Annotated in this window: 55 protein-coding genes and 2 tRNA genes (1 of these 57 running past the window's edge); 14 read left to right on the forward strand and 43 right to left on the reverse strand. The window is 46.1% G+C overall.

Features of this window, described 5'->3' with window-relative positions; all coding sequences use genetic code 11:
- A partial coding sequence (locus tag BK127_RS00005; protein WP_076228309.1) for an ABC transporter ATP-binding protein occupies window positions 1–886 on the reverse strand: 886 nt, incomplete at its 3' end.
- Window positions 887–1,055: 169 nt separating this feature from the next.
- Between BK127_RS00005 and BK127_RS00010 the strand changes: the two genes are divergently transcribed.
- The 4 genes from BK127_RS00010 to BK127_RS00020 all read left to right on the forward strand — a co-directional run bounded on the left by BK127_RS00010 (window position 1,056) and on the right by BK127_RS00020 (window position 5,017).
- Entirely contained in the window at window positions 1,056–1,769 is a 714-nt protein-coding gene (locus BK127_RS00010; protein WP_076227217.1) for a response regulator transcription factor, read from the forward strand.
- Window positions 1,770–3,167 carry a sensor histidine kinase gene (locus tag BK127_RS00015; protein WP_076227220.1) on the forward strand — a complete coding sequence of 466 codons (1,398 nt, stop codon included), beginning with the start codon at window positions 1,770–1,772 and terminating at the stop codon, window positions 3,165–3,167. It abuts the gene before it with no gap.
- Between the two features lie 601 nt (window positions 3,168–3,768).
- Window positions 3,769–3,924: a hypothetical protein gene (locus BK127_RS43510; RefSeq protein ID WP_179097335.1), complete on the forward strand. Its 156-nt coding sequence runs from the start codon at window positions 3,769–3,771 to the stop codon at window positions 3,922–3,924.
- 169 nt (window positions 3,925–4,093) lie between these two features.
- Window positions 4,094–5,017, forward strand: a complete 924-nt coding sequence (locus tag BK127_RS00020) for a hypothetical protein (protein WP_076227223.1) — start codon at window positions 4,094–4,096, stop codon at window positions 5,015–5,017.
- A 47-nt stretch (window positions 5,018–5,064) separates the two neighbouring features.
- On the opposite strand, the gene BK127_RS00025 is transcribed toward BK127_RS00020, so the two are convergent.
- Complete coding sequence (locus BK127_RS00025; RefSeq protein ID WP_076227225.1) at window positions 5,065–5,322, reverse strand: hypothetical protein; 258 nt, start codon at window positions 5,320–5,322, stop codon at window positions 5,065–5,067.
- Window positions 5,323–5,569: 247 nt separating this feature from the next.
- Here BK127_RS00025 and BK127_RS00030 point away from each other — a divergent pair, with 247 nt between their 5' ends.
- Window positions 5,570–6,013: an OsmC family protein gene (locus tag BK127_RS00030; RefSeq protein WP_076227228.1), complete on the forward strand. Its 444-nt coding sequence runs from the start codon at window positions 5,570–5,572 to the stop codon at window positions 6,011–6,013.
- 179 nt (window positions 6,014–6,192) lie between these two features.
- Here BK127_RS00030 and BK127_RS00035 read toward each other — a convergent pair whose 3' ends face one another.
- From BK127_RS00035 to BK127_RS00050, 4 genes are all read right to left on the reverse strand, one after another.
- Window positions 6,193–6,675: a YhjD family protein gene (locus BK127_RS00035; protein ID WP_076227231.1), complete on the reverse strand. Its 483-nt coding sequence runs from the start codon at window positions 6,673–6,675 to the stop codon at window positions 6,193–6,195.
- On the reverse strand, window positions 6,672–7,940 hold the full coding sequence (locus BK127_RS00040) for a DNA polymerase IV (RefSeq protein ID WP_144026327.1): 1,269 nt from the start codon (window positions 7,938–7,940) through the stop codon (window positions 6,672–6,674). Before BK127_RS00040 ends, BK127_RS00035 begins: the two co-directional genes overlap by 4 nt.
- The gene (locus BK127_RS00045; RefSeq protein WP_256711122.1) at window positions 7,928–8,173 is read right to left on the reverse strand and encodes a hypothetical protein; all 246 of its coding nucleotides are present in this window, start codon (window positions 8,171–8,173) and stop codon (window positions 7,928–7,930) included. Before BK127_RS00045 ends, BK127_RS00040 begins: the two co-directional genes overlap by 13 nt.
- 172 nt (window positions 8,174–8,345) lie before the next feature.
- Window positions 8,346–8,573 (reverse strand): spore germination protein, encoded by a 228-nt coding sequence (locus BK127_RS00050; RefSeq protein ID WP_076227238.1) that lies wholly within the window; start codon window positions 8,571–8,573, stop codon window positions 8,346–8,348.
- A 216-nt stretch (window positions 8,574–8,789) separates the two neighbouring features.
- Here BK127_RS00050 and BK127_RS43515 point away from each other — a divergent pair, with 216 nt between their 5' ends.
- Both BK127_RS43515 and BK127_RS44655 read left to right on the forward strand, forming a co-directional pair.
- Window positions 8,790–8,951: a hypothetical protein gene (locus tag BK127_RS43515; protein WP_179097336.1), complete on the forward strand. Its 162-nt coding sequence runs from the start codon at window positions 8,790–8,792 to the stop codon at window positions 8,949–8,951.
- Between the two features lie 58 nt (window positions 8,952–9,009).
- Window positions 9,010–9,135, forward strand: coding sequence for a hypothetical protein (locus BK127_RS44655; protein WP_256711123.1), 126 nt, complete (start codon window positions 9,010–9,012; stop codon window positions 9,133–9,135).
- 83 nt (window positions 9,136–9,218) lie between these two features.
- Here BK127_RS44655 and BK127_RS00055 read toward each other — a convergent pair whose 3' ends face one another.
- From BK127_RS00055 to BK127_RS00080, 6 genes are all read right to left on the reverse strand, one after another.
- Window positions 9,219–9,500, reverse strand: a complete 282-nt coding sequence (locus BK127_RS00055; protein ID WP_076227241.1) for a hypothetical protein — start codon at window positions 9,498–9,500, stop codon at window positions 9,219–9,221.
- Between the two features lie 136 nt (window positions 9,501–9,636).
- The gene (locus BK127_RS00060) at window positions 9,637–10,782 is read right to left on the reverse strand and encodes an acyltransferase (RefSeq protein ID WP_076227243.1); all 1,146 of its coding nucleotides are present in this window, start codon (window positions 10,780–10,782) and stop codon (window positions 9,637–9,639) included.
- 24 nt (window positions 10,783–10,806) lie between these two features.
- Window positions 10,807–11,199, reverse strand: coding sequence for a VOC family protein (locus tag BK127_RS00065; protein ID WP_076227246.1), 393 nt, complete (start codon window positions 11,197–11,199; stop codon window positions 10,807–10,809).
- A gap of 26 nt (window positions 11,200–11,225) precedes the next feature.
- Window positions 11,226–12,047 (reverse strand): anti-sigma factor, encoded by an 822-nt coding sequence (locus BK127_RS00070; RefSeq protein ID WP_076227249.1) that lies wholly within the window; start codon window positions 12,045–12,047, stop codon window positions 11,226–11,228.
- A gap of 6 nt (window positions 12,048–12,053) precedes the next feature.
- Window positions 12,054–12,632 (reverse strand): RNA polymerase sigma factor, encoded by a 579-nt coding sequence (locus BK127_RS00075; RefSeq protein WP_076227252.1) that lies wholly within the window; start codon window positions 12,630–12,632, stop codon window positions 12,054–12,056.
- A 189-nt stretch (window positions 12,633–12,821) separates the two neighbouring features.
- A complete protein-coding gene (locus BK127_RS00080) occupies window positions 12,822–14,516 on the reverse strand; it encodes a plastocyanin/azurin family copper-binding protein (RefSeq protein ID WP_076227255.1) in 1,695 nt (564 codons plus the stop codon).
- Window positions 14,517–14,799: 283 nt separating this feature from the next.
- On the opposite strand from BK127_RS00080, the gene BK127_RS00085 reads away from it, so the two are divergent.
- Complete coding sequence (locus BK127_RS00085; protein ID WP_083689005.1) at window positions 14,800–15,300, forward strand: NUDIX hydrolase; 501 nt, start codon at window positions 14,800–14,802, stop codon at window positions 15,298–15,300.
- A 133-nt stretch (window positions 15,301–15,433) separates the two neighbouring features.
- Here BK127_RS00085 and BK127_RS00090 read toward each other — a convergent pair.
- The 13 genes from BK127_RS00090 to BK127_RS00150 all read right to left on the reverse strand — a co-directional run bounded on the left by BK127_RS00090 (window position 15,434) and on the right by BK127_RS00150 (window position 32,941).
- A tRNA-Ile gene (locus tag BK127_RS00090) sits at window positions 15,434–15,507 on the reverse strand.
- A 14-nt stretch (window positions 15,508–15,521) separates the two neighbouring features.
- Window positions 15,522–15,595 (reverse strand) — tRNA-Met (locus BK127_RS00095).
- Window positions 15,596–15,682: 87 nt separating this feature from the next.
- Entirely contained in the window at window positions 15,683–15,880 is a 198-nt protein-coding gene (locus BK127_RS43520; protein WP_076227261.1) for a hypothetical protein, read from the reverse strand.
- 157 nt (window positions 15,881–16,037) lie between these two features.
- Window positions 16,038–18,002, reverse strand: a complete 1,965-nt coding sequence (locus tag BK127_RS00105) for a hypothetical protein (protein WP_256711143.1) — start codon at window positions 18,000–18,002, stop codon at window positions 16,038–16,040.
- 30 nt (window positions 18,003–18,032) lie between these two features.
- Window positions 18,033–19,286, reverse strand: coding sequence for an efflux RND transporter periplasmic adaptor subunit (locus tag BK127_RS00110; RefSeq protein ID WP_076227266.1), 1,254 nt, complete (start codon window positions 19,284–19,286; stop codon window positions 18,033–18,035).
- Between the two features lie 33 nt (window positions 19,287–19,319).
- Complete coding sequence (locus BK127_RS00115; protein WP_076227268.1) at window positions 19,320–22,436, reverse strand: efflux RND transporter permease subunit; 3,117 nt, start codon at window positions 22,434–22,436, stop codon at window positions 19,320–19,322.
- Between the two features lie 159 nt (window positions 22,437–22,595).
- Window positions 22,596–23,117 carry a GbsR/MarR family transcriptional regulator gene (locus BK127_RS00120; RefSeq protein ID WP_076227271.1) on the reverse strand — a complete coding sequence of 174 codons (522 nt, stop codon included), beginning with the start codon at window positions 23,115–23,117 and terminating at the stop codon, window positions 22,596–22,598.
- 195 nt (window positions 23,118–23,312) lie between these two features.
- Window positions 23,313–25,490 (reverse strand): hypothetical protein, encoded by a 2,178-nt coding sequence (locus BK127_RS00125; RefSeq protein WP_076227274.1) that lies wholly within the window; start codon window positions 25,488–25,490, stop codon window positions 23,313–23,315.
- Window positions 25,491–25,606: 116 nt separating this feature from the next.
- Window positions 25,607–27,085, reverse strand: coding sequence for an ABC transporter substrate-binding protein (locus tag BK127_RS00130; protein ID WP_076227277.1), 1,479 nt, complete (start codon window positions 27,083–27,085; stop codon window positions 25,607–25,609).
- 141 nt (window positions 27,086–27,226) lie between these two features.
- Window positions 27,227–28,108 (reverse strand): ABC transporter ATP-binding protein, encoded by an 882-nt coding sequence (locus BK127_RS00135; RefSeq protein WP_076227280.1) that lies wholly within the window; start codon window positions 28,106–28,108, stop codon window positions 27,227–27,229.
- A 3-nt stretch (window positions 28,109–28,111) separates the two neighbouring features.
- Window positions 28,112–31,051 (reverse strand): ABC transporter permease, encoded by a 2,940-nt coding sequence (locus tag BK127_RS00140; RefSeq protein WP_179097337.1) that lies wholly within the window; start codon window positions 31,049–31,051, stop codon window positions 28,112–28,114.
- Entirely contained in the window at window positions 31,051–32,136 is a 1,086-nt protein-coding gene (locus tag BK127_RS00145) for an efflux RND transporter periplasmic adaptor subunit (protein WP_256711124.1), read from the reverse strand. Before BK127_RS00145 ends, BK127_RS00140 begins: the two co-directional genes overlap by 1 nt.
- Complete coding sequence (locus BK127_RS00150) at window positions 32,114–32,941, reverse strand: ABC transporter ATP-binding protein (RefSeq protein WP_076227285.1); 828 nt, start codon at window positions 32,939–32,941, stop codon at window positions 32,114–32,116. The genes BK127_RS00145 and BK127_RS00150 overlap by 23 nt, the downstream gene beginning before the upstream one ends.
- 413 nt (window positions 32,942–33,354) lie before the next feature.
- Here BK127_RS00150 and BK127_RS00155 point away from each other — a divergent pair, with 413 nt between their 5' ends.
- Window positions 33,355–34,023: an ankyrin repeat domain-containing protein gene (locus tag BK127_RS00155; RefSeq protein WP_076227288.1), complete on the forward strand. Its 669-nt coding sequence runs from the start codon at window positions 33,355–33,357 to the stop codon at window positions 34,021–34,023.
- A 113-nt stretch (window positions 34,024–34,136) separates the two neighbouring features.
- Here BK127_RS00155 and BK127_RS00160 read toward each other — a convergent pair whose 3' ends face one another.
- The 8 genes from BK127_RS00160 to BK127_RS00195 all read right to left on the reverse strand — a co-directional run bounded on the left by BK127_RS00160 (window position 34,137) and on the right by BK127_RS00195 (window position 43,148).
- Window positions 34,137–35,234, reverse strand: coding sequence for an ATP-binding protein (locus tag BK127_RS00160; RefSeq protein WP_076227290.1), 1,098 nt, complete (start codon window positions 35,232–35,234; stop codon window positions 34,137–34,139).
- Between the two features lie 228 nt (window positions 35,235–35,462).
- Entirely contained in the window at window positions 35,463–36,758 is a 1,296-nt protein-coding gene (locus BK127_RS00165) for an aspartate aminotransferase type Ic (protein WP_076227293.1), read from the reverse strand.
- A gap of 104 nt (window positions 36,759–36,862) precedes the next feature.
- The gene (locus BK127_RS00170; RefSeq protein WP_076227295.1) at window positions 36,863–37,540 is read right to left on the reverse strand and encodes a DnaD domain-containing protein; all 678 of its coding nucleotides are present in this window, start codon (window positions 37,538–37,540) and stop codon (window positions 36,863–36,865) included.
- 25 nt (window positions 37,541–37,565) lie between these two features.
- Window positions 37,566–38,864 carry an asparagine--tRNA ligase gene (asnS, locus tag BK127_RS00175; RefSeq protein WP_076227298.1) on the reverse strand — a complete coding sequence of 433 codons (1,299 nt, stop codon included), beginning with the start codon at window positions 38,862–38,864 and terminating at the stop codon, window positions 37,566–37,568.
- A 165-nt stretch (window positions 38,865–39,029) separates the two neighbouring features.
- Window positions 39,030–40,241, reverse strand: a complete 1,212-nt coding sequence (locus BK127_RS00180; protein ID WP_076227301.1) for an acetate/propionate family kinase — start codon at window positions 40,239–40,241, stop codon at window positions 39,030–39,032.
- Entirely contained in the window at window positions 40,238–41,110 is an 873-nt protein-coding gene (locus tag BK127_RS00185) for a 3-hydroxyacyl-CoA dehydrogenase family protein (RefSeq protein WP_076227303.1), read from the reverse strand. The genes BK127_RS00180 and BK127_RS00185 overlap by 4 nt, the downstream gene beginning before the upstream one ends.
- Window positions 41,111–41,282: 172 nt before the next feature.
- Window positions 41,283–42,311 carry a Gfo/Idh/MocA family protein gene (locus BK127_RS00190; RefSeq protein ID WP_076227306.1) on the reverse strand — a complete coding sequence of 343 codons (1,029 nt, stop codon included), beginning with the start codon at window positions 42,309–42,311 and terminating at the stop codon, window positions 41,283–41,285.
- A gap of 57 nt (window positions 42,312–42,368) precedes the next feature.
- Complete coding sequence (locus BK127_RS00195) at window positions 42,369–43,148, reverse strand: sugar phosphate isomerase/epimerase family protein (protein WP_076227309.1); 780 nt, start codon at window positions 43,146–43,148, stop codon at window positions 42,369–42,371.
- A gap of 127 nt (window positions 43,149–43,275) precedes the next feature.
- Between BK127_RS00195 and BK127_RS00200 the strand changes: the two genes are divergently transcribed.
- From BK127_RS00200 to BK127_RS00215, 4 genes are all read left to right on the forward strand, one after another.
- Window positions 43,276–44,115, forward strand: a complete 840-nt coding sequence (locus tag BK127_RS00200; RefSeq protein ID WP_076227312.1) for an AraC family transcriptional regulator — start codon at window positions 43,276–43,278, stop codon at window positions 44,113–44,115.
- A 195-nt stretch (window positions 44,116–44,310) separates the two neighbouring features.
- On the forward strand, window positions 44,311–44,727 hold the full coding sequence (locus BK127_RS00205; protein ID WP_076227315.1) for a YjdF family protein: 417 nt from the start codon (window positions 44,311–44,313) through the stop codon (window positions 44,725–44,727).
- A 151-nt stretch (window positions 44,728–44,878) separates the two neighbouring features.
- Window positions 44,879–45,793 carry an NAD(P)/FAD-dependent oxidoreductase gene (locus BK127_RS00210; RefSeq protein WP_076227318.1) on the forward strand — a complete coding sequence of 305 codons (915 nt, stop codon included), beginning with the start codon at window positions 44,879–44,881 and terminating at the stop codon, window positions 45,791–45,793.
- A 199-nt stretch (window positions 45,794–45,992) separates the two neighbouring features.
- Window positions 45,993–46,850 (forward strand): DUF72 domain-containing protein, encoded by an 858-nt coding sequence (locus tag BK127_RS00215; protein WP_076227321.1) that lies wholly within the window; start codon window positions 45,993–45,995, stop codon window positions 46,848–46,850.
- 96 nt (window positions 46,851–46,946) lie between these two features.
- Here BK127_RS00215 and BK127_RS00220 read toward each other — a convergent pair whose 3' ends face one another.
- From BK127_RS00220 to BK127_RS00255, 8 genes are all read right to left on the reverse strand, one after another.
- Window positions 46,947–47,480, reverse strand: coding sequence for a nucleoside 2-deoxyribosyltransferase (locus tag BK127_RS00220; RefSeq protein ID WP_076227324.1), 534 nt, complete (start codon window positions 47,478–47,480; stop codon window positions 46,947–46,949).
- Window positions 47,481–47,513: 33 nt separating this feature from the next.
- The gene (locus tag BK127_RS00225; RefSeq protein WP_076227326.1) at window positions 47,514–49,226 is read right to left on the reverse strand and encodes an adenine deaminase; all 1,713 of its coding nucleotides are present in this window, start codon (window positions 49,224–49,226) and stop codon (window positions 47,514–47,516) included.
- Window positions 49,227–49,245: 19 nt separating this feature from the next.
- The gene (locus tag BK127_RS00230; protein ID WP_076227328.1) at window positions 49,246–50,331 is read right to left on the reverse strand and encodes an ABC transporter ATP-binding protein; all 1,086 of its coding nucleotides are present in this window, start codon (window positions 50,329–50,331) and stop codon (window positions 49,246–49,248) included.
- Between the two features lie 16 nt (window positions 50,332–50,347).
- Window positions 50,348–51,136, reverse strand: a complete 789-nt coding sequence (locus BK127_RS00235) for an ABC transporter permease (RefSeq protein ID WP_076227331.1) — start codon at window positions 51,134–51,136, stop codon at window positions 50,348–50,350.
- A 4-nt stretch (window positions 51,137–51,140) separates the two neighbouring features.
- Window positions 51,141–51,962 carry an ABC transporter permease gene (locus BK127_RS00240; RefSeq protein ID WP_076227334.1) on the reverse strand — a complete coding sequence of 274 codons (822 nt, stop codon included), beginning with the start codon at window positions 51,960–51,962 and terminating at the stop codon, window positions 51,141–51,143.
- A gap of 26 nt (window positions 51,963–51,988) precedes the next feature.
- Entirely contained in the window at window positions 51,989–52,921 is a 933-nt protein-coding gene (locus tag BK127_RS00245) for a nucleoside hydrolase (RefSeq protein ID WP_076227336.1), read from the reverse strand.
- A 28-nt stretch (window positions 52,922–52,949) separates the two neighbouring features.
- The gene (locus BK127_RS00250) at window positions 52,950–54,044 is read right to left on the reverse strand and encodes an ABC transporter substrate-binding protein (protein WP_076227339.1); all 1,095 of its coding nucleotides are present in this window, start codon (window positions 54,042–54,044) and stop codon (window positions 52,950–52,952) included.
- 191 nt (window positions 54,045–54,235) lie between these two features.
- On the reverse strand, window positions 54,236–54,616 hold the full coding sequence (locus tag BK127_RS00255) for a DUF2294 domain-containing protein (RefSeq protein WP_076227342.1): 381 nt from the start codon (window positions 54,614–54,616) through the stop codon (window positions 54,236–54,238).
- A gap of 454 nt (window positions 54,617–55,070) precedes the next feature.
- On the opposite strand from BK127_RS00255, the gene serS reads away from it, so the two are divergent.
- Complete coding sequence (gene serS / locus BK127_RS00260; RefSeq protein ID WP_076227345.1) at window positions 55,071–56,381, forward strand: serine--tRNA ligase; 1,311 nt, start codon at window positions 55,071–55,073, stop codon at window positions 56,379–56,381.
- Window positions 56,382–56,518: 137 nt separating this feature from the next.
- On the opposite strand, the gene leuD is transcribed toward serS, so the two are convergent.
- Window positions 56,519–57,145, reverse strand: a complete 627-nt coding sequence (gene leuD, locus BK127_RS00265) for a 3-isopropylmalate dehydratase small subunit (protein WP_076227348.1) — start codon at window positions 57,143–57,145, stop codon at window positions 56,519–56,521.
- 31 nt (window positions 57,146–57,176) lie between these two features.
- Window positions 57,177–57,671 carry the 3' portion of a 3-isopropylmalate dehydratase large subunit gene (leuC, locus tag BK127_RS00270; protein WP_076228313.1) on the reverse strand. 924 nt of this gene lie beyond the right edge of the window, so 495 of the gene's 1,419 nt are visible here — the last part of the coding sequence; its start codon lies off the right edge, out of view — the gene reads right to left on this strand; the stop codon is at window positions 57,177–57,179.

Genomic DNA, 57,671 nt, shown 5'->3' on the forward strand with positions numbered 1-57,671 from the left:
GGAAAATATCCTCCAAGCTTTTCTTCCGCTCCTCGATCCGAGTGACAGGAATGTTATGTGAAACAAGTAGTCTGTTTAGCTCCGCCACCTCTATGTCCTCAAGCTTGTCGAACTCAAGCCGACTGCCACTTTGGGTCGAACCGTAGCCTTGAGTGAGAAGCAGCCGCTCTGCTTTGACATTGTCTCCGGTTTTTAGCAAGATGGTGGTTTTGCTTTTTTTCCGCAGGCCTGCCATACTGCCCTGGTACAGCAGATTCCCTTCGCTGATAATGCCTACTGAGGTAGCGATCTGTTCGATCTCCGAGAGCAGGTGGCTGGAGAGCAATATCGTTATTCCATAGCGTGTGGGTAATGACTTGATAAGCTCCCGGATTTCACCGATGCCTGCGGGATCAAGGCCGTTCGTTGGCTCATCGAGGATCAGCAGCCTGGGGAAGGCGAGCAAGGCCATGGCGATTCCCAGCCGCTGCTTCATTCCGAGCGAATATTGTTCAGCTTTTTTGTTTTGTTGATTTTCCAGCCGGACGATCCGAATCGCCTCATCCACATTTTTATCCGGCACGTTCCGCAGGCGCTGCATGACCTTCATATTCTCAAGACCTGTCAGATGCCCATAGAAGGAAGGAGATTCAATCAGCGATCCGGTATGTTGCAATATGGATGAGCGATGTCTGCTTAGGCTTTGCCCGAAAATCGTGATCATCCCCTCAGAAGGCTTAATGAGTCCGAGCAGCATTTTTAGCGTTGTCGTTTTCCCCGCTCCGTTAGGTCCCAGAAACCCGTAGATTTCTCCCTCCTGAACCTGAAGATCAACCTTATTTACACGGTTAATTGCCCCATACGTTTTGGACAGATTATGCGTTTGCACAATAGCCGTAGCATTCATATGAAAAGTCAGCTCCAATCAAATCTATTTGAGATCGTTCTCCTCTACTTCAACTGTAATGAGTGCGCCTTTCTCCAGCCTAAAGAGAACCTTACATCTACCTTAAATAGAATTGGCAAAACACAGATAACCCCCTTGTTCATGTATAATAAAAATCGGGTGATACAACATGGACAATTTAAAATACAAAAAAATATTAATTGTAGATGATGAACCGGAAATCAGAATTATGATTGAACGGTTTTTAAGAAAAGAGGGCTTTTTCCGCATTTACACAGCCACCGACTGCGCTTCAGCTTTGTCGATCTGCCGCACAGGCAAGCCGGATATCGCAATTCTCGATGTCATGCTGCCTGATGGCGATGGTTTCTCGCTCCTGTCTTCCATCAGACAGTTCACGGATACGCCAGTCCTTTTTCTCTCCGCCCGGGGCGAGGATGAGGATCGGTTGCTCGGATTAGGCTTGGGGGCAGATGATTACATGGTGAAGCCGTTCCTGCCGCGTGAGCTGGTGTTGCGGCTGATGGCGATTTTAAAGCGGGTTTACGCCTCTCCCGTGGCGGAGCGTCTGTCTATCTTCCGATTGGGGGAACAGACCATTGATCTGGATAGCGCTGTCGTGCACAGGAATCAGAAGGAGCTGCCACTCACGGCAAAGGAGCATGCGATTCTTGTGAAGTTGTACGAGAACCAAGGCCGTATCGTCACGAGCGATGCCTTATGCCAGGCAGTCTGGGGAGACGACAGCTATGGCTACGAAAATACACTGATGGTCCATATCAGACGGGTACGCGAAAAAATCGAGCCGGACCCTTCCAAACCGCTCCATCTTCTCACCGTCAGGGGACTCGGATATAAGCTGCTGGTGAAGGAGATACGTTGAGTGGAGGGAATTATTCGCATATTACGCCGGTTTGTCGCCACGACTATCTTTGTTTCGATATTTCTGCTTATTTTTAACTTCGTACTGCTGGGCACGCTGGTATTCAATGAAATTGACCAGCGCCCGTCTCCGCAGGGCGTCCTCAAGCAAGTAGCCCAAGAGCTTGGTAAGCAGGAAGGCAGTTATCATCTAGACAAGCAAGCCGCTGCGCTTCTCCAGCACAATCAGGCCTGGGCCATGCTGCTAGGTGAGGATGGCCATGTGCAATGGGACTACCTCCTGCCACATGATGTTCCAAGATCCTACAATTTAGTCGAGGTAGCCAAGTTCTCGCGTTATTATCTTATGGAATATCCAGTCTATATTTGGGAACACGAGGATGGCCTGGTTGTGGTCGGGTATCCCAAGAGAAGCTACGGAAAGTATCAATTTGATTTTGTTGCTGACTGGTTAAGATCGTTGCCCATGCGGCTTGTGCTGCTGCTGCTCCTTAATGTGGCGCTGGCCCTGCTGATTTCTGTTGTGATTGGCACGCGTCTCATGAGAGGGATCCGTCCTCTTGTGGCGGGAGTCCACAATCTTGCCAAGGAAGAAGCGGTCCAGTTGGATTCCAAAGGTATATTCGGTGATGTGGCCCAGAGCATTAATTCCGCGTCCGCTATGCTTCAGAACAAGACGGCCGCGTTGAAGGCGCGGGATGAAGCGCGCTCCAACTGGATTGCCGGGATTTCTCATGATATCCGGACTCCTCTCTCGATGGTTCTGGGCTACGCTAGCGAGATGGAGGATAATTCGGATTTGCCTATGGAGCAGAGGCATCAGGCCGGTATCATCCGGCGCCAAGGTGAGAAGCTGCGCTCACTTGTAAGCGACCTGAATCTCGTTTCCATGCTCGAGTATGAAATGCAGCCTTTACATTTGAAGCACATCCGGTTATCGGTTCTGGCGAGACAGGTTGCCGCGGAGTTTTTAAATAGCGGTTTGGATGATCGGTATGACATTGAATTGAAATTGGCCGATGAAGAGGTTCAGATCAATGGAGACGAGAAATTGCTGCTTCGAGCAATCAGTAATCTTGTCCAAAACAGTGTGCGTCATAACCCGCAGGGCTGCGAGATCATCCTGGAAACCACTCTATCCAAGGACCGCTCCCAATACCGCTTTATCATAACGGATAATGGTTTGGGAATCCCTCAGGAGCAATTAGCGGAGATTACCGAATTGCCTTATTCGTCAAGGAGAAAGCGAACTGTCCTGCTAGGTCACGGTTTGGGGCTTCCGATGGTGGCAAGGATTGCGCAGGCGCATCACGGCTCCCTCTCTTTTGCAAGCGGCGTGGACCAAAGAGGTCTACAAGCAGCTATGGAATTCCCTGTGCAGCCGCAGCACGGAAAATAGACAGAGAGAAAAATGAACTAGAGAAAATTGGTCGCATATTTCCATATAATGAAAATAGTTGCGAGTCATCACTCGTGCTATCGCATTCCTGTTGGGATACATGAACAGCCTCCGCCAAAACAAGTGATATGACGACAACGGTATTCGAGCAACTTTTCAACTTCCTTCTGCTACTCTACTAGAATAGACTGCTAAAAGGATGGGATTGTCATGCTGTATCTCCTGCAAATGATAGTATCGATGTTTATATTAGGCTGTGTGGCCCTTGTCACTATAATGACTCTCCAAGCCCTTCTTAATAAGTGATCAAGCTATTAGAAGTACCCAATCTTTATACGAAATCGGCAGCCCCATCTGGGATTCCTCTCCTAAAAGGATAACTTTTTGGGTTTATGCTCCCGCAGCTGCCGATAATTTTAGCTCATTCCATTAATCCTCTTCCACACATCGCCTGTATGTTCTCTCTCCTCTTCCACTCGTAAATTTTCCCACAACTTCCAAATCATCAATTCCTCATCCACCTAGTCAGTTCGTAAGGGTTAACTGCAACTTTTTGGTAAAATTCTGCGTCTATTTACTGTCATAAGGAAGGAGTCTCTCCATGAAACCCTCAGTGCTTTGTATGTTTGGTGTAGCATCACTTGGTTTTGCTTTTGCAGGAAAGGGATTGTGGGCATCGGCTCCTGCAGTCGGGTGGATGCTTGCCGTGTTCTTTTTTTCAGGCGCTTTTTTTGTTACTCTCAAAAATCGGAAATAGTATGAGAATTATGCGGTCATCGTGTTACTCCGGATGCTGTTTTTTCCGCTGATGGGTCTGATCGTGTATATGGTCATTCGGAAAGATTAAATACTACTTTTGCGGTGTAAATGCGGAACGATATCCCAACCCTCACGTATAAAGGTTATGAAAGTTTAGGAGGATCGCAATGTTTAATAGATTAGTTATGATTGGTATATTGGCTGGATTGACATTAATTACGGCTGCCTGCGGGGCGAAGCCAGCTTCGACTGAAACAAAGACCGCTACTAATGAGCCAAAGCAGGTCGCGGCTGCACCCGTTGTTGAGGAACAAAAGACGGAGGTTAAGGAAGCTGTACCGCCAGCTAAAGAAACACCAAAAGCGGTTCAATTTAAGATCGCAGAGGATAAGAAAAACGAGAAGCAAAATGGACGCTATATCCGCGTAACTACCGATTCGACCTCAGAATCCGATTTCAAAGATATTATCAATCAAGTGAAGGCGGATTCCAAAGCTTACGATGCCGTATGGTTATATATACATGATACCAGCGCAAGCCCTTTTGGTAAAAACATAGCTACGGTCAGATTTCCTATAACTCAAAAAGGGATCGCGTTGGTGGGTGCCAAAAATAAAGACGATGTCATCATGGAATCGAAATCGGTGACTGGAGCAAAAACACCAGCTGAACCAAAGAAACAGGACAACCCCGCTCCGGCTGTTGCTAACAAAGGCTGGGAAAGCGATGTAGATGAAATCGCAAAATCCAAAAAAACCGAAACCGAAAAGTTTGACGAGATTTCAAAATTGGCAAGAATTTATCAACCGAGCCAACAAGAGCTAAAGGATTTTGAAACGATCATCATAGCTGAATTTAAAAATGGCAAATATTTAAAGGATGTAAAAAACCACAAATATATGCTGAGTAATGTTTTCCGATCTACAGTAGTAGAAAGGCAGTATGATGATAAAGAAAAGCAGCCTATCGATGCATTCGCTTTGGACTTTTTACAAAATACCAAGAACACTTATCGTGGTGAGGCAGTGAGCAGCGCTTCTGTTAAATCCAATGAAGAACAGATGAAAAAAACGTTAGCCCAAATAAAATAAAAATAACACCAGCCGATGATTCGGAGGTGCTGCCTTTCCCTTCATTCTTACATAAAGAGAAAAATAAAAACAAATAATGCGAGAAAATGCCATTTTTTATATGCAATGCAGTTGGTCAGATAGGTCATCAAGTACAATCCACCCATGAGTAATAGCTTGATACCCAAACAAAACACCAAAATAAACATCACAGAAGCTATAATAAAGGATTGTATGATGTTTAACCAAGTCCTTTTGCTGGCCACTTTCGTTTCCATAGCGGCATCCGTTGTACGCTCCTGCAGATCAATTTCATCTGTAATCAATGGAGTACCACAGTTGTCACAAAATTGGTGTTTTGCATTATTCGCTGAACAGTTGGGGCATTGTATCACGTTGTTTGGCTCCTCATGAATCCTCATCGATTGAGATTTTTAGTTTCATAGACCTACTATTCGACATTAAGGAAAACATTTCCTTTGAAATTTACAATTTAATACCATTCATATTAACATTATAGGAATGATATGTTATGATTTCTTAAGATTTACATCAACCAAGGGAGTGTGTCATATGCCGATTACCACATTTAAAGCGACAGCACATTTACAAGAAGGCGTAGTTGTCAAAGTGCGTTCCAGAGATTTTGAATTTACAATCGATGAACCCAAAAGCTTAGGCGGAACGGATACTGGTATGAACCCTGTTGAAGCGGTGCTTGGTGCATTGGGAGCATGCCAATCCATCGTGGCCAGAGTATACGCCAAAAAGTTTAATATTCGTCTTGATGATTTTTGGGTGGAGGTTGAAGGAGACCTCGACTTGGACGGATTTTTCAAAAAGTCTGACGTTCGTCCCGGTTATTCCGATATTCGTTATAACTTTCATATCAAAACCGATGCTCCCAAAGAACAGGTTGAAGAGTTTGTACAATTTTTGGAACAGACCTGCCCGGTTGGAGACACCATTGCAAATCAAGTCAATCTTAAATTAAACGGCATTATCATTGAAAACTAAACTTAGCTCACTCCATATCTTACATAAAATATAACCCCTTCACTGCAAGGGGTTTTCGCATTCTCAACAGTCTATTCAAATATGCCAAATAGCCAAATCAGCTCAATGGTCAAAATTTGGTCAAAAACATGTAAGGTATGTTATCTGGGCCACTTTCATAGCATCCATCTTCACCTCAATCACTCCCTCATTTGATGAAGCAGCGTCTTGACGTACTCTCCCAGCTTGATGCTGATTCTCGACTTCACTACATCGCGCATAACGGAAAACGGATACTCATAACCACGGCAAAGATATTTATAGTGCAGATCCTCATCCGGGCGAATATCTTCAAACACCCTGATTTTCCTAGCCTTTAATTCATTTTTATTTTTGACCATTTCGGCATGAATACGGTTCATGAGAATTTGCGTGGCTGCTATGTAATACCTGCGAAGCATGTTGGTTGAAACTTCAAACTCTTTCCCATTCCTCTCTATCATTGTAAGCATCATAGGCAGCAAAATCGAATTGAGTATCATTTCATGCTCCTCCTCAGTCGGCTTTTGCACCTGCTTTACTTCCGGCTCGGGATTTTGTCGCGCAATCAAGGCTTCCTTGTGCTGCGGCAGCATCATCCGTGAAGACTCCCAGCGACCGTTACCTTCCAGTTTTTTGCTCATTTGTAGTGCCCTCCGATTTTAAGAGCTCTGTGCTGTGCTTGACCTGCTTTACTTGCTGATGAAGCTCTGATAATAGCCGCACTGCCGAATCTGTCCTTGATGAAATCCGTAGCTTTTTCCAATGCCCGCAGCCTTTCCTGATCCTCGAATAAGGTTAGCTGGTATTCTTCATCTTTCACCAGTCCGCTTATCGTCACCCCTGCTCTGCGAACCGGCATGCCATCCCAGAAGCGATAAAACAGGCTGCGTGCGGCTTCGTAAACTTTGTTCGTATTGTTCGTAGGGTCCGGTAATGTCGTTTGACGCGAAAATCCTGTCGGTGCATCAAACGGGCTGCACATACACCCGACCGTTACTGTCGAGCCCATATATTGCTTACGCCGCGCATCACGGCATATTTCTTCCGTCAGCTCGAGCAGTATCGTATCGATCTCTTCCTCTGTAGCGTAATCCCGCGGTAACGTCATCATATGACCTACAGATTTGGGGGCTACACGGTGAGTGCTTGGCGTTACCAGGCTGCTATCGATCCCATTCGCCGTTTGCCACAGCAAATCTGCATGGATATCGGCATTTTTGCCAAATCTAGTTTTTAACAAGCTTTGCAGCTTCGGTAAAGGCGTTTGGGCCAGATCCCCGATATAGTGTATGCCCAGCCGAAAAAAATGCTTTTTCATCCGACTCCCTACACCGAACATTTTTTCAATAGGCAACTTCCACAAATCTTCCGCCAGGTTTGCTTTGTCTATGATGCAGATTCCTTCCGAATTCTTTTTGGCGTAGTTGTCACAGGCCATCTTGGCCAGCATTTTGGTTGACGATATCCCCACTCTTGAGTATACGCCGGTAGCCAGCATAATCGCCGTCTGGATTTGCTTGGCGATTTCCGTTGGCGAACCGAACATCCCGACCGAGTTGGTAATATCCAGGAACTGTTCGTCTATGCTAAAAGGCTCGACAAGATTCGTAAACGATTCGAATATCTCTGTGATTCGCAAGGATACATCAATGTACATCTGCATCCGGGGCTTCACAATAATCAGCTCAGGACATTTGCTTAGAGACTCACCCAAGCGCTCCGCTGTAGTCACACCATACTCCTTGGCAATGGGACAGGCCGCCAAAATAATGCCAGAGCGGCGGGCCGGGTCACCGGCAACTACAAGCGGTTTATCCCTATATTCCGGGTGAGCAGCCTTCTCAACGCTTGCATAGAAGCTCTGGCAGTCCACTAATAAGATAATACGCTCTTTCATACGGACCACCTCTGCGCTGGAGCAATTGCCAAAATATTGTCCTGCTTGAACACCCGAAGTCCTTTCTGAGTGAAGCAGTAGGCGCAGACATAGTTATTTTTGATCGAACGCACCTCAATAAACCGCTGTGTAATCGCACCCTGCTTATTCATATACATGATCTCTACCCTCTGACCTATATAACGCTGCATCTCCATAGTTATCACCTCACCGAACGATTTGTAAAGTTGTGGTGGCTGCAAAACACTCCATAGCTCCGTGAACACCTTGTTATTGAGTAAACAGGTACACGCCAGCCAATTACTTAATTACAGAACATTTGTTCTCTTTATTGTATTCAATATACCGAACAAATATTCGCATTTCAACAGGTATTTTTTGGGATGTTCGTGGTTTTTGGCTGATCACGTCATGTCATACAATGGTTGCGCTTGATCCATCAACAAGATCGGGATCGTTCGTGTTCGTACTGTTGTTCTGATTATTCGTTACAGACCCAAAGCTATCGCCCGGCGAAAATGAGTTGGCACCCGCATAATTTTTGGAGGTACTGGAAAGAATGATATAAGCTGTATCTCCAATTTGCACATTGGAACTTGGTCCCACGCTATTAATTTTGATATTTCCAACGACTGAAGGCATTGCTAGTACCTCTCCCATCCTATAACCCATTTGTACATATTGTATGAGATAACCGCCCAAACGCTACTACAGGCAGCAAATTGAAATGCATACATAGGAATATCGCAAGACCGCAGTTCAAGCAGACAGAACATTCCGCTTCTCCCATCAAGCTATGAATGTCCCATTCATCGTTCGGGTAAGCTATAGCTACTCTGAATTAAAGGATTGATCCACATGAACATTCATACAGATAGCTTCAAGGTTGCATCGCTCCACGAGTATGACCGCGCGGTAAAAATCATCGAAGACGCCGAATCGTCTATCGCACAATTGGTCGGTAACGAAATCACTCTGATTGCTTACGAAAAAATCGAAGATTTGAAAAGCCAGATTTGATTTAACGAGGAATGGGTAAGTAAAGTCAACGTCATAATTATCCAAGGAGGAATGAGTGATGAATAAAAAAACACTGGCTGTCATTGGACTCGGAGCTGCATATTTGCTAAGAAACAAACAAACCCGTCAAAATTTGATGAACCAGCTTAAGTCTTTTGCCGTAAAAACTAAAGCCAAATCGTAAAAAGGCAACAAAAATGCCCCATCTGATTTTATCCATCAGAAAGGGGCATTTTCTCGTTATTGGGGGTATGCTAAATTTGATAATCAATGAACGACGTAGTTCACTGCGGTCATATATTTTCTCATTCTGGATTGCAGCTCGAAATTACTGACAATAACATGATTGAGATCAATTCGATGATGATCCTGATATCGAAAAAAGAGCTGTCCTTTGATTTGTTGCATGTCTGCGTTCACATGATCAATCGCCGATTGGAAAGCCGGATTATAGGTCTTTAGATGCTCAAGGCTTTCTGTAACCTCGGATAGGAGAAGGAATTCTTTCAGCAATTCTTCCTCACTCATGGTGGCAAAGGGAATCTTCATCAGACCACTTCCTTAATCATAATTCTTAAGCCTGTTAGCTTCAGGGACTTAAGAACTATATCGGTAAAGCAATCTTAATAATGAAGTGCAATCTCGAAACATGAGCATGGAATATGGATTCCTTGAGATGATAGGATTAAACCTTTTTCATGACCGGGGTTCCTGTCATAAGGCGGCCCAGCGGAAAGCGGCTGAGCATTTGGGCAGCGAAGACCGACAGCAGTGTACATATAACAAACGCAACCAGGGTCCGCAGCGATACATTCCAGCCTGGCAAGTAGCGGTCCGTTACAAACGTAGCCGCGGTTAACATCAAGGCATGGGCCAAATAGGCGCCGTATGAATAGTGACCCAGGAAGTTAAAAAACCGCTTGAAGCGTTCACTCGCCCGTTCTTGAAAAGCCAAGGCCGCAATATACATGGCAACCACGGAAATCATCAGAAACACAGCCATAAAAGGTTGAACCAACAAGGTATCGTTATATTGAATGATAATCTTCCCATTAACTTGAAAGTGACCAACAATTGTATAAAATAATACACAAGCAACCAGCACATACAGACTGATTCCTAGTGTTTTCCATTGTAGTAATAGCTGCTTCCAGCGGTTCATATTCAATCCAGCAACAATACCCATAACAAAATAAATGAAAAAGTAAAGCGCGTTACGGTCGGCATACTCAGAGAACAGTGGTGTCAGTACAGGAAGATTCCATGCTATTACAGCATTACTAATCGTACCCTGCAGCGCAGTAAGCCATATGTATCCGATCGTGAGCACAATAAGTCCTGCTGTGAGCTGCCTCGCACTGCAAGCTGCCCAAATTCGTAAAACCCATTGTTGAATCAGCGGGAATAGCAAATACAGCTGAATAACCATAATGACATACCACAGATGATACGACGCTGTACCGGTTAGCCCAAATTCATAAATTCGTTTGAGCTCCTGTCCGAGCGGAATTCCATCTTCACGAAAAGCGATCTCATATATCGCTGACCAGATCAGGTAAGGCAGTACAATATCCTTGCAGCGTTTGCGGATAAAGCTGCTGGCATGAACACGCTCCTGGTAATTATAAAACAAGACAAGACCGGTTATAAAAATAAACATAGGAACGGCAAATTTCGCCGCAATTAACACAATGGCCAGCATAGCGCCATCCGCAATGCCAGCCTCCGGCACATAAGCATAGTGACCAATAGCATGCTGAAGCACGACCGCCAAAAAGGCAAAGCCGCGCAAAATCTGTATTTCTGCAATTCTCGGCTGTTTGGCTTTCATGTCTCTCTCCTTCCATATGGACGCTTAGCGGGTTGACTCGAAAAATTCGATCCATTCCCCGTCAGGACCATAAAAAAAGAAATAGCGTGAACCATTCGGCAGCGTTGTGATCTCGGAATCAATCATCTTCAAATCAGGATTGGTACGGATACGCGTAAATTCTTCTTCGATATGGTCCACCGTGAATGCAATATGATGAACCTTACCTTCTTGCGGCAGCTTGTCATTATAGCCGGAGATCAGCTCCAGCTCGGTTTCAGCTGATTGTCCGAAGCCCATAAATGCCAGTCGGATAACACCATTGGTGTGCGTCAGGGTCCCCTTTAGGACGAGCCCGACAATGTTCTCATAAAAGGCTATGGAGCGTTCCAGATCAGCTACCATAATACCCACATGTTCGATCTTTTTTGTTGCCATTAGCGTTTCTTACCCCTTTACTATTTTTAAGTACCCAGTACTTTTTTACCTCTTGGTTTCGTCCCTTGTGCGTCAGGCTCCAGTGTAATTCCTAACGTCTCAAAGGTGCTTTCCGCAGGCGTCAGATCGTAGGTAAGTACGCCGTCCCCCTTCTCATTCACACGGAAGGTACCTCCATTGTATCGTACACCTTCTTTAACAAACCACAACTGGTACGCCCAATCTCCAGTGTTTTTATTCAAGCCATTAACCTGCAGCACCAATTGCTTGGCATCGCCCTGCTGCTTGATGAAGCACTTACCTGCAGCCTCCGGCATACTCGGATCAAAGGCCTTTAGTGTATACTGCTTGACGACTTGAGCAGGCTGAACCTCAGGCAATGTAGTGTTGGGTGAACCAGCAAACCTGTTATCCCCGTAATCCTTCAATCCCCAGCCTATCGATGCACCTATGGCTATAAATAAGACGGCTGCAGCCACATATGACCACCTTCTGGCCTTTTTGCCTGTCTGGGTGAGCTGTGGTTGCTCCTCTGCAGCCGTTTGTGGAGCAGGGGATACCAAGACTAAGTGTTCATCCGGCTGATCCATCCCTATCCCTATTTGTCGTTCGTGTTCAAGGACATTTTGCATAATATTATCGAACATGTGTCCTTTTGCCAAATCAGGTATGTCGATCTCTTCCATCTCGTAAGGTAACGTTTGCCATACCTGCCGAAGGTTCTTCAGCTCTTCTGCGCAATGTGGGCATGCCGCCAGATGCTCGACAAAAGCATGTGACGCTTCCGGAGACAGCTCCTTTAAAAAGAAGGGAAATACTAGATCGCAGTCATTTATTTTCTCGCTCATGGTAGCTTACCCCTCTCCTTCCGGCGACAAATGCTTTCGCAGCGTTTTTAGCGCTTGATGCAATCTACTCTTTACGGTTCCTATCGGTTCCCCATTACGGGCCGCAATTTCGCTTAATGTATAGCCTTCCCAATAGAAATGCCGTATTAATTGAACCTGATTATCTGATAAATGTGGATAGGCGGCCTCAATCTGCTGCTTTAACAATCGTCTGGCAACCGTTTCCTGAAGCTCATCCCTACCCGACAGGGCCGTGTGCTCAGTCTCGGGGATCTCATAATCAAAAGACACGAGAACCTCCTGCTTTCGCTGCTTTCTCAGCTGATCTATCGTAATGTTTCTCGTAACCGTAATGAGCCAGTTCACGAACTGCCCTTTGGTGGGATCATAGCCTTTATTAGAGGTCCAAATTCGTGTAAATACCAATTGAACGATATCCTGAGCAAAGGAAGCGTCATTGCCCGCCCCTGATTTTACGGCGTATGAATAAACGAGCCGCACATAGCGATCATACAAAATACGCAGTGCGAAGCTTTGTTTCTCTTGTATTAGCTGCATTAATTGCTCATCCGGATATGGCTGCACGTAATCTGCGCTCCTCGGGTCAGCTTGTGACCCTCTTATTATAAGAAACGAATAAATTGCGAAAAAGGTTTATCCCTATCTTCTTATAATAAGAAATATTTTGCAATAGCTATGCAGCTCTACCTACGACAAAAAAAGCCCGCAGCGCCTGAGAGCTTCCTCTCGACTACGGACTTCATAGCATTTAACTTATTTAACGATAATCGTTGCTTTCATAAAATCTTTATGTGGAGCGCAATAGTACGTGTACTCGCCCGGTTCAGTCAGTGTAATAGATTCGGATTGACCTTTAGCCAGCAGCTTGGTTTCAAATACTGGAGAACCGTCTGCTTTCAGCTTATCGGAAACTGCATTATGCTCGATAGCATGATTATTAGTAAATGTGATTGTAGCGCCTGCTTCAACTGTCAGCACCTGCTCAGAGAACTTAAAATTATCAATGTTGATAGAGTAATTTTTAGCTGCTGCTTGAGGAGCCGGAGTCGTCGCTGGTTGTACTGGCGCTGGAGTCGGCTGTGCAGGTGTCGGTGCTGGCGCAGGTGTTGCCGATGCAGGAACCTTAGGCGTAGCCGCAGGATCAAGAACATACCATACCTTGCCCACATCCTGACCTGTCACATCACCGGCTTTCATATCTTTAATATAGTAATATAAAGGCCAGCCTTGGTAGGTCGTTTGCTTGGTCCCATCTTCGCGGGTAATCGTTCCAAAATCAGCAGCTTTCAAATCACCCATGTTGGGAACATGCTCTGTATAAAAAATCGGCCAGTTCACTTCACAGTTTCCTTTACATACGCTTAAGCTTGCTGTGTCTTTGGTATACAGGTAGAGAGCCATTCCTTTAGAATCCGTCAGGAACGTGCCCAACGTATCGTTCTTCGCCGTCTTAACACCCGAATAGTTCATAACCATCCAGGAGCCGCCTACGCCTTGTCCTTTGGTATCTCCAGCCTTTTCATCCTTGATGTAATAATAGAGCGGCCATCCTTGATAAGTCGTTTGTTTCTTCCCGTCCTCACGAACAATTGTTTTGAAATCGGCAGCATTCAGATCGCCCGAGATTTGAATAGAATCTGCAGCATAAAGCGGCCAATTCGTAACGCATTGATCCTTGCAAGCGCTCACGTTAGGAGTATCTTTCATAAACATATAGAGCGTTTTGCCAGCCTCATCAGTCAAATAAGAACCAACCTCGGCATTAGCGGCTATTTTAATGGAAGCGTATTGTGCACCCGCTGCTTTCGCAGCATCCACAACCTTTTGTTCTACCAATGTGTCCAGCAGTGTTTTGCTTCCACCCTTTACTTTGCTCTTTAAAGCTTCGACAGTTGCTGTAGCGATATGTAGGTTGCGTAAAGATCCTGCCTTAGCGACTTGGGATAAGCCCAATGTGCCTGCATAAGCGATGACACCATCATATTTAAAATCAGTATCCTGTTTGTACCCAAGAGATTCTACGAGCACCTTGTAATATTGCTGTGCAGTAATTTGTGCATTAGGCTCAAACTTGCCATTACCCGTACCTGTCCAACCCAGCTGAGGATTCGCTTTTAGATAGCCAAGGATCGCTTTATTGCTGTCATTAACAAGAGCCGCATCCGAGAAGTTATCTGCCCCTTTAAACGCCACAGCTGTGGCTTCAAGACCCTTCAATCTCAAGAATAAAATAGCAGACTGTAATCTTGTCGTAGTCTTGGCCAAATAACCAGCGCTGACACCACTTCCATCCCCCTGCAGTACACCGAGGGCCTCTACAATTTGTGCATCCGTTTTCACATTGCTTGATACTGGAGCCTCTGCTGCCCACGCCGGAAATGCGCTGCCCAGCATAAAAGCTCCTGCTAACAGCCATGCTGCTGCTTTACTGCGTTTCATCATACCCATCCCAACCTCCATCAAAGATAATTTAGATGTACCCTACACCTAATGAAGATAACGCAGTAGATTCGACATAGGTTTTACGATTTTTTGAATAATTTTATAAAATACACAATAATTTTTCACAGCAGCCGGATCCCAGCTTATTAGCTTAGTTGCAGAACCTGCAAAGCACATTCGTTGATAAAAAGAGAACGATGAATTAAACTTCTAAATAGAGTAAAATGCTGATTGTACTGCAGACTGAAGTACGAGCTGAATCTTGCCTATTATACGGAGGTGTGGAATGATGAATAGCGATGATGCTATCGAGTATTTGGAAAATAGTATTGATAAAGCAGCGGATGGACTCCCCGAGGAATTATTTTTATTTGTCAGCCGTGTAACTCCGCTTATTTGTGTTGATCTGCTTATTCAAAATGAGGCCAAAGAAATTTTATTTACATGGAGAGATGATGAGATCTTCGGGAAGGGCTGGCATCTGCCTGGAGGGGTGATTCGTCATAACGAGCTGTTTAGCGACAGAATCATCAAGGTAGGTGAAATAGAGCTGGGAGCTATTCTCGAGCACGATCCAGAACCGCGTACCTTTGTGCAGGACCTGGATGTCAACAAATTCAATAGAGGTCATTTTATCGCGTTCCTGTATGGCTGCCGCCTGCTGTCCGATCCGGATGAGTCCAGACGTTATTATGGTGGTGTTCCTCGTGTTGGCGAGTGGGCCTGGTTCAGCGGATCTCCCGAACCTTTGCTGCCGACTCATGAGGTTTATCGATCTTATTTGGAATAGCTATTGGTGCAAACACTCATAACAGACAAAATGTTAGCAAGCCCGGCAATCCGCTCCATAAATCAGGAGAGAATGCCGGGCTTGTCTGATGTCGTTATTTTGAAAAGCCTTATGTATTAAGGGATTTTCGATATGGGCCTTGAGGGACTCGAACCCCCGACCAATCGGTTATGAGCCGACCGCTCTAACCAACTGAGCTAAAGGCCCACAATAAAATTAAGTTGCGGGGGCAGGATTTGAACCTGCGGCCTTCGGGTTATGAGCCCGACGAGCTACCGGGCTGCTCCACCCCGCGATAGTTAATGATGCTCTTGCTCTCTTAGCGACGTTTTCTATTCTACAATAATTCCAAAAGAAAAGTCAAGAACTATTTAAAAATAGCTTACAAGAGATAGCGTACACCGAAGCGACCCTTTTGTGATCGGAACACTTCCACCTCCTGCGGACATTCGTAACCATAGATCCACCAGTCCTCTTCCATTCGTTTGGCTAAGCATCCAGCCTGAAATTTACTCTCGTACAGCTTGACCCAATATACCCAGTTCACGATGATCACCCTACCTGTAATAAAATAGCCCACTAGCCTGTAGCATAACCCAAATAAGCCATCCTTATCTCAAAAATACGGTATTATGTTCAGACCTATAGCAAAAAGCCCTGATCCCCACTTCAGATAAGTGGTTATCAAGGCTTTTACATCATTATATAAAGATAGATACAGTTCTAAAGTCCAGTGCCTATTGCTTGTAAACACCCAGCAGACGCTTCGAAACTCCTGCAGGTGTAGTGAATGCTTCATAGAGACGGATCGTTAAAGGACGATCCAATTGCTCCGTTGTTGCATCAAAGATAAGGTTGTTTTCTCCGCTAACCAGACGATTCGTTCCAATAAAGCTACCTGATACCGTACCGATCAAACGATCTACCGAATCATAAAGCTCGAATTGCAGCTTGGAGAAGCTGGCATCGATCTGAATTTGTTCCTGTCTCGTCAAATCAAGATTAAAGCGGGTTTTATAGGAATAGCTATTATTGCCTGTACGATTATAAGTCGGTGTAATCGTCCAATAGGTGACTTTGGCATCGAACGGATACACGCTGAATTTCTCTTCTGTTTCTGCCGGCTGAATCTCCATGCTATAAGCAGCGATGTTCGTTTTGTATGGAGCTGCTTTCACCATATCGTTAATTTTCAATACCAGATCCTTACCGCTCTCGGACTGTGGCAGTGTGTAAGAATAGCTAACAACTAATCCCGAGTTAGGTAATATTCTTTGCGTGGATACTGTTTGACGATTGCCGCTGTAAGTATAACCATCCGTGCTGAGAAGCTCGGTTTGGAATACAGGAACTGCCATTGGAACATCGCTTCTGTTTAAAATCCTGAACTTCGATGTGACATTCTTGGAGCCTTCATCCGTGTTATCATCAATGTGAAACTCTACAACCGACACCTCAAGATTCGGATGAATCAGCTCACTCAAAGCATCGAAAGTCATCGGATTTCCCAATTTGTAGGCAGGATAAGCAACTCTTGCAGCCGTGCTAGGCAGCAAAATATTAAGTCGGCCCACATTATAGGTAACAACGGTTGGAACACCGGTTGCACTAGCCTGTGAGAATTTTTCCGGAGTCAGTACATTGATACTGGAAAGGACGGTATCATTATTCGTAGAGATAGCAAAGTGGATATACTTTTGCTCTCTCGCTTCCAGAATAACCTCCCCTTGCTCAACCTTTTTCCCATAATACGATTGCGCTTGAGAACTATCCGATGCAGCAGTACCTGAAGCCGGTGTAGTAGAAGTTGAGTTATCAGTAGACGACCCTGTCCCTTCAGCACCGCTGGTATTGGTTGTACCCTCAGATGCTGCAGCATCTGCAGTTCCGCTACCGGATGCTGAGGTACCAGCATTCACTGTAACAGGTACCTGTTGGCCCGTAACAGCCGTTGTAGGTCCAGCCGCGTCTTCTACAACCTTTTGCCCCTCAAACACTTTGGACGACGTCTTACCATCGATAATGAATTCAGGAAGGGTCTCACGCTGATCTGTCGGGTTGGTCACAAGCAGCTGCAGCACTTGAATCGTGCCTTTATCTGTTACTTCTTTGTCGATGCTTACAGGTGTGTACTCAAGTGGTGAAGTCAAAGAAGGAATTTTGAACTTCTCGCCCCATTTCTTCACTGAAGCGGGGTCCGTAATTTTCATATCGCTGCCCTTCCAGGATTGGCCGCTGATAGGAATGGCAAGAATTCGCGTTTCGGTTTTGGGATACACGTAATAGTCCACATCTGTCCAATTCGCTTCTGATAGTGTAACCGTATCGGTACGATCAATTACAGCCAAATAGCTTAATTCTGTCGTTGCCTTAGGTTGAATGGAACGTGGATTGGATGCACTTGATTGCAGTATATATTCAACGCCTTCGATTGTTTTCACACGAAGCTCATACTCCGGAACACGCGCAATGGCGGCACCGGTATTTTTCATGCGTACGACTACTCCCACACGGGTTCCGCCGTCCACACGCTCGTTCAGGACGGTTTTGATATCAACGCTTAAGCTGTTCGTCAGCTGATAGGTAACTGCAGCAGGTGTTCCTGACTGCGTTCCTGCCAATTCAGCGGCCATTGCCGAGTAGCTTGATGTCATAAGAGATGATGTAATAAGGACGGATACCGCTGTTTTTTTCCAATTCATTTTCACTTTTATTTCCTCCAGTTAGCCAGATTATTTCGCTAGTTGTACTTTTTCTTTGTCTTTCAGTTGGTTCTGACCGGAAACGATCAATTGCTCGCCTTCTTTTATACCTGAAATGACTTCCTGAACCGTCTCATTCAGACGCCCCAGCTGTACTTTACGTTTCTCGGCAACATCTCCAACAAGTATAAATACGGAAGTATCTCCGCCTTCACGAACCACACTTAACGTTGGAACCGTAATAACGATTTCGTCCTTCTCTTCAGTCAGAAGGATCTGCACCTTGTTGCCTGGCTTAAGCTTGGTATCGGCATTCGCGATTTCAAGTTCTAATGGATACGATTTGGACTGTGAGCTCATTACATCGGCTAAGTAGCTGACCTTGCCCTTCAGCTTTTCAGTGGTGCCTGGTACATAAAAGGTCAACTCTGTCTTGCCGCGAACCAGCTGTGCAGAAGCCTCCGTTAATTCAGCTTTGATCTTGATCGGATCCAGCTGCTGCACCTGAGCAGCTTTAAAGCCGGCGGTCAAGCTCATTCCCACTTCTATCGGCAGTTCGGTAAGCACACCGCTCACTGGTGCTTTCAGCTCCAGATTGTTCAGCGTGCGATCTGCTTCACGAATGCTCAGATTAGACGATTCTACCTGAGTTTCGAGCTGGGACAAGGAGTTCGTTGTTTCGATAGTGTTTAGCTTGTTCTTCGCACTTTCCAAATCCAACTTCAGGTTATTTAATTGCGTCTCTGCTTGATCTAACTGAAATTTTGTGAGCAGACCCAGATCATAGTCATTGCGGGCCTTACTGAAATTTTTCTCTGCATCCTTGACGGCTTGCTCGGTTTTCGTAACTGCATTTTGCAAATCGACCTTAGAGTTGACCAGATCTTCCTTCGCTTTTGTCAGCTGCTGACCCGCGCTTTTCACGCCCAGCACGCCCTTTTGCTTTTGCAGCTCAACATCGGTAGGGTCAAGCTTTACAAGAAGCTCGCCCTTTTGAACCATATCGCCGCGTTTTTTATAAATTTCCTGGACGTCACCGCCTACTTTTGTGACGATATCCATTTGTATAGAGGAAACAACGTCTGCTACCTGCTCCAGCGGGGCACCGATCGATTTCTTCTCTACATTGGCTACCTTGACGGTTTTGATGATGGATTCAGCGGCTGCTGGCTGCTGTGGAGGCGCTGCTGGCTGCGTGCAACCCGCCATGATCGCCGTGCTCAAGATAACGACTCCTACTACTTTTGTACTTTTTTTGACGGTATTGATCATTGTAAAGTTCATTGGCCGATTCTCCCTTTCAATATCTCTGTATGGTTAATGTGTTATCGAAGCTGTTTTAACTTGCGTATCGTCGGCATCATGATCTTTCTTCTTGAACCAACGAGCCATTCTGTCATTAAAGCGAGCGAGCATGGCGTATACAATCGGGACAATCAGCAAGGTAAGCAGCGTCGAAGTCGTTAAGCCTCCGATAACTACAACTGCGAGACCCTTGGAAATAATCGTTCCTTTGGAAAGTCCCACTCCGAGCGGCATCAAGGCCAGAATCGTCGCTCCAGCTGTCATGATGATCGGTCTCAGACGTGTCGTACCCGCTTCAACCAGCGAATCGCGAACTGAATGACCACTCTCCCTCAGCTGCTGCACTCGATCCACAAGCACGATCGCATTCGTAACCACGACACCGATGAGCATCAGGAAGCCGATCAAGGAAGTAATATTAACAGATTCATGGGTAACAAACAGTCCGAGCAGCCCTCCGATAGCGGCAAGCGGCAACGAAACAAGAATCGCTAGTGGTGCACTTGCATTACCGAATGCCAGCACCATTACCAGGTATACGATAAAGATTGATGCCCCCATGGCGATGAACATTTGCTGAAAACTGGTTTCAATATCGTCAGTTACACCCTTAACTTCGGTTCTAACATCACTTGGAAGCTCTACAGTTTTGAGTGCTTCACTGATTTTGGCACTAATACCGCCTTTATCAGGGCTATCAATTTTGGCATTGACCTTCACGATTTGCTCTTCCTTCTCGCGAGTAATAGCGACTGGAGCATCAATTTGTCGGATCTTGGCAATCTCATTGAGATTAACTGTAACGCCTGTAGTCGTTTTGATTGGGAAGCTTCCTATTTTGTCAACCGAATTTTTGAATGATTTATCCAGCATAATTTTGGTTTTAAAGGTTGTGTTGTCAAATTTCAAATCCCCGATCTTCTCTTCAATCAGCCAGCCTCGAACTGTATTCGTAATTTGTGCCGAGGATAAGCCGTACAGACGGGCTTTGTTTTGATCAACGTTGATCTCAACCTCTGTCTTGGATTCACTGAGTGTATCTTTAATTTCTATTAGCTCAGGGAACTCTCTCATTTTGGCTTTAACACTTTCTGATGCTACCTGCAAGCTTTTCAGATCATCTCCTTTAAGTGCATAGGAGAAGTCTGTATCGGATGAAGGAGGTCCGCCAGCAGACAATGCAGAGCCATCCACTTCTGAGCCTTTTGGCAAAGTATACAGAATTTTTTCTTTGAATTCCTTAACAACGTCTTTGGCATTAGATGCCTTCGAAGCGGAAGCAAAGAACGATGAACGATAAGCAATCCGGTCTGTTCCGTTGTTATAGCCGATCAGCGACTCAAAATAATCAAAGGTCGGTTCGCCTTTGGAATCCTTGGATTCACGAACCATGGCTTCAATTTCCTTGACCTTCGCATCCATTGTTTCTATCGTCGTTTCACGCGGCATTTTTATCGAGAATTGCATCAGCTTCTCCGAATCACTTTCCGGCATGAACGATGTGGATAGATAAGGTACTGTGGAAACAATCGTTACAATGAATAAAATAAAGGCTAGAAGCAATGTTTTCCAACTATTACCTAATGACCAGATCAAAGTTTTTTTGTACAATCTGGAAAATGCACCCAGAGAGTCAGCTTCATCGTGGGTCTTGATTTTACTGTTCATAACCAACAGCTTGGCAAGCATCGGGATGATCGTCAAAGCGACAATCAAGGAGGACATTAGAGCTACAGCCAGTGTAATGGCAAAAGGTCGGAATACTTCACCTAACACCCCGCTTACAAAGGCAATAGGACCAAAAACACCAACTGTAGTGATCGTAGATGAGGTAATTGCCGAGGCAACCTGCGCAGTAGCGATCTTGATAACCGATTCATTGCGCTGCTGCGCTTTCTCCAGTTCACTGTATATATTCTCGATAACCACGATACTATCGTCGACGACCCGGCCGATGGCTATGGCCATGCCTCCAAGTGTCATGATATTCAGGGAAATACCGAGTGGTCCCATGAACAGGAGCGTTACTATGATAGATAACGGAATCGATACAAGTACAATCAGTGTCATACGTACGTTTCTCAAGAAAAGCAAAATCATCAGTGAGGCCAACACAGCACCCAATGCGCCTTCCTGCACCATACCATTGATCGAATGCTTGATATCTACGGCACTGTTATAAATCGTATGGAAAACGATGTTCGGATATTGTGTTTTCCAACCATCCATCAATTTGTCGGCAGCAGCACCAAATTCAACCGCATTGGCGTTTTTGGTTTTGAACAAATTGACACCAATGGCAGGCTGGCCATTCAGGCGGGATAAAAAGGTCGCTTCATTAATAGCTTCAATCTTGGCAAGCTCTTTAAGCAGCAGTGTGGTACCGGAGGGGGTCGTGATCTTCATATTCTCCAGATTATAAACACTGTTCAAGTCAGTTTTTACACGAACCATTTGTGTATTTCCGTTAAAGTCTACAGAGCCTGCAGGACTCGTCTGCAAAGCCGCCTTAATGCTGCTGGATACCTGGTCCGGCGATAATCCATAGTTACTGATCGCATTGGCATCCATTTTCATCGTCAGTACAGCTTCCTGGTTACCGATGGAATCTACGTGGTCGATCCCTTTGATCGATTCATAACCTGGTAGAATAACATCTTTGTACACCTTATCAAGATCCTGCTGACTCATTCCATTCGTTCCGTAAACGGATATGTAGTATACCGGCTCAGAGGCAAAACCGAGGGTCTGCACTTTGGGTTTTTCCGAAGATTGAGGAAGAATAACATTGGAGATTAAGCTTTCCACATCTTTTTTAACATCGTCAGGCTTTTTATCCTGCTCCAGCTCGATAACAATGGATGAAAAGTTATCGCTTGAGGTAGAAGTCAAATTCTTGATTCCATCCAGGCTGGAAATCGCTTTTTCCAGAGGCTTGGTAATGTCATCGAGAACATCCATGGGGGGAGCCGTATATTGGGTGTTGATCAATACAACCGGAAACGAAATATCCGGAAAGCTCTCTACCTTCAAGGTTGTTGCTGTGTAAATACCGCCTCCTAACAGCAGCAGCGTAATAATAATGACAGCCGTAATATTTTTCATTGAAAATTCGGTCAACTTATTCATCTCTCTACTCCTCCATATACATTGGCTGACTTCTTAGACGTCATGCTTCCAGCTATCCCTTCATTTTAAGCCCACATTTCCTTAGTATAGCTTCGAGACCTGATTATGTAAGGTGACAAATGTCATGAAATCAGCACTTTAACCCTATCCCCCGCCTAGTCAAGATTCAAAAAAAAGCTGCTCCCGCCGAACTTTCCATTCCTCCTCCAAGCCATCCAACCGTGCCAATAGGATTTCATGAAGGGCTTGCATTTCCAAAAAACGGCGTTTGGAGGCATAGTGTGAAGGTTTATCCGACTCCTCCAATTCAGACAAATTTGAAAATACATCTAGGGTAGATTCAATCATCTTCTGAATATCGCCTATCTTCATAATCATGATTTGTACGGTAGTCATGCTGAAATCATCGCTTATGTAGTAATAATCCTTACGATTGCTGCTGGTCGGCAGCTTGTGACACATCATATGCTTTTCCAGAGTCCGCGCCTGTACACTGATTGCAGCTTTGGTAACACCCAGATTCTCCGCTATCTCCTGAAGACTCATGGGGCTTGAGGCAAACAGTAATTGAGCAAAAATCTTGCCAACCAAAGGACTGAACCCTTCTGACTCAAAGGATAGCGACATATGATTGCTTATGTTTGTTTTCAAGTCTTCAAAGGACAGTTGTGGCGATTTCATAGCAATCTCCTTAAATCATCGTTGATATCATTAACAATGTTGTTAACGATAATAACATTAAGTGCTTTTGAAAAAACTGTCAATAGTTTTGAGAATATTTAACAAATCGTTCATAATTGAAAAAACCAAAAACCGCCCTGACCAGCCTGCTCTACATGCTGTTGGACGGTTTGGCTATTGACCCTTAAACCCCAATTAATCCGTTGTTGTAAACCAATCGATCTTCTTGCTGGCTAACAGCTTCTTTTGACCCTGAAAAGAATCATAGATGCTGAGCTTGTACGTCTTTAATGTATCCAGATGGAAAATCAGGTCCGCATCACGCTCTGTAATCCGGAATTTTTCCTTTTTGCCCAGTCTGATCTTATCATCATTGACTGCTGGATCTGAGGAGACGGCACCTGCTGAGGCACTGGAATCTGAGCTTTTACTATCAAAGTCCTTAAAATCAAATTCTTTCGTAAATGTCTTGTTGCCCTTCTCATCCTCAAAACCAAATATAAGCTTGCGTCCCTCGGTATTCGATTCGATCCTCACGTTTTTGGTCAGCTCATAATCGAAGGTCAGTCTGAGTTCGTCTCGGTTGAGCCACGTATTCACGCCGCCGACATGAAGTGTATACGGAAACAGATCGATTTTTTCAAAATCGTCCTTCGCAGTAAAATTCTCATTAGGCAGCCAAAATGCTGCGGCATTCACATAGGCATCCGGTTTGGCTTCTTTTTCCGTATACTTGTCCTCGGTTACCGCCTCGCCGATCATGACATGCATGTTCGTTGTCGGGAAAGTTTTCGGCAGCGTGCTGGATACAAACAACAGAGCGGAGCCGCCCGGACCTACCTTATTTTTGATTTCGGAAATGGCAGCAGGATAAACGGAGCCGTCGATCGTTTTAAATTGCGCGACAAGCTTGGATACGTCCGTAGAACGCTTCTCGAGATTCGTTGCTTCCATCTGTACGGTAAAAACATCGGCCGTATCCCCTGTATAGGTATTCACACCAAGCACTTTGTAGCTGGCGCTTCGGCCCACAATAGCTTTTTTGTACATATCCCCGACATTAATGTAAGGCATATTGAGCAGCTCGGAGCTTTGTGCAAATTTTAGCAGCTCTTCCTTTTCGGTTTCGCTGATTTTCTCCTCAAGTACAAGCTTAATGGAAGAAAACTCATACGTATAAGGCATTTTTCCTATAAACTGAAAATTCGCCTCACTCCCTTTGGGGAGCCCGATCATTTTGTCCGTCTTAATCAGCTTGGCTTCTACTTTGACGTTATCATCCAGTAAATAGTAGCCTACCAAATCCGGTATCGGCAGAGCCTCAACGCCTTGATTAAGCAGTGTGAAATTCGCTGTCAAAATATCCTGATCTTCCCAAGGCAGGCGCTGAAAGGAATTCAGCTTGGAGGTATACGTACCCGCTTTGTTCGTAAAATGATATTCCGTTCCCGCGTCGACGCTGTCAGGAGCAGACACAGCAGGCAGCTGAAAGTAGGCAATTGGCAGGTTCAGCTTCAAATCCGCTGCGTTCTGGATAATGACAAGCTGCCAGCCTTCCGTGCTGACCGTGATTGGAACAGAGCCCGTTAATTCGATTTCTTTTTTGATTTGTGGATTAATCGATAAATCCTTTAAGCTCTTCGCGTCCAATGGGTACATATAACCCTCACTTGTGCGCAGCAAAAACTGGTATGCAGGCACAACCGCTGTTCGATTTCCGACATTTTCCATATTCAGCACGACGGTAGGGGAGTAATTCTTTTCGTTTTTGGTCATAAACACTTTTTTTATCGAACCCTTAACCTCAGTACCAGCCATATTAATAATATGAGTTTCATTCACGGGTGTAACCACCGAATACCCGGCGGGAACCGCAACCTCCCCTATCTTTCGTTCAAAATTCGGCTGCGAAAAGTCCCATTTGATCACTTCAAACACAAGATCGCTGAGCTCGGTCGTTTCATTAACTGATGCATAAAAGCTGATATCCTGTACCGATTGCGGCGTTATCCGATTTTTATCTTTATCCTGCGGCAGTACCCTGACAGAGATTTGATTGCCTGATTGCGTCCGCATGCGTACCCAATAGTCGATAAAAAGCAGATCAGTGCTCGTTGTATTATGGACACTCAAAGTAAAGGAAACCGTCTTGCCGCTTTGCTCTGTCAGCATCGTCACATTCTTCAGCTCGAAGTAGCTGCCTCCCTGAATCTCTACCGTACCGAGCGCAGGGGCCGATCCAGTAGTCAGAATGGCGCTGCTGCTGGACGGCGGCGTTGTGCCGTTATCTGCCGCAAAGGCAGGAACAACCGTACTTAAGGTGACAACGGCTGACAACAGCAGGATGGCGGTGGATTGTTTAATAATGATCATGATGGGGTTACCCTCCTTAGAGTTTTCCGTAGGAAAACTGACTTCGTAAGCAAATTCTGTGTTTTCCTAAGGAAAACTGACTTCGTTAGCGTTGCTAGGTTTTCCATAGGAAAACCTTATCTCATCATTGGAACAGCGTTCATCGTGCCAACAGGTCCATTAGGATTATCCTTCATTTGCTGCAGCATGGCGTCGCCGTCGGTTTGCCATTTTTTCAGAGCATCCCTGATTTGAATCTTGTCCTGTGATGCGTCTTCGAACAAACGACGACCAATATCCTGAACCTGGTAAATATTCGGCTTGTCGCGATAAACCTTGTTATCGGGCATTGGTGCAGGGGTCAAGGTTGTAAAGGCTTCAATGTGGAATTGCACACCGTCTTTGGGCTTAATGTATTTCTTGCGAGTAACGATATTATAAGAGCTGCTTGCTTTCAGGCGTGCCCAATCTTCACTATTGATGAACTTGATAAATTTCCATGCATCATCTACGTTCTGAGCTTTGGCATTGACTCCCATAATCCCGTTCATACTCATATACCCACCTACATCGGGAGCCTCAGGATGAACCGGTAAGGTGACGACATCCCAATCAATTGGCGTAAAGCTCTTAACATTCTGGGCACTTTTATTGGCGTTCGTAATTTGACTCAGTTGACCATAGTTAATGATCGACATCGCCACACGTCCAGATAAGAAATCGTCGTACTGGAATGGATTAAAATCGGCACCACCTGGATTCGACATTTTAGCTCTCATGGCTGCCTGATCGAGCTGTTCAGGCAGCACTTTGTCCTTTTTCAGCTGCAGCATCGTTTTCCAGATCTTTTCCCATTGATCGGTATCGACCGTCATTTTATCGCCCTTCTCATCGTACATCCTTAGCTGAAGAGGAGCTGTGTACATCTGGATCGAATAGAACAGGTCGCCCATCGATTGGGTCGAGAAGGAAAATCCGTATTTGCGGTTTTCACCCTCGCCTTTACCCAAGCGTCTTCCCAGATCAAAAGCTTCCTCCCACGTCATTTTGTCTTTGGGATAGGCTACTCCGGCTTCATCAAACATTTTTTTGTTATAGACAAGCGCAGAGGAGTTAAAGGTTGGGGCCAAAGCATACAGCTTGCCATCCCCTGATTTCTTCAAACCTTCGATGACAGCAGGAACCATATCGGAGGTATCGAACTTGTCCTTGGTAATCATCGGATCAAGCTGAGTCAGCAAGTTGTTGCTGATCAGTTCAGGCAGCTGGTCATAACCGACCATGACCACATCAGGCGGATTGTCACCCTGCATGACTTCCTTGAGCTTATCGAGTGGATCGACCTGCTTTTTACTTGGGTCCGGCCGGCCATATCTAGTGCTCTCGTCTATGGTTGATACGATTTCCAGCTTGATATTAGGATTGGCATACTCAAAGATCTCCGTAAATTGCTGGCGGAAATATTCATCCTCGCTACCGCCCATTGTCGTTGCGATTCGTAGAACCCGCTCCGTCTTGTCCGATGCCCCCGGCATTTTTGTGCAGGCCGCCAGCAGCGGAATCGTAAGTCCCGCACATATGGACAGCAGCATAGCTTGCTTAACCCATGGTTTCATTAACTAAAATCCCCCTTTGTAATAGTTGTTGCTTAAATTTGGCTTGCTGTGGTTGTCCTTATGTAACTGCCTTATGTAGTTGTTTGAAGCACTTATGATTTATGTGTATATAATGAAGACGCATGAAGTCTTCAAAATACATCAGGACAAACTCTTAGGAGGGCGAATAATGATCTTCTCCCCATCAAACTCCATTGACGCCTTGCTATCAATTTTCAGTGCCTGTAAATAGGCCTTCGGGATTTGCAGCCGTCCGGCGCGATCCAGCACGACATATTCCTCATGCACATCCTGCATCGAATGTAAGCCAGAAGAAACTTCAGATCCTGCCTCATCCAGATTCGGATTGCGCTTAATGAACTCCGTGCTGGTCATCCCATCGCGAATCGCTACAACACGATCCACCTTGCTGGCGAGCTCCATATCATGAGTTACAATAACAATCGTAACCCCCAGCTCGCGGTTCAGCTTTCGAAAAATATCCATGATCATATCCGAGGTTCGTGTATCGACTGAGCCCGTTGGTTCATCCGCCAGCAGCAGTGTCGGTTTGTTGGATAAGGAAATCGCAATCGCTACCCGCTGCTGCTCGCCTCCAGAGAGCTGCTGCAGCTTATTCCCCATTCGCTCCTTGAGGCCAACCCATTCCAGCAGCTGCTTGGCGTAGGCTCTATCGTATTGACCACTCAGCATCATCGGCATTTCGACGTTTTCCAGCGCGGTCAGGTAAGGAACCAGATTGCGGGCGTTATTTTGCCAAATAAATCCAACGGTTTTACGCTTGTATTGGACAAGCTCCTCGTCAGTGATTTTCAGCAAATTCCATTCTCCAACCTGAACCTGCCCTGCCGATGGACGGTCAAGACCTCCTAAAATATTCAGCAATGTGGACTTACCACTGCCGCTGTTGCCGATTATCGCCATCATTTCGCCACTAGCAACAGAAATATTAAGACCTTTGAGAGCGACGACCTCGATCTCGTCGGTTTTGTATATTTTGACAAGCTCTTCACAGCTGATCATCGCTTATTTCTCCTCTCCCAGCTTCACAGCTTGATGAACACGCAGCCTGCGTATATGCAGGAACAACAGTGCAGCACCCGTCAGCATCATGAATGCCACGACAATATATAACTGATCGGTATCACGGGCATTAAATACTACACGGAACGGTGGAACCTGTGTCTGCACGTTTTCTGCCGTCTGCAAGAAGGGCAGGAATAAATAACTGGTCAGCTTCCCAATTCCTATACCGAGAGCGATAGACAGCCCAGCTGTAAAGCCCTGCTCCAATAAAAGCATTCCCGTTAGCTGTCTACGAGAGAGTCCCATCGCCCGCAGTACGCCAAACTGCACAACTCTGCTGGAAAGATTGAAAAACCAATACAGGATGTAACCAATTAACGACACAAGCACGGAAACCAGAAATCCAAGACTCAAAATGCCAAATACGCCACCACGGGATGGATGCTTTTTCTGGATAATCAGTTCGTTGCGCACGTCTTTGACACTGGCAATTTCAATCTGTTTGGCTGTCAGTGCTTCGACAATGGGTGTAACCTTCGCACCGTCCTTCATTTTTAACCACACCTCATAAGGAACAATCGGGGCCTGATCATAAATGTATTCCAGATTAGCAATGAAAAATGGGGTTTGATCCGGATATTGACTTGGCCAATAAGGAACCGTAGCCACAACGACAAACTCCACCTGCTGCTGTTGAATGGAAATATTAATAATGTCCCCTTCCTTGATGTGGTTCTTCTCGGCAAAGGACGTCGGAATAATGACAGCCTGCTCATACGTGCCAAGCAGATTCAGGTAGGCGTTGGGATGTGCCTTGAACAAATCCTTGCGAAACCAGGCGACTTTGGCAAAATCCACGTTGTCGATTCCCATCAACATGCCTTGCCCTAACGATTTTCCCGAAACCACGACATTACCTTTGGTCCGTAACACTCGTGCTGCGTGGTCGATGCCTTCCGTCTGCTGAAAAACAATGAATGGAGGCTCCACATATCGCAGCTTGGGAGGAGGTCCTTCCATGCCACTGCCAGCACCACCGGGTGCGCCTCCGCCCTGTTGGCCGGAACCGCTATTACCGCCACCTGGAGAGCCACCGTTTCCCTGGGAGCCACCGGCCCCACTTCCGCTGTTTCCACCATTTTGACCTGCGCTTTGATCCTGTGGAAGCTCATCGGATACTCCAGTCCAGACCGCCTGCACAATCACATCCGTACCATAGGCATACAGAGTGCGATCCGTGGAGTTCAAATCGATGGTTCTGGCCGCCGATGCATTGTACACACCAAGCCCCAGGGTCAAAATGAGCAGCAGCATCAGCGGGTAATAAGACCCGGCCGAACGTGACAGTTGCGTCAATGTCAAGTAAATCGGCACCGGCAGGAATCGCTTGCCTATCCAGCTCCATAAGCGGAGCAACCACGGAAACAGCCGCAGAAAAAACAATCCCAAGGAAATAATCGATAAGGCCGGTACAAAAAACAGCAACGGATGCACCTGTAATTGATCAGTAGTAAGTCCTGTCTGAGCCGTGAGCAGCTGCCGCTGGTCGAACAAGTAGTAACCATAACCTACTAAAGCGATCAATCCCACATCCAGAAACCATTTTTGCCAAAATGGCGACCGGTCGGCACGAGCCAGCTTCTGCTTATAGCTGACAATAGAGGAGCGTGCATATACAATGGCCGGTATGACGCTGGCCAGGATCGCTATGAAGACAGCCGCACCCCCGTACAGCAAAGCTTCGGTCGAGACACCTACCGGTACCGATTGGCGGTCAACGAAGGTTAGAAAGCCGCTGGAGGAGCCTATGCTCTTGGCCATGAACCAGCCAAGCATAGGACCTACGATTAACGCAGTCACCCCCAGCAGAAACCCTTCAAGCAAATAGATGCCAATAATTTGTCGGGTACTGCCGCCCCGGCTTCGCAGAACAGCAATTACACTGCGCTGCCGATCCAGAGATTGACGCGCATTCATCACAATGTAATAAAAAACCATCGCAATCATGGGTGCGGCTAACGTAAATAGCAAAATTTGCAGCTGCAGACTCTGCGATCTGAACTCCTGCAGAATAGGAATAAACGATAAATCGACCCGTGTATTTTTCAGTTTCTGAAACAAGGTGATATCCAGACGCTCCAGTTTATTTTGCAGCGGAGACAATTGACTTGTCTGAATCTCCCGTAAGTCAAAAGCATAATACCAATTGGCCAAATTGAGCGGAATTTTTTTCTGTTGAAGTATGTAGGTTTGAAATGACTGCTCGCTCATAAAGAGGGTGTTAACCAACCCCTCCATACCTTGAAACCAATACGGATCGCCTTCCTTGCCCGCTTTGACCGTACCCACTATCTTGATCTTGAGCGGTGCTATACCTAACCCCCCGCTAATCGGATAATTGAATACATCACCGATATGCATATCGTTACGGAACATCGCTTCTTCCAGAATAACAGCTTCAACGATACCGTTTTGAATCTGATCCGCATACCATTGTCCCTGTACGATCTCGATTTGCTCCTTCAAACCGCTTTGTGACATCAGGGTCATCTGGCGTTTTTTGCTCGGATCCACGGTTTGGGGGTTATCGGGTGCCAACTGGGAGGAGCGGATCGAATAGCTGCGGACATAGGCCTGATTAGGAAAGGCAACGTCCTTAGGAAGTTCGGTTTGGATGTATTGATCCACGTCGGCAAGTGCATCCAGATCTGCTTTCTCACTCCCCGTTGCCTGATAACGAATCAGCAGTGAGCCTGCCGGTAGTCCATTGCTCTTCTCTTCCAGCGATTTGCTGACCACACGCTTCAAGGATCCATCGGCATACATCGGTATGCTTGTCGTAAAAGCAACAGCCATGATCAAGCCGAGTAGTGAGCTTAAGGTTAGCCAGCGCGTGTTCCACATCTTGCGGTATAAAAACCGAAGCATCGGTATCGACATTATCGACCCACAACTTTCTGCCCCGGCGTTAGTCCCTTAAGAATTTCCACATCCGTCGATGTTTGCTGACCAATCTCTACATCCACTTCTTTTTTGTTCCCCTGCTCGTCTACCAGCTGCACATAGTTTCGTCCCGAATAAGAACGCAAGGTAGATAAAGGAATCGTGACTGCCTTTTCTTTGCGCTGGATGATGACGGACACACTGAGCCGTGTCCCCCTATTCAGCCCTTGCGGAAAAGGATCCAGCTGTACAACCAAATAATTGTCAATCGTATCCGGCGTCTTCGGTTGCCCATTGCTTCCCTGACCACCAACGCCGCCATTACCTGTATCTACTTTAGGATTAGGCAGCTGTAGTACTTTTCCTTTGTGTTGACCTGCAGCATTAATGTCCACGACAACCTCCATGCCGACCGCGACCTTTTTCAAGTCGTCTGCACTTAAGCTCCCGACAACAGTCAGCTGAGACAAATCAGCAATCGTCGCAACGGCATCATACGCTTGTGCGGTGTCGCCCTTTTTCAGAAATACAGAAACAATCGTACCGGCATAGGGTGCCGTCAGCTTCGCCTTGGCAATTGTGTTTTCCAGCTTGTTCAATTCCTCACGTTTCAGTTCAAAATCGATTTTTGCCTGCTCCAGCGACTCCACAGTCATTTCATCGGCTTTGCGCAAGGTTTCAATCATAACAAGCTCATCCTTGCGTGTTTGCAGACGCTTCTGCTTCAGCTGGCTCTCCTGCTCCGTCACATCAAGCTCGGCAATGAGCTGACCTTGCTCCACCTTGTCGCCGCTCTTCACCAGAACACTCTTGATTCTGCGGCTTGCTTCATCGGTAAAATACAGATCTTCCTCCTGAGTAGCCATCAGTTTGCCAGAGCCGTGCACCTTGGTTTCCAGTGTATCGGTTTTCACGATGTACTCCGGCTTTTTGGATAGCTTGGGAGCTGTTATAACCGGCAGCTTCTCCTCTTCATCCTCCTTCGGCAGCAAGGAGCAGCCCGATACAAGCACTAGCACAGCCGCTAAACAAGCGATTGCGACAGGCCGCACGGACAGACTACGTGCTGATAAATTTTCCATCCACCATTTCGAATACATGGTCGGCAACCTCCATAATTGTCGGATCGTGTGTCGTCATACATATCGTTACTTGCTCAGTCGTAATAATGTCACGAAACACCGCCATTACCTGTGCACCCATCTGGGAATCCAGCTCTGCTGTCGGTTCGTCGGCCAACAACAGAGAAGGTTTATGCGCTATCGCTTTGGCAATAGCAACACGCTGCTGCTCGCCTCCCGATAACTCGAAAGGACGATGATGCATACGTTTGGAAAGCCCTACCAGATCCAGACAATGGGCAGCACGCTGCTTCCATTCTGATCGCGGAACCCCTGCCATTCGCAGCGCCAGTTCAACATTTTCCCAGGCAGACAACAAGGGCATCAAGGCATACGATTGAAAAATAAAACCGATCTCCTTGCGACGAATCTGTGTGCGTTGATCGTCACTGCAGCGATGAAACGGATGATTAAGAAACATAATCTCACCCGTATTAGGCTGATCCAGCCCTCCGATCAAATTCAACAGCGTTGTTTTACCTGAGCCTGAACGGCCTTTGAGCATGACGAGCTGCAGCGGATAAAGGGACATGTTGATGCCTTTGAGTACATGCAGTTGACTGCCTCCAACGGGAAAGGAACGCTCTACTCCCGATACGGTAAGAATCGGCTGGGTAATGTCAAAACGCTGCTCAATGATAACCTTTTCCGCCTTAGAAGCCACAGCACCATCATTCATGACAGGTTGTAAATCAGTTTCTGTGTTGAGCTCTCGCCCTTCAGAAACCTTGCTTGTTTGTTTTTTTGGACGAAGCCAACCTATCATTTTGATCCTCCTATAAGTGTTCTTCCAGGTATCGCTACCCATAAGAATAACGAACTATGTAAGCTTCCAACAGCACTCTTCATAAAAACAGCCAGCTTCATCATGACTCGCCAAGCTTCCATGAACCAACCTGGTTTTTCCTGATCTGCCAGCATACAGCAGTTTGACCTGCGAATGACAAAATGATCTCCCCTAATCTTAGACGAGGCGAATCGGCAAAAGGTTACAGAAACAGGATAAAAATTAGCTAGTCTGATGAATACTATCGAATTTCGTTGAATCTACAACCATACATTGATAAACAAACCGAATTGTTATATAATTACAGGTCAACATATTTTCACCTTTATCTGTAAAGACGTCATTTTATCAGGCTTTACCATGCTATAGAAGACTTCGGGAGGTTACTATTCATGTCATCATCACTAATAGAACAGCTCATGCGAGCCATTAAAGCGAAGGATATGGAACAAGCAGCCAACTTACTCAATGAACATCCAGATGTGGCGCGGCACAAGGATTCAGAAGGAAACAGCCCTATCCTGATCGCCCAATACTATGGAGCCAAATCGATAGTTACTTTATTGCTTGACCTCCATGTAAGCTTAAATATTCATGAAGCCGCTGCAGTTGGCAAGCTATCGGCTGTAGTCGATCTACTTGAGGAGTCACCGGCGCTTATGGACAGCTATTCACATGACGGCTATACACCGCTTGGCCTGGCTGCTTTCTTCGGGCATAGCACTATAGCCGCAGCTCTCCTCGAACGCGGTGCAAAAGTCAATACCGTCTCTTATAACACCATGCGTGTGACACCACTACATTCGGCTGCCGCTGGCAGGCATACTTCTATCGCTGAGGTACTTCTGCTGCATGCCGCAGACCCGAATGCTCGCCAGCAAAGCGGTTGGACGCCGCTGCATTCAGCAGTACACAATCAGCATATCGAGATGGTTACACTTCTGCTCAAGCATGGCTCAGACCCTGAAGCTGCCAACGATGAAGGGGTAACACCTGTCGATATGGCCCGAAATTCCGCTAACGTAGAGCTTCTCAACCTCATCACAACGGATTTGGTATAAGGGATACATGACCGTACCTACTGCATGCCCACCACAAAAAACGGCATCCCTTCCTCATCAGAGGCGACTGCCGTTTTTTTTGATTCCCTATTTCAATTCGTAAGAAGAGCTGCTTAGTGGACCAAGACGGTGAGTTTGGGATACGCAACCTGGATCTCTGCCGCTCTTTTCTCCAGAATATGAAGCTCAAAGTCGGCTGCAAACAGATCCGGATCCGTCTCCACAGTTACACTCGTCCCCGTTTCTCCTGTAGCTCCCACGATCCGTACACCCGTTTGCGGAATACCGTGCTTATAATTCTGTCTGTACACATGGCCGTCTCTGCGTATTTCCACAGCTAGTTGATACGATAAAGCATTAACTACAGCAACACTTATCCCTTTTTCACCCCCTGCTGCAAAATACGGTGCACTTAAACCAGGACGCTGAATATCGGTCAGCACAGCCAGTAAATTCGGTTTATCAGGTGCGCTGAGTGCGCTGATCGGAATCCCCCGACCGTTGTCTGCAACAGTCACATTTCGTTGATCATGCAAATAAATATCGATCTGACTGCAATACCCGGATTGGTGCTCCAAAATGGAATTTTCGATTAAAGCCCAAACGAGCAAGTGGGGGTCATACTTCGTCTTTCCTGCACCTAAATATAAACCTGCGTGATCTCTGGCTTCGGCCATATCCATATAATTCCCGGTATCCGCCAAATCAGCCGCAGCTGCGAGCAGCAGCAGAACCGGAAGAACCCGATGTGCCGGCAGGCTGTACTCACCTCCCCGTTCTTCCTGAATGAGCAAGTCTGCTCCCATTAATGCTTTTGTATGATGATACAATTGACCCGTTGTCCCCATATGAAGCCGCTCCACTAAATCCGTACCATTGACGGGTCCTTGCAAGACAGACCTTAATATATCGAGTCGCTGCTTGTTCCCAAGCGCTGACAATATCTTGGCCAGCTTCTCGCCATCCTGGTTAAGCAAGCTGCTGATTTGCTGCTCCTGGGCTTCCCACTTGTATTTGATTGTGGAATTTCGATATTGGCCGGAATAATAAATGCGACCAGAACCCCCATTTGCTTCGTCAACAGGGTCTGCCGGATCACTTATAATCTCACTTTTCCGACTGGTATCCATCCTGCTTTGCTGCACATACCTTTGCAATTCATTCAATTGCTTCTTCAATTCATCCATTTCCAAACCCAGATCACGAGTCACACGAGCACCTCCAAATTTCAATATTTACGTTATTACGTAAATTAATAATAACATAATTAATCATTGAAGTATATCCACTGTATAGCCTCTGAGTCATCCAAACAGAACCGGAAAATAAAAGAACCTTTAGGCCACTCTATGAACGGCAACCTGATAATGGGTCACTTAGTACAAGTGTCATCCTACGGGTCACCGTTCAATATTGTGGAGCTAAAGGTTCCTGTTTATTTAGCTTGCTGTAATTTTCGCCCGAAGCTTCCTAATGCTAACCAACTGAATGCAAAGACAAAGAACTTCAATGGCTGTTTCCAGCTCTTCTAATGAAGGGAATGTCGGAGCTATCCGAATATTCCGATCGTTGGGATCCTTGCCATACGGATACGTTGCACCAGCCTGAGTCAAGGTAACACCGGCTTCTGCGGCCAGACTGATCACGGCTTGGGCACAGCCATCCAACGTATTCAGACTTATAAAGTATCCGCCGCCCGGCTTTTTCCAGGATGCCAGCTGCTTTCCGCCAAGCTCCGCTTCAAGCTTGTTTAACACCGTATCAAATTTAGGTTTAATTATAGCTGCATGCCGGTTCATATGCGCTGCGATCTGCTCCAGATCAGGGAAAAATCGAACGTGTCGTAGCTGGTTAATTTTATCAGGTCCAATAGTTTGAATAGATAATTGTTTCCGAATATAACCAACGTTAGCGACATTGGCTGCCATCACGGCAACGCCTGAACCAGGGAAGGTGATTTTGGAGGTTGAAGCGAATACGAATACACGATCCGCATTCCCTGCCGCTTTACACGCTGCCAGCATATTTTTTAACGGATCAGGACGGTCAGTTAAATGATGAACCATATAAGCATCGTCCCAAAAAATTCTAAAATCAGCCGCTTTCGCAGGCATCGCTGCCAATCTGTCTACAATCTCATCGGAATAAGTGATGCCTTCGGGATTGCTATATTTCGGCACACACCAGATACCTTTAATCGAATCATCCTCGCGAACCAGCCGCTCAATCGTATCCATATCTGGTCCATCATCCAGCATATCGATCACAATCATTTCAATATTGAAAAGCTCGCATATCGCAAAATGTCGATCATACCCTGGACTCGGGCAAAGAAATTTCACAACCGGCAGCTTCCCCCAAGGGGTCTGACTGCCGTACACACCATGAATCATCGCTCTGGCTATCGTATCATGCATCAGATTAAGGCTCGAATTGCCACCAATGATAATTTCCTTGGAATCCACCCCAAGCAATCGGGCAAATAACGCCTTCGCCTCCGGAATCCCATCAATTCCACCATAATTACGCAAATCCGTACCGTCTGCTGCATTCAACAAATCGGACGATTGTACAGTATCCAGCATTGGCATCGACAGGTCTAATTGCTCTGGAGACGGCTTGCCTCTGGACATATCCAGCTTCAACTTGCGATTTTTGTAACCGTCATATTGTTCCTGTATTTTCAATTCAGCTTCGACCAATTCGTTGGCGCTCAGATCACTAAGTGCACGCATTCCGATGACTCCTTATCACAGTCGTACCGCTGCTGCGGTCACGATCTGTTTATTAGTATGATGTTTCATCCATCATGGAGGCTTCAATTAAGCGAATACCGCTATCATCTGGAGCGAAATTTCTGTGAATGCTCCTTGGCCTGCTCAACGGTTGTAATCCGATTGCGGCTCCATTCCAACAAAATCCGATCAATGTAGCGAAAATGCACCTTGCCTGCAAATACCGCTTCCTTCAGTCCAGCCAATATCAACGGCTCCATATATTTATCTTTGTCCAGCCAACCCGTGATCGATTCGAGCTCCATCGGTGTTAACGGACGGGCAAACTCTTTTTCGAATATCGAAAAAATATCCTTCCTGGTTTCCGGCTCTGCAGGCTCCAACGCTTTTTTGCGCTGCAGCTCCTCCTCATACCAGAAGCCGGCCAACCGTTCCAGCAGCGGATCCAGATTGTATTTCTCTCCCTGTATCCCGCTAATCGGGTCAACCGCTTCATCAATGGTCAAATGGCCCGCCTTCAACAGCTTTTGCAGCGAAGCAATGACCTTTTCTGGCGTTACGGACATACGTCCCTGCAGCTCCTCTAGCGTGGGAAACTCCTTGCGTTCCTTTTCCATAAAAGCCAACACATGAATCATCAGCATCACATCGACTTCCGTAAGCTTCAACTGATGGTAATGCTTGATCAGCAGGTAAGGGACAGCGATATGCCCCGCCTTCCAGCCAGTTGCAAAAGCACTCAGCAGCTCCTGCCGCTCACGATCCTTCTCATTTTGTTTCATCGATCCACCTCTTCACGCCAAACAATTAAGGATACAACCGGTACAACAACCGCGGGAATGCAATCGTCTCCCGTACATGATCCAATCCACAAATCCAGGCAACCGTCCGCTCCAGACCGAGACCAAAGCCGGAATGCGGTACGGTACCATACTTACGTAAATCGAGATACCATTGATAAGCTTCCTTGGAAAGCTCATGCTCCACAAAACGCTGCTCCATCAATTCGGGATCGTCAATCCGCTGGCTGCCGCCAATAATTTCCCCGTAGCCCTCAGGTGCGATCATATCGGCACACAGCACAACTTCAGCACGATTCGGGTCTGGCTTCATATAAAATGCTTTGATTTCTGTAGGGTAATTCGTAATAAATACCGGCTTGTCATAGCTAGCTGCTATCGCCGTTTCATGCGGCGCACCAAAATCCTCGCCCCATGCAAATTCATGTCCGTTTGCTTGGAGGAATTCGACTGCATCATCATATGATATTCTTGGAAAAGGTGCTGTGATGCTTTCAAGCTTGGTCACATCGCGTTCCAGAACCTCCAGCTCCTTGCGGCAGTTGTGCAGTACCGATTGGACGATATGCGAGACGAACTGCTCTTGTATAATGAGACTTTCCTCATGGGTCACAAAAGCCATCTCCGGCTCAATCATCCAGAATTCGATCAAATGACGGCGTGTCTTGGACTTTTCCGCCCGAAAGGTAGGACCAAATGAATACACACGTCCCAATGCCATCGCTGCCGCTTCCATATACAATTGACCGCTTTGCGTCAAATAGGCATCCTCGTCAAAATACTTCGTAGCAAATAAATTCGTCGTCCCCTCGCAGGAGGAAGGGGTTAGAATCGGAGGATCGACCAATTGAAAGCCGCGTTCGTCAAAAAACTGCTGAATCGCACGTATGATTTGTGCACGAACAACAAGGATGGCACGCTGACGCGGCGCACGAATCCATAAGTGGCGATGGTCCATTAAGTAATCTACACCATGCTCCTTGGGCGTAATCGGATATTCTTCGGTAATCTGAATAACTTCAATACCCGTCACATTCAGCTCATAGCCGCCCTTACTGCGAGTATCCTCCCGAACGGTCCCTGTAACATACAGCGAGCTTTCCTGCGTTAGCTTGGCGGCTGCTTCCCATACTTCTGTCGATACCTCGCTTTTCACGACTACACCCTGAATGTAGCCCGATCCGTCCCTCAGCTGCAAAAACTGGATTTTGCCGCTGGAGCGCTTATTGTGCAGCCAGCAACCCATCTTCACTGTTTCATTAGCGTGCTTCTCAACCTCTCGAATCATCGTTAAATGTGGACTCATCGCTTGATCCCATCCTTCCAGAATCTAATTTACACTGCTATTCCGTAGGCAACATTCTATATCCGCTACATCCATTATATCCGTTTTCCAGCAAATGTTTGTTCAAAAGTCCACTTTTGATCATGAAGTCACACACAAGCTCGACTTATGAAACGCGTATACTTATTATGCTTTCTGCCGGGCCAATATTAAACGATATGTATCACGAGCAATGACCAATTCCTCATTCGTAGGAATGACCAGCACTTTTACACGTGATCCTTCGGTCGAAATATCCCGATCTCCATGCGCGCGTTGTTTATTAGCTTCCTCATCAAGCTCCAGCCCCAGGAACGTCAAGTTCCGACATACCGCTTCACGAAGAATGGATGAATTCTCACCGACTCCTGCCGTAAAAACAAGGACATCCAGCCCATTCATAGCCGCGGCATACGAGCCAATATATTTACGCAAGCGATACTCATACATGTCAAAAGCCAATACGGCACTCCCATCACCTGCAGCCATCGACTGTTGGATTTCCCGCATATCACTGCTTAAACCGGAAATCGCCATTAAACCACTATGCTTATTCAACATGGAATTGACCTCATTCATCGTCAGTTCCTCTTTGCCCATCACATAAGGGACAATGGCCGGATCAATGTCTCCACTGCGAGTGCCCATCATTAGTCCTTCGAGCGGCGTCATTCCCATACTCGTGTCGACGGATTGACCGTTAAGTATCGCGGCGCAGCTTGCTCCATTGCCAATGTGGCAGGTCACCATTTTTAGCTCGGCAAGCGGTTTCCCTATGAACCTGGCCGCACGTTCGCTCACATAATCATGTGATGTTCCATGGAAGCCATAACGCCGGACCTGATGCTTTCGGTATAAAACAAGTGGAATCGGATACAGATAAGATTTCGCAGGCATCGTCTGATGAAAGGCTGTATCGAATACAACAACCTGAGGAACATCAGGCATATTCAACTCTACAGCGTTAATACCCAGCATATGCGCAGGATTGTGCAGCGGAGCAAGATCAAACAATCGCTTGATTTCCCGCTTGACCTCCTCATTGACAATCACGGAGCTGGAGAATGATTCACCACCATGCACGACGCGATGACCAACCGCATCAATATCGGATGAAGAAGCGAGAACCCCGTGCTCCTTGTGCACTAGTATATCCAGCACCTTGCGAATAGCCGTAGTATGCTCCAAAATCTCGGCTACCTCGCGAATTTCAGTCCTGCCTGCAGGCTCATAGCTCAGAATCGCAGAATCCATACCGATCCGTTCAACTCTGCCACTGGCCAGAACCTCTTCATTAACCATATTGTACATAAGAAACTTCAATGATGAGCTTCCCGCATTAATAACCAAAATATTCATAGACGATCACCATCCCTGTCATACCGAAAAAAGCCCTGCCCAGTCTTGGTTCCGAGCTCCCCTGCCCGAACCATTTGCTTCAAGAGTACGGCCGGTCTATACTTGACATCTCCGAACTCTCGGAACATCCGCTCCATCGCCACCAGCACTGAATCCAATCCGAAGCGGTCAGCCAGCTCCAACGGACCATAATGGAAGTCATAGCCCAAACGCATCGCCATATCAATATCCTCAGCGCTTGCCACTCTCTCAGACAACGTATGCATAGCTTCATTAATAAGCACGCAGATCAATCTCGTCGTCACGAAACCAGGAGATTCATAGACCTGTACCCCGTGCTTTTGGATCGTCGTCTCAACGAATTTCTTCGTTTGTGAGAACGTTTCTTCTGAGGTTTTTAATCCTCTAATAATCTCCACCAGATGGATCCGGGATACCGGATACAAATAATGCATGCCAATCACCCGTTCCGGGTGCGCTGTGGATGCCGCAATTTCAGTCAGACTGAGCGTCGAGGTATTGCTTGCCAGAATAACTGGTGCCGGACACAACCTGTCCAGCTGCTGAAACAGCTGCTTCTTTTGTTCCAAATCCTCGCTGATCGACTCTATGACCATGTCGCAGTCCGTTAGCAAACTCATATCGGTACTTTTATGAATGCGGGATAAAATCAGCTTTTTCTCAGCAGCCGTGATCGCCCATTTTTCCATCTGCTTATCCAGACTATTTTCAATATGCTCCCAGGCTTGCTCCAGCTTCTGTGTCGTTCTGTCTATTAAAATTACATCGAGGCCCTGGGCCGCCAGCATTTCCGAAATCCCCTGTCCCATGGTGCCTCCGCCAACAACACCAACCTTGTTCCATTGCATACAACAGTCCTCCCCGGACGCATGATCTCTTTCTCTATAGGAACTCCTATCAGAGTCATTATACACAACATAGGGTCGAAAAAAAAATAAGAAAATCGGCAAACAAACAAAAAGCCCGCGACTGCCACAGCAGCACGAGCTTTCCATAAATCTTCTATATGAAACTAGTCATTTATACACCGTTTATAGCAACAATCTTTTTGGTATCTTGCGATTCAAATGCAGCTATAATAACGTTCAATGATTTCAAACCTTCTTCTCCGGAAATGCGTGGAGGTGTAGATGTCACCAGACTTTCAACGAACTCATCAATAACGCCGCTCGTTACTTGCTTCTCGTTAGTCGCCATGGCTCCTACTCTATGTTTTTCTACCGAACCATCTCTCATCAGAACAATAACTTGATCTTCAGGATCTGTACCAATTTGCAAGCAGCCATTCTCGCACCATAGAACTGTGCTGTTATCTTGACCTTTGTAATAAGTCCAGCTTGCTACAAGCGTTCCGATCGTGCCGCTCTTCATACGCAGCAAACAAGTTGAGTTATCATCGCAGTCTGTTCCTTCTTTGTGTAAAGTACCTACAAAAGCTGCCACTTCAACAACTTCATCTTCGAGCAGCCAACGGATCAGGTCGGATTTATGTACGCCCAGGTCACCCATTGCGCCCATAATGGCTTCTTCTTTACGGAAAAACCAGCTGTTGCGTCCATCGATACTCCAGCCTTCCGGACCCGGATGACCAAATGATGTGCGGAACGTTAATACTTTACCCATTTTGCCCGTTTCCAGAATTTCTTTGGCTTTAACATGTGGAGGCATCAAGCGTTGGTTGTGACCTACCATCAAATACACATTGTTGGCTTTAGCCGCTTCAATCATAGCCAGTGCATCGGCTTCATTGGTTGCCATCGGTTTCTCAACCAGTACATGTGCACCGGCATTGGCAGCAGCAATAGAAGCAGGAGCATGCAAGATGTTCGGCAAACAAACACTAACTGCATCCGGCTTCTCGGTGCTTAGCATTTCTTCATAATTGGTATAAGCTTTGGCTCCGTATAAATCTGCATAATGCTGAGCACGTTGATTCACAACATCACAAAAAGCAATCAATTCCACATTCGGATTGTCCGCATATTCAGGGATATGTCTTTTTTCAGCAATGGAACCACAACCGATAACAGCTACTCTAATTTTACTCAATTTTCTCAACTCTCCCATTCGACTATGTTGGCTTGAACAATTGATATCGTTAATTTTCTATTGCGAAAATGCAGACAGGTAATGTTCTTTAACCCATTGCAGACTTGTCGCTACACTTTCAATCGGCGGGTTCGCACAGCGGTCCTGTTCCACGATCAGCCATTCGACACCAGCATCAGAAGCGGCTTGAATTACATTTTGTAGATCCACTTCGCCTTTGCTCAGCTCCACCGTGTCCATTTGAGCCTCAGGGCCCCTTTTGAAATCTTTTAAATGTAATAATGGCAGTCTGCCTGTATAGCTTTTGATATATTGAAGCGGGTCTTGACCAGCGAACTGCACCCAACAAACGTCCATTTCTACAAGCACATTCTCAGGGGTAGTAGCGGTATACATCGCATCAAATACAAACTCGTCGCCGATTTTCATTTCGAATTCAAACGCATGGTTATGGTAAGCAAATTTAAGTCCTGCTTCACGCACGATTTGACCTGCATGCTCAAAAAATTCGAACAGCGTTTGCCAAGCTTGCGGACTTTGACGGTCCTCTGCAACAATATGTGGAATGATGTAATATTCAGCACCAATCGTTTTCAGGTAAGCGATTTCTTTATGAATGTGGGCGCGCGTATTAACCAGGCTCACATGAGCACCAATGGCTTTAAGGTTTAGTTCCTGCAACAGATCTCTCAGTTCTTCAGCTTCCAAACCGCCATAACCCGCGAATTCAACACCTTCATATCCAAGCTCTGCCACACGGCGTAAGGTTCCGCGAAAATCCTCAGCCATTGCATCACGAAGCGTATACAACTGTAAGCCAACACCCATTCTTCTCATATCGGTTAGGTCTCCTTCAAAAGTATTTGTATTTGATTCCATTGTAATCAATAATGCCCTATAATAGCTATGAACGATGTGGTTATCACATGAACGATCTGGCTACAAAATCAAACGAGGTGTTATCGTGCACTCCCATATATTAACCTGCGGTTACTCGTATCATTCACAAAAATTCACCAACAGCTATAAAGAAGGCGTAACCACCTATTTGTTCCGGCTGCAAACCGAAGGCTGCTGCTATGCACAGGTCAATGGTAATATGACATTGATCGAAACCGGCGATCTCCTCTTGTTCAAGCCGGGTGATGCATATGATCTAAGGGTCGACGAGCATACAAACAAGCTGCAGCAATCCATTGTCTCAAGTGGTGACTACTATATTATGTGCAAGGGCGACTGGATTGACGAATGGTGGGCCAAGTCGAGAAAACCACAAAAGGTACGGATTGCAGTCAATGAACGTATACTTACGATCTGGCGGCAAATTATTTTGGAAAAACGACGGTTTGAAGAAGATAACAAGGAGCTATCCGATTATTTGCTGCGTGCGCTCTGCCTATACATAGATCGTGCGATTACCGAAAACAATTCACGTCACGGCAGCTCCTTTCTGGCGACAAGAATGAAGAGCTTTATTGAGGAGCACGCCATTTTACCGTTGAAAGTTGAGGATGTAGCCCAGCACGTTGGTATTAGCGTCTCCCGAGCGGTCCATCTGTTCAAGGAATGCTTCAATAAAACGATCATTCAGTACACACAGGAAATCCGCCTATCCACCTCGGTTGAGCGCATGGCCTACAGCTATTTAACGTTGGAGCAGATTGCAGAAACCTCCGGTTTTGGCAGCTATTCGTATTTTCACCGTGTGTTTCGTGACAAGTACGGCGTATCGCCCAAGACGTTCAGGATCAACATTCAGTCAGGTCAGCTGGAGAAAAAGGAATTAGAATCGATGCATTCGTAGCATAGGCTGATAGGGTGTTACCGAAACATCTTGAAGCGCATACCATCCATCCTTTATACTGAATTTGGAGTGTAAAATCACGGTCCGGTCGGTAGTCCGGGCGCATAAGGGCTTGCAATAGCAGTGCCTTCTTGTCAGTAGCCTTCCCCCCTCGGGATGTCCGTCACTCTAATCTTTATTAGAGGGGGAAGCTGGATGAAGCTTACCGTATATTTTGATGACCAGCTGAAGTTGTGGGTCGGATTGATTGAAGCCGAGGAACACAACCAATTGAAGGCATGCCGCCACTTGTTCGGCAGGGAACCTAAAGAAGCAGAGATTCTCGAATTTATTCAATTCCAGATGCTTCCACTGTTGTCAACGACGACACGATCGATTGATGTGAAGCCGCGCCGAGAAGGATATACCAATCCCAAAAGGCTTGCTCGCCTCGCGGCCAGAGAGCTATCACAACGTGGAGGCTCGACCTATGCGCAGCAGGTAATTCAAATGGAATACGAGCATCGGAAGGTGGAACGACAATCACGTGCCAGAGAGCGGCGTGAAGAACTTCAGGCTCACAAGTATGAGCTCAGAACCCAAAAAGCCAAACTCAAGCACCGCGGCAAATAAGAAATGAGGCAACCACTTCCTGTCGGGAGGTGGTTGTTTTTCTACTTGCATTCTGCATTCGAATCTTCTATTATAGATATTAAGGATCTTTAATAGATTTTATTTATCATCAAAAATCAGTTACAAATTCAGTTTCGGGAGGATGGTTATAATGGAAGCTTTGCATGATGTTGGTATTATTGGCGGCGGACCGGCAGGTCTGAATGCAGCCCTCATGCTGGGAAGAGCAAGAAAAACAGTTGTGGTCGTAGATGAGGATCGTCCCAGAAATCGGGTAACACACGAATCCCATGGATTTCTGACCAGAGACGGTATCACACCAAGCGAGTTTCGGAGAATTGCCAGGGAACAAGTAACCGCTTATCCCTCCGTCCGTTTTGTTGCAGATCGTGCTGTAACGATCACAGGAACCGATGGAGATTTTCAAATTACTACCGCACAAGGGCTCGCCTTTCGAGTCAAAAAGCTGCTCTTTGCAACCGGAATGAAGGATGCCCCCCTCGGTATTGAGGGATTAATCGATGTATATGGAAGCAGTGCCTTTGTATGCCCCTATTGTGACGGTTGGGAATTAAGAGATCAGCCCCTGGTATTGATTGCGAACGGCGCCAAAGCCCACCACATGGCCAAAATATTGCCGGGATGGTCCCGCCAATATGCCATCTGCACGAACGGACCTGATGAATGGACAGATGAGCAGCGTGACGAGCTGAGGCAGCACAATGTGCCATTTTTCGATAGTCCGATCCTGCGCATTGATTCTCAGGATGGTAAAGTGCAGCAGGTTGTCCTGGAGGACGGCAGCGAAATAGCGTGCACAGGGATCTTCTTTGCACCGACGCTTGTACCAGGATCAGACTTACCAGAAGCAATAGGCTGCCAAATAACAGAAACAGGGGCTGTCCTCGTCGATAGCTTCGGTAAAACCAATGTACCTGGTGTCTACAGTGCCGGAGATTCTGCTTCAGCAGCATATCAGCTGATTGCCGCTGCTGCTGCAGGAGCGCTGACTGCGGTTACGATCAATAGTGAGCTGCTCGAAGCGGCCTGGAATAACGAAATTTAAGCCTCATCATCTATGTACAAAATACGGGATAGGGGAGTTGGGTCAATTTCATACAATTCTCCAGACAACTCCACTCGACGCTTAAGGGTTTTCGATGGCGCCGATTTTGTGTAATAATAGGAACTGGCATTATTTTCTTGCCTAAGTTGATATTAAACAAAATCGGTTTTCCTGTTGAAAACATTGCAGAGGTGAAGTTATGATCAAAATCGGCCTAACCGGATTTGGCGATCACGAAGAATTGTATGGCAAGCTTACTCAGGCAAAACGGTTGCCTACCTATAGCGAGCATTTCCCCATCGTGGAGTTGGATAGCCCATTTTATGCTGTGCAGCCGGTGAAAAACTATCTGAAATGGGTAAATGACACACCGAAGGATTTTGGATTCATCGTAAAAGCTTATCAGGGAATGACGGGACATCTTCGGGGAAAGAAAAACTTTTTTGACACCACGGACGCTATGTACGAAGCATTCCACATCTCTATCCAACCGGTTATCGATGCCGGAAAGCTTGCAATGGCTTTATTCCAATATCCGCCCTGGTTCGAATGCAGTCGTGAAAATGTAGCCGTGCTTCGCGATACACGGAAACGGATGGGGGCCGTACCTTGTGCACTCGAATTTCGACACCAGAGCTGGTATGCCCCTGAATTTCGCGAGCGAACCCTTGATTTCATGAGCAAAGAGAACTGGATTCATACGATTGTCGATGAACCGCAAGCCGGAGAAGGCTCCATTCCGATCGTATCCGTAGCGACCTCACCCGAGATCACCTATGTGCGTATGCATGGACGCAATGTGCAAGGCTGGCATCAAAGCAACCATCCAGATTGGCGTAAGCTGCGTTATTTGTACAGATATAACACGCAAGAGCTGACGGAGTGGCGGGACAGGCTGCTTGAGCTGGAGAAGTCCTGCAAACACATTTACGTTGTTTTCAATAACAACTCCGGCGGCGACGCAACGGATAATGCGAAGGAGCTTATGCAAATGCTCGGTCTCGAAACCCAAGCACTGCCACCCAAGCAGGCGGATTTGTTTGAGGATATTTTGTAGGAATCGTTTCGCAAAAGGTTGGACAATACTCACAACGCAAAAAGCGCCGTAGGTTAGTCGTTAACCTACGGCGCCCTATTTTCTTCAAAATCAACTCTATTGCGCTGTCTCCGCTTGATCCTTTGCAATCTGTATCAGACAATCCTCAAACGTACCGATCACAATCTTCACAGGAACACCGAGCATCAAATTAATCGGCATACCCAGATTTTCGATATGCATGCCCTTTTTGTCCACATATCTCCCATTATCTCCGAGACGGACATCTCCCCAGTGTTTAGCTACCTTTTCCCATATAAGAGAATCGTCGCTCATATACCCGTACAGCTTTTTGCCTAAGGCACATGCATAACCTACCTCAAATACGGTCCCAGAATCTGGCTCTGCCCCGCGAAAACTGTTTAAATTAGCGGCTATGATATCCGAATTTTCGATCAGCTTAATATTGGCATGAAAAATATCGGAGGCAATTTCCATTTTGCTGCGGCCTGGCTGCTTGTTAATCACGTTGTCCATAGGAAACAAACCGACAAAGCCATGCTCCGCACATTCGGCTTTCAGGTTGGCACCGATCTCAAGTGCATTTGGATAAAAGACTTCAAATCCCGCTAAATAGATACGATTGCCCATGGCAAACACCTCACAACTTGTTCATATTTGGCGCTAGCCCTGAATGAGCAGAGAAACAACCTTGCCTTCATTCACATCGATAAGACCCAAATCAGTTATTTTCAAAGCCGGACTTACCGGTAAGGAGTGTGTACTGATCGACATAATCGGATTATAGTGTCGGTAACCGAGCGATTCCATAGCCTGGGTAAGCTGATGAACCTCAGCAGCGGTTTGCTCCAGCGGTTCCTCTGTCAAAATCCCACCTACAGGAAGGTGAAGATTCGCCAGCACGGTACCATTGTCTACCACACAGAAACCACCCTGATTGCGGATAACCTCATTCGCTGCGAGCATCATATCCCGCGGATTATGTCCAACGACCAGCAGGTTGTGATTATCGTGCGAATACGTTGTTGCTATCGCTCCGCGTTTGATCGTATCTCCGCCGATTAACCCGTATCCACGGTTTCCATTTTTCCCGTAACGCTCAAATGTAGCAATCAGCCCGTATGGACTTTCCTCCCAGCACAGCTGGTTATCTCGAATCTCCACCTCGCCATGGTACTCCTTTGTGAAGGTCGATCCATCCTGAACTATCATCACCCGGCATGAGTAACGGCTATCTGCTGCTTGTACGGTGACAGCGAAGTCTTGTTCCGTTAATATTGGCAGCTTGACACTCGCATAATAATGCTCAGGGAATGAGTGCTTACTCGGTTTGGGCAGGTAAGCTTCGTGAATGTCATATACCTTTTGTCCTTTTTTGTATACCTGATCCATAATCATGCTCTGCAGGTCTGACACGAGCAGGAAATCGGCAATTTTGCCGGGCGCGATGGCACCACGATCATGCATTCTCATTCTACGGGCAGGTGTAAAGGTACTGGCATAGATCGCTTTTTCGGCGTCCATTCCCATTCCTATAGCTTTGCGAACCAAGTGATTCAGATGACCACGACGTTGAAACGAATCCGCCATCACATCATCGGTCACAAAACAAAAATGCTCCGATACATCGTGCTCGATCAAATAATTCATTACTTCATCGGTCATCGACTTCTCCTGAATTTCAATAAACATTCCGGCATTAATCCGAGCTTCCATGCCTTCAATCGATTGATGCGTATGATCTGAATCCACGCCGGCATAGATGACTCGGTGCAAATCCAAATCCAACAGCTTGGGAACATGTCCCTCTATAATCAAATCCGGATAATGACTTCGAATATGCTCCAGAATGTGATTGGTTTTACTGTCCGAATTGGAAATAATATCCACATAATTCATGATTTCGCCCAAACAAGCGATTTTTTCCGTTTGCAGCAGCTCATCCAGATCGGCAATTTCGATGGACCCACCAGCCGTTTCCAGCGAAGTAGCCGGGACTGAGCTTGGAACTGCATAGAACATATCGGCAACACATTCCTCGCTTGCTCTCAGCATCTCTTTAACCCCGGCAAGACCAAATACATTCGCGATCTCATGCGGCTCCGGTACGATCGTCGTCACACCGTTACGTATCAATCCATAGGAAAAGGTTGCTGGTGTTACCATCGTGCTTTCGATGTGCAGATGAATATCGATGAGTCCGGGAAGCAAGTAACGATCCTCACCCTTGACAATCTCGGCGGCTTCGAACGTTTCCTGTCCGCGATCGCCCATATAAAGAATACGGCCATCCAGCACCGCTACATTACCCTTGATAAACTTTTTGGTATAGCTGTTAAACATTCGAACCTGCTCGATAAGTAAATCTACATGCATATGTGCACCTCCTGCTGCGTTAATCGACGATAACTAATTTTTCCGAGGGAAACGAAAGCTGAACCCGGGATCCATTCCCATAAGGCTCCTCCATTTCCTTATTGACCATAAAATCACCCAGCTCCGTCTTCACGACATACTGATAGCTGCGTCCAAGAAAGGTGCTAACGGTGACGAGGCCTGATACGGTATTGGTAATTTCCGGATTTTCACTATCTGCAGCACTTTTTAATGAATCGGCTGTGATGAGAATGTCCTCAGGACGAATGGCGATTTTGCGGCCCGTAGTGTTTTGGGTTCCCTGATGTCTCAGCACGCGGAACTCATAGTCGCTTTCCTTCAATACGATTTCCTCGTCGTGATCAATCCGCTGACTAAAATTAATAAAATTGCTGAAACCTATGAATCGTGCAACAAATTCGGACTTCGGATATTTAAAAATCGTTGCCGGACGATCCAACTGCTCAATAATCCCATTGTTCATAATAGCTACCTGATCGGAGATCGAGAAGCATTCCTCTTGATCATGTGATACATAAACGGTGGTAATGCCCAATTCCTGTTGAATCCGACGTATTTCTACACGCATATGGGTACGCAGGTTGGCATCCAGATTACTGAGAGGCTCATCGAACAGCAGCAAATCAGGCTCAATAACAAGTGCCCGAGCGATCGCAACCCGCTGTTTTTGACCACCGGACAATTCTTTTGGAAACCGCTTCTCAAAGCCTGTCAAGCTGACGACTTCCAGAATACGGCCTACCCGCTTCCCAATTTCGGACTCCGACACTTTTCTGAGGCGTAAACCGAACGCTACATTCTCGAATACAGACAGATGCGGAAACAAGGCGTAGCTTTGAAACACGAAACCGAAATTTCGTTTGCTAACCGGAACCCGTGTATAATCTTTCCCGTCAAAAGTAAACTTGCCATGCTTAGCCTCCAAGAAACCGGCGATCAAACGCAAGGTCGTTGTTTTACCGCAGCCGCTGGGTCCGAGCAGTGAAATGAACTGCCCTTTGTCAATATTTAAATTAAAATCACGTAAAATGTAATGCTGATGATTGTACGCAACCGACACATTTTCCAAAGCGAGCAATGTCATGAGTGAAAAACCCCCGTTATCGTTTTGTAAAGTAGCTTAATCCCAGAAGTCTTTCAATGAGGAATAATAAAACCATAGTCAAGAGCATAAGCAGCACGGAAATCGCCGCGAGCGTCGGATCAAAATGATTTTCCAAATATGATAACATCTGAATGGGGAACGTACTGACTCCCGGTCCTGTCATAAAGACGGATATTTCCACATTATTAAAGGAATCCAGAAAAGCAATGATGATCGCAGCCAAAATACCTGACTTGATATTAGGCAGCACCACTATAAAAAAGGTTTTCAAACGGCTGGAGCCCAGACTTAATGCCGCTTCTTCAATCGAAAAGTCAAAATTGGACAAGCTCGACGCGATAACACGTATCGTAAATGGGAGCATAATGACCGTGTGCCCGATGAACAGCGCAGTCATCATAGGCAGCTGGTAAGCGACAATCAAATATTTAAGCATCGTAAAACCCATTACAATTCCCGGTATTAATATAGGAGAAATGAATAAGGAGTTCCATGCTTCCTTCCCCTTAAAATCGAACCGGCTTAACGCATAAGCAGCAGGAATCCCGATCAGCAGCGCGAACAGGTTACCGACCAAGGAAACCATAATCGATATTTTGAACGTTTCCATAAACATCGATTGTTTAAAAATATTTTCGTACCATTTCAAGGAAAACCCCTGCGGCGGAAATTTCATGATCGTGCCCGGCTCGAATGAGGTAGCGGCGATAATAAGCAAGGGGCTCAGCAGCAGTATATAAATAAGCAATGTAAATAGGGCTAGCCCTCGATTCTTCTCCTGCATGCCCCTACCCCTTCACACTTAATTTAGTCGAAATTTTTGTCATCAAGCCAATAACAATTAAGGTAATGACCATCATGATCGTCGCAACGACTGATGCCGAATACCAGTCATTCAAAGTAATCGCATTTTGATATAAAAAGGTGGAGATGACCCGCTTTTTGCCCCCCAGCACCGATGGCGTCGTATACGCAGTCATACTTCCCACAAACACCAAGATACTGCCAAGAATCAAGCCAGGTATGCTGAGTGGAAAAATGACTTTGCGGAATACAGTAAATCGGGAGGCGCCCAAGCTTTCCGCTGCCTTGACCAGATCGGGATCGATATTCTCCATCACACCGACCAAGGAAATAATGATCAACGGCAAGAAGAGATGAATCAGTCCGATCATCACCGCCGTCGGCGTATACAATATTTCCAGCGGCTGCTGGATCAGTCCAAGTGACATCAGGGAAGAATTAAGCAGTCCGTTTTTGCCCAGTATAATAATCCAGCTGAATGACCTGACCACCGAGCTCGTAAGCAGCGGAAAGATCGCCAGAGCAAGCATAATCCCCTTGGTCCTTGGGCTTTGTCTGGAAACATAATAAGCAACCGGAAACCCGATGAGAATACACAAAATCGTCGTAACCGTACTCACCTGCATCGTGGTGAGCAGGATATTCAGAAAATATTGATCCTGTAGAAAATGCATATAGCCGTTGAACGTAAAATTCCCTTTTTGAAAAAAAGTTGTTCCTATCGTCATGATGATGGGAACGAGCATGAACAGGGTCAGGAATAACAGTCCCGGCAGCATTAATAAATAGACGTATTTCTTTTTCACGGAAGCTACCCCCTTTTCCCGGTTCCCTAAGTACGCAGCGTTTGCACAAACAGCCGCAAAAATGCATCGGCGTCCACATCCGTACATACCCGGACATTAGGCTCCCGCTTCAATCGGTTTTGAAAATCACATATCGTTTGACCGTCGCACAGCTCACTGCGAGTCTCAATATCGACATAATAAGAATGAGTTGTAACCAGCTCAGGACGCAAGGCCACACCTACAGCCAACGGATCATGAAGCGCGCAGGCTTGAACCTGGTTTCTTTCAAAATATCGCTTCATATAATCGGAGGTGCTTTCCTTCACATAACGACCGATCGGTGTATCACCCAGCTCTGTAATATGTGCATCACTGAGCAATGCCTGCCGTGTTACATCCAGCCCAACAAGCGTCAATGAAGGGAATCCCGCATGAAGGACGATTTTGACGGCCTCCGGATCGACATACATGTTGTATTCAGCGACTGGCGTCACATTACCAAACCCTTTAACCACACCGCCCATGAAAATAACTTCCTTGATTTCGTGAATCAATTGCGGACGTTTCATCAGGGCCAAAGCCAGATTGGTCATAGGTGCTGTCATGATCAGCGTAATCTCTCCCGGGTAACGCATTACCTGTTCAATAATGTAATCGGGCGCAAACCCTTCCGTAACCGAAGTATGTACCGGCATGTCGCGGAGTGCGCCGCCAATTCCATCTTCACCATGTACCCGATGCTCGAAAACAGGCGGCCTCAATAAAGGCTTAGCTGCTCCTCTGACAACAGGAATCTGCTGCTCAACTCCGAGCAGTTGCAAAATTTTGCATGTATTATTTGTCGCTGTGTCCACCGATACATTGCCATTGACAGTCGTAATCCCCACAATATCCATTTCACCGCTTTGGACCGCAAGGATGATGCCTAAGGCATCATCCACACCGGTATCCACATCGAGGATAACCTTTTTGTTCATTGTACTCTTCGCTCCCATGCTTCCAGGTTTATTGTGCAAGCTCACGGTTCCAACGGTCGGTCCATTTTTTCAAGTTATCATTGACAAACTTAACGTCCAACTTGCGCAGCTTGTTGATAACGTCGGCACCATAGGTCAATCCCTTGGCTTCCTCATCTGTCAGTTTCACTTCTTTATTGGTCGGTGACGTAATTTTGGCTTTAGCCACCTTTTCTTGTACCTCTTTGCTCAAATACCAGTTGATCAATTCTTCAGCTAGCTGTTTGTTTTTAGAACCTTTTACGACATTGATTGTGTTCATAACTGCATATCCGCCTTCTTGCGGCGTCACAAATTTGGCATCTGGCACTCCGGCTTGAAGATCCTTAAAGTAGCTGTCCATAAATGGACCCGCGGCAACTTCGCCTTGCGCAAACATTGTAACAAAATCTGCTGTTTTCCCGTAATATTTAACGACTGATGGATTCAGCTCTTTTAATTTGGCAAAAGCTTGATCTTCATTGAAGGTACTGTTTCCTGCAATCAGCGAAGCCGCATCGATCATCATCGGACCACTAGTTGTCGTAATACCAGGCAGTGTCAGCTTTTTGGCTAATTCCGGACTCCAAAGGTCTTTCCATGATTTAATTTCTGTCTTTACCAGCTTTGGATTGTAAGCTATACCCAGCTGATTGACTGTGTAGGCCGGTCCATAATCCGCGCCAAGCGGTGCTTTGGCAATATCATAGAGCTGATTCAGGTTAGTCAGCTTTGCAGCGTCGATCTTATCGATAACCCCAGCATCAATCGCCTGCTGTGTGAAATAATCGGATAGGAACAGAACGTCCACTGCCGAGCTTCCTTGCTGCACCTTATTTAAGCGTTCCGCATTATTCCCGATTTCAAACACAACTTTGGCATTAAACTTTTTTTCAAAAGGTACAATCACTTCTTTATTCGTAAAATCATCATTGGCCCATGTTGAGATGACCAATTTGGTTGGCTCGCCGCTTGGTTTGGATGCTTCCGGTGTTGAGGCTGCAGGAGTCCCGCTGCTGCTCTTCCCATCTGTACCACATCCTGCTAAAGCTAATGCCACACATGTAACTGAAATCGCGCTGCTGATCATTTTTTTCTTCATCATCTAATCTCCACCTATCCCTTTTGTTAGTTTGGCAAGCTATAAAAATAAAAAAGAAAAGTACTCCTGGTAGAATAAAAGCTTCTAACAAGAACACTTTTCTTTGTAAACAAAGTAAAGCGATATTTGTTGGGAAAAAAGGTGGCTATCTCTTAAGATAGATCAAAAGAGATCGTTCACATATTCGATTCATTCTAAGCTTGTCTGACAATGATGTTCGTAATCGCCCATTGCGTATGTGGATCGTAATCTCTCAAAACAGCTTCCATATCCAGCTTAAGCTCTTCTTCCAGCCGTTCTTTTAATTTCTTCTTATAAATCGAAGACATATAAAAATCGACCTCATACTTAAGATTGGGTGCTTCCCCCTCTAATGCTGCGGATCGGGGTGAGCGGCGATGCCTGGCTACAAATGTAATTAATTGATTATCAAAGGTAACCTTTAATAAGGTTGTTCCAAAACCGAATAGCTCCTTGGAAATATCATTATAAATGTGACACAGCTGCTTCTTGCCTTCATTAGTATCTAGTGAAAGAATGTGATCACCTTCTATAACGATTATTGCACTTCTCATCAGCCCAAAAACCCAATGTCAGGTAATATAACGTCGAATTAGATTTTATTCGTTTTATGTAAGTTAATATTATATGAAGATTGGGTATATATCAAGGGTATTTTCGTTATTTCCTGAAATCCACCTTTCATTTTGGTATTTTCATCCATTTTCGGTGTCTCTATTGAAAAAAATCTTTCTTTTAGGTTATAATCAGACTACATGCTCGTAAATTACCGAACAATAAGCCGATGAAGAGATTCCAACTCGGAGGCGTTCTCGTCAAGGAAATCAAGGTCATTGCATGATGACCTGTTCTCCCTAAGTTAACCGGACCGCCCGTTATCGCGGAACCAGAGAAGATCGGACAGCACTATACTGTCTGGTCAAATTGGGTGGCACCGCGAGAACAACGCTCCTCGTCCCATGGGATGAGGGCGTTTTTTGCATTCTAACTTATAGGGAGCGCGGTGTCATGTTAAATATTCAAACAATCCGGGACAACAAGGATAGGCTGCAGGAAGTAGCTGATCAGAAAGGAATTCACGTATCCATTGCACAATTACTTGAATGGGATGATCAGAAACGAAAGCTGCTTCAACAGGTGGAACAGCTGCGGCAGAGTCGAAACAAGCACACACTGCAATTTCAAGCGATCACTCAGAACCATACAGCCAACGGGAACAACCACGATACCCCGGAAGCCCGGCAATTAAAATTGACGGTTAAGGAGATTAATAACCAAATAACCGTGATGGAAGCCAGACTTGCCGATGTGGAGCAGCCTTATCACAGTCTCCTGCAGCTCGTTCCCAATCTGGTGTCACCCGATACCCCGGTCGGCCTTTCAGATGCAGATAATATCGAAATTCGCGCTCATGGGGAGCCACCGGAATTCGACTTCGAGCTTCGTGATCATGTTGCCTTAGGTGAGCTTCACGAAATCATTGATCTCCCCCGTGGTGTCAAAACAGCCGGAACCCGCAACTATTATTTAAAAGGTGCAGGAGCCATGCTCCATCGCGCTGTACAGCAGCTAGCTCTCGACCTGCTCCTGCAAAAAGGTTTTACACTTTTGGAGGTTCCTCTGCTTGTACGCAGCACCGCACTCACCAACACCGGATTTTTCCCGCTTGGGGAGGATCAGACTTACCGGATTGAAGGTGAAGACAAGTGGTTGGTTGGCACCTCAGAGGTTCCGCTTGTCGCGTTTTACGGCAACGAGATTGTCGATGTATCAGAGCCGATCCGTCTGGCTGCCGTCTCCACCTGCTTCCGTAATGAGGTCGGTTCTTCAGGAAGGGATGTGCACGGTCTATATCGTGTTCACCAATTTGCCAAGGTCGAGCAGGTCATTCTCTGTGAAGCCAGTCTGGAGAAGGCTGATGCTATTTTGCAGGAAATCACACACAATGCTGAACAGTTATTACAGCTGTTAGAGCTGCCTTATCGGGTTATGACCGTGTGCACGGGCGATATGTCACAAAAAACGTATAAACAGTACGATATTGAGACCTGGATGCCCAGCAGACAGGCATACGGTGAAACCCACTCGTCATCCAACCTGCTCGACTTCCAGACCCGACGCTCGCAGATCCGGTATCGGGATGCCGAGGGCAAGCTTGCCTATTGCTACAGCTTGAACAATACAGCCGTTGCTTCACCACGGATTCTTATTCCACTGCTCGAAAATCATCAGCAAGAGGACGGTTCCATCTACATTCCCAAGGCGCTGCAGCCTTATATGAATGGAATCGAGACACTAGTGCCAAGCAGCCCTGTATGATGGATGACAACTTGTTTAGTTGTTTAGCATCAGATTGAGCAAATCATTCGCAGTTGAGTTGATTCTAGCCCCTTCATACAATAAAAAACAGGCTGTACTGGTAATGTACCAGACAGCCTGTTTGTATGAACTTCTAATTATTTGTAGGCTTCTTCATGCTTAACTGTACTTAGGATAGCTGTGTGTGCTTGCTCATAAGCTGTGATATCTGTTTCATGCATAAGCGTCAAGCCGATATCATCCAAGCCTTGCAGCAAAAATTGACGGCGATGCTCATCAATTTCGATATCAATGTCAAGACCTTGATTGTCGGTCAGCTTTTTGCTTTCCAAGTCTACAGTCAGCTTATAGCCTTCTTGTTTCGCTGTACGCTGAAACAGTTCTTCGACCTGCTCTTCGCTCAGTTTAATCGGCAGGATTCCGTTTTTAAAGCAGTTGTTAAAGAAGATGTCTGCATACGAAGGTGCAATAACAACCTTGAAGCCAAAATCCTGAATCGCCCATGGAGCATGCTCACGGGAAGAACCGCATCCAAAGTTAGCACGGGAAATCAGAACGGAAGCGCCCTGATAACGCGGCTGGTTCAAAGAAAACTCAGGGATAACCTCACCCTTCGGGGTAAAACGCCATTCGAAAAATAAAAACTGTCCAAATCCTGTACGTTCAATCCGTTTCAAAAATTGTTTTGGGATAATTGCATCTGTATCTACATTCACACGGTCAACCGGACCCACAAGGCCCGTATGCTTGATAAATGGTTCCATGGATTTCGTCTCCTCACATCACGTTATTGAATTAAGCTTGCTGCTTCACTTTAAATTTCCAATCGCGAACGTCAACAAAATGACCTTCGATCGCAGCCGCTGCTGCCATTGCAGGAGATACCAGATGCGTACGTCCATCGCGTCCTTGACGTCCTTCGAAGTTACGGTTGGAGGTCGATGCGCAGCGTTGGCCCGGTTGTAATACGTCCGGATTCATCGCCAAGCACATGCTGCAGCCAGCATCACGCCATTCAAAGCCCGCTTCTGTGAAGATTTGATCCAGACCTTCTCTTTCCGCTTGCAGCTTCACACGACCGGAGCCGGGAACGACGATAGCTGTCAAAGTAGGTGATACCTTATAACCTTGAGCAATCGCTGCCGCTGCACGAAGATCCTCGATGCGGCCGTTTGTACAGGAGCCAATAAAGACATAATCAACAGCAAGCTCAGTCATCGGAGTACCCGGTGTCAAGCCCATATATTCAATTGCTTTTTCAGCAGCTTTACGCTCATTTTCAGTTGTAAA

It is taken from the genome of Paenibacillus sp. FSL H7-0331 (assembly GCF_001956045.1).

Coding starts and splice junctions, on each gene's coding strand:
- BK127_RS00105 (WP_256711143.1), bottom strand. CDS start 18,002: ATGAATTGGAAAAAAACAGCGGTATCCGTCCTTATTACATCATCTCTT.
- BK127_RS00120 (WP_076227271.1), bottom strand. CDS start 23,117: ATGAAATCGCCACAACTGTCCTTTGAAGACTTGAAAACAAACATAAGC.
- BK127_RS00165 (WP_076227293.1), bottom strand. CDS start 36,758: ATGCGTGCACTTAGTGATCTGAGCGCCAACGAATTGGTCGAAGCTGAA.
- BK127_RS44655 (WP_256711123.1), top strand. CDS start 9,010: ATGAATAAAAAAACACTGGCTGTCATTGGACTCGGAGCTGCATATTTG.
- BK127_RS00185 (WP_076227303.1), bottom strand. CDS start 41,110: ATGCAATGGAACAAGGTTGGTGTTGTTGGCGGAGGCACCATGGGACAG.
- BK127_RS00205 (WP_076227315.1), top strand. CDS start 44,311: ATGAAGCTTACCGTATATTTTGATGACCAGCTGAAGTTGTGGGTCGGA.
- BK127_RS00060 (WP_076227243.1), bottom strand. CDS start 10,782: ATGAAAGCCAAACAGCCGAGAATTGCAGAAATACAGATTTTGCGCGGC.
- BK127_RS00170 (WP_076227295.1), bottom strand. CDS start 37,540: ATGAAACAAAATGAGAAGGATCGTGAGCGGCAGGAGCTGCTGAGTGCT.
- BK127_RS00110 (WP_076227266.1), bottom strand. CDS start 19,286: ATGAACTTTACAATGATCAATACCGTCAAAAAAAGTACAAAAGTAGTA.
- BK127_RS00050 (WP_076227238.1), bottom strand. CDS start 8,573: ATGCCTTCAGTCGTTGGAAATATCAAAATTAATAGCGTGGGACCAAGT.
- BK127_RS00180 (WP_076227301.1), bottom strand. CDS start 40,241: ATGAATATTTTGGTTATTAATGCGGGAAGCTCATCATTGAAGTTTCTT.
- BK127_RS00245 (WP_076227336.1), bottom strand. CDS start 52,921: ATGAACAAAAAGGTTATCCTCGATGTGGATACCGGTGTGGATGATGCC.
- asnS (WP_076227298.1), bottom strand. CDS start 38,864: ATGAGTCCACATTTAACGATGATTCGAGAGGTTGAGAAGCACGCTAAT.
- BK127_RS00250 (WP_076227339.1), bottom strand. CDS start 54,044: ATGATGAAGAAAAAAATGATCAGCAGCGCGATTTCAGTTACATGTGTG.
- BK127_RS00210 (WP_076227318.1), top strand. CDS start 44,879: ATGGAAGCTTTGCATGATGTTGGTATTATTGGCGGCGGACCGGCAGGT.
- BK127_RS43515 (WP_179097336.1), top strand. CDS start 8,790: ATGAACATTCATACAGATAGCTTCAAGGTTGCATCGCTCCACGAGTAT.
- BK127_RS00030 (WP_076227228.1), top strand. CDS start 5,570: ATGCCGATTACCACATTTAAAGCGACAGCACATTTACAAGAAGGCGTA.
- BK127_RS00070 (WP_076227249.1), bottom strand. CDS start 12,047: ATGAGCGAGAAAATAAATGACTGCGATCTAGTATTTCCCTTCTTTTTA.
- BK127_RS00065 (WP_076227246.1), bottom strand. CDS start 11,199: ATGGCAACAAAAAAGATCGAACATGTGGGTATTATGGTAGCTGATCTG.
- BK127_RS00010 (WP_076227217.1), top strand. CDS start 1,056: ATGGACAATTTAAAATACAAAAAAATATTAATTGTAGATGATGAACCG.
- leuD (WP_076227348.1), bottom strand. CDS start 57,145: ATGGAACCATTTATCAAGCATACGGGCCTTGTGGGTCCGGTTGACCGT.
- BK127_RS00145 (WP_256711124.1), bottom strand. CDS start 32,136: ATGGAAAATTTATCAGCACGTAGTCTGTCCGTGCGGCCTGTCGCAATC.
- BK127_RS00150 (WP_076227285.1), bottom strand. CDS start 32,941: ATGATAGGTTGGCTTCGTCCAAAAAAACAAACAAGCAAGGTTTCTGAA.
- serS (WP_076227345.1), top strand. CDS start 55,071: ATGTTAAATATTCAAACAATCCGGGACAACAAGGATAGGCTGCAGGAA.
- BK127_RS00215 (WP_076227321.1), top strand. CDS start 45,993: ATGATCAAAATCGGCCTAACCGGATTTGGCGATCACGAAGAATTGTAT.
- BK127_RS00135 (WP_076227280.1), bottom strand. CDS start 28,108: ATGATCAGCTGTGAAGAGCTTGTCAAAATATACAAAACCGACGAGATC.
- BK127_RS00115 (WP_076227268.1), bottom strand. CDS start 22,436: ATGAATAAGTTGACCGAATTTTCAATGAAAAATATTACGGCTGTCATT.
- BK127_RS00140 (WP_179097337.1), bottom strand. CDS start 31,051: ATGTCGATACCGATGCTTCGGTTTTTATACCGCAAGATGTGGAACACG.
- BK127_RS00235 (WP_076227331.1), bottom strand. CDS start 51,136: ATGCAGGAGAAGAATCGAGGGCTAGCCCTATTTACATTGCTTATTTAT.
- BK127_RS00085 (WP_083689005.1), top strand. CDS start 14,800: ATGAATAGCGATGATGCTATCGAGTATTTGGAAAATAGTATTGATAAA.
- BK127_RS00020 (WP_076227223.1), top strand. CDS start 4,094: ATGTTTAATAGATTAGTTATGATTGGTATATTGGCTGGATTGACATTA.
- BK127_RS00125 (WP_076227274.1), bottom strand. CDS start 25,490: ATGATCATTATTAAACAATCCACCGCCATCCTGCTGTTGTCAGCCGTT.
- BK127_RS00130 (WP_076227277.1), bottom strand. CDS start 27,085: ATGAAACCATGGGTTAAGCAAGCTATGCTGCTGTCCATATGTGCGGGA.
- BK127_RS00195 (WP_076227309.1), bottom strand. CDS start 43,148: ATGAGAAGAATGGGTGTTGGCTTACAGTTGTATACGCTTCGTGATGCA.
- BK127_RS00255 (WP_076227342.1), bottom strand. CDS start 54,616: ATGAGAAGTGCAATAATCGTTATAGAAGGTGATCACATTCTTTCACTA.
- BK127_RS43510 (WP_179097335.1), top strand. CDS start 3,769: ATGAAACCCTCAGTGCTTTGTATGTTTGGTGTAGCATCACTTGGTTTT.
- BK127_RS00080 (WP_076227255.1), bottom strand. CDS start 14,516: ATGGGTATGATGAAACGCAGTAAAGCAGCAGCATGGCTGTTAGCAGGA.
- BK127_RS00225 (WP_076227326.1), bottom strand. CDS start 49,226: ATGCATGTAGATTTACTTATCGAGCAGGTTCGAATGTTTAACAGCTAT.
- BK127_RS00055 (WP_076227241.1), bottom strand. CDS start 9,500: ATGAAGATTCCCTTTGCCACCATGAGTGAGGAAGAATTGCTGAAAGAA.
- BK127_RS00155 (WP_076227288.1), top strand. CDS start 33,355: ATGTCATCATCACTAATAGAACAGCTCATGCGAGCCATTAAAGCGAAG.
- BK127_RS00230 (WP_076227328.1), bottom strand. CDS start 50,331: ATGACATTGCTCGCTTTGGAAAATGTGTCGGTTGCGTACAATCATCAG.
- BK127_RS00035 (WP_076227231.1), bottom strand. CDS start 6,675: ATGAGCAAAAAACTGGAAGGTAACGGTCGCTGGGAGTCTTCACGGATG.
- BK127_RS00220 (WP_076227324.1), bottom strand. CDS start 47,480: ATGGGCAATCGTATCTATTTAGCGGGATTTGAAGTCTTTTATCCAAAT.